The 56,772-nt window shown below is 71.4% G+C and carries 51 protein-coding genes and 1 riboswitch (2 of these 52 only partly in view); of the genes, 31 read left to right on the top strand and 20 right to left on the bottom strand.

The window, feature by feature from the left end; genetic code table 11:
- From OHO83_RS04760 to OHO83_RS04750, 3 genes are all read left to right on the top strand, one after another.
- A protein-coding gene (locus tag OHO83_RS04760; RefSeq protein ID WP_330278744.1) for a winged helix-turn-helix transcriptional regulator crosses the window boundary here: on the top strand, positions 1 to 20 show its end. It extends 478 nt beyond the left edge of the window; 20 of the gene's 498 nt are visible here — the last part of the coding sequence; its start codon lies off the left edge, out of view; it ends in the stop codon at positions 18 to 20.
- A 127-nt stretch (positions 21 to 147) separates the two neighbouring features.
- Complete coding sequence (locus OHO83_RS04755) at positions 148 to 684, top strand: SRPBCC family protein (protein WP_266678578.1); 537 nt, start codon at positions 148 to 150, stop codon at positions 682 to 684.
- Entirely contained in the window at positions 684 to 1,742 is a 1,059-nt protein-coding gene (locus tag OHO83_RS04750) for an LLM class flavin-dependent oxidoreductase (protein ID WP_266678580.1), read from the top strand. The genes OHO83_RS04755 and OHO83_RS04750 overlap by 1 nt, the downstream gene beginning before the upstream one ends.
- Here OHO83_RS04750 and OHO83_RS04745 read toward each other — a convergent pair whose 3' ends face one another.
- From OHO83_RS04745 to OHO83_RS04720, 6 genes are all read right to left on the bottom strand, one after another.
- The gene (locus OHO83_RS04745) at positions 1,743 to 2,147 is read right to left on the bottom strand and encodes a VOC family protein (protein ID WP_330278743.1); all 405 of its coding nucleotides are present in this window, start codon (positions 2,145 to 2,147) and stop codon (positions 1,743 to 1,745) included. It abuts the gene before it with no gap.
- Positions 2,148 to 2,266: 119 nt separating this feature from the next.
- Positions 2,267 to 2,962, bottom strand: a complete 696-nt coding sequence (locus OHO83_RS04740; protein ID WP_330278742.1) for an alpha/beta hydrolase — start codon at positions 2,960 to 2,962, stop codon at positions 2,267 to 2,269.
- A gap of 134 nt (positions 2,963 to 3,096) precedes the next feature.
- Positions 3,097 to 4,320 carry an ornithine--oxo-acid transaminase gene (rocD, locus tag OHO83_RS04735; RefSeq protein ID WP_330278741.1) on the bottom strand — a complete coding sequence of 408 codons (1,224 nt, stop codon included), beginning with the start codon at positions 4,318 to 4,320 and terminating at the stop codon, positions 3,097 to 3,099.
- Positions 4,317 to 5,108: a dimethylargininase gene (gene ddaH, locus OHO83_RS04730; RefSeq protein WP_443066030.1), complete on the bottom strand. Its 792-nt coding sequence runs from the start codon at positions 5,106 to 5,108 to the stop codon at positions 4,317 to 4,319. Before ddaH ends, rocD begins: the two co-directional genes overlap by 4 nt.
- 144 nt (positions 5,109 to 5,252) lie before the next feature.
- A complete protein-coding gene (locus tag OHO83_RS04725; protein WP_266678588.1) occupies positions 5,253 to 5,756 on the bottom strand; it encodes an Lrp/AsnC family transcriptional regulator in 504 nt (167 codons plus the stop codon).
- Complete coding sequence (locus tag OHO83_RS04720; RefSeq protein WP_329432213.1) at positions 5,753 to 6,952, bottom strand: helix-turn-helix domain-containing protein; 1,200 nt, start codon at positions 6,950 to 6,952, stop codon at positions 5,753 to 5,755. Before OHO83_RS04720 ends, OHO83_RS04725 begins: the two co-directional genes overlap by 4 nt.
- A gap of 123 nt (positions 6,953 to 7,075) precedes the next feature.
- Between OHO83_RS04720 and OHO83_RS04715 the strand changes: the two genes are divergently transcribed.
- From OHO83_RS04715 to OHO83_RS04690, 6 genes are all read left to right on the top strand, one after another.
- Positions 7,076 to 7,669, top strand: a complete 594-nt coding sequence (locus tag OHO83_RS04715; RefSeq protein WP_266678592.1) for an urease subunit gamma — start codon at positions 7,076 to 7,078, stop codon at positions 7,667 to 7,669.
- Complete coding sequence (locus tag OHO83_RS04710) at positions 7,666 to 9,351, top strand: urease subunit alpha (protein ID WP_330278739.1); 1,686 nt, start codon at positions 7,666 to 7,668, stop codon at positions 9,349 to 9,351. Before OHO83_RS04715 ends, OHO83_RS04710 begins: the two co-directional genes overlap by 4 nt.
- Positions 9,352 to 9,367: 16 nt before the next feature.
- Positions 9,368 to 11,023: an amidohydrolase gene (locus tag OHO83_RS04705; protein ID WP_330278738.1), complete on the top strand. Its 1,656-nt coding sequence runs from the start codon at positions 9,368 to 9,370 to the stop codon at positions 11,021 to 11,023.
- A gap of 62 nt (positions 11,024 to 11,085) precedes the next feature.
- Positions 11,086 to 12,447, top strand: coding sequence for an MFS transporter (locus OHO83_RS04700; protein ID WP_329432210.1), 1,362 nt, complete (start codon positions 11,086 to 11,088; stop codon positions 12,445 to 12,447).
- Positions 12,444 to 14,117 carry a thiamine pyrophosphate-dependent enzyme gene (locus OHO83_RS04695; protein ID WP_330278737.1) on the top strand — a complete coding sequence of 558 codons (1,674 nt, stop codon included), beginning with the start codon at positions 12,444 to 12,446 and terminating at the stop codon, positions 14,115 to 14,117. The genes OHO83_RS04700 and OHO83_RS04695 overlap by 4 nt, the downstream gene beginning before the upstream one ends.
- On the top strand, positions 14,110 to 15,537 hold the full coding sequence (locus tag OHO83_RS04690) for an aminobutyraldehyde dehydrogenase (RefSeq protein WP_330278736.1): 1,428 nt from the start codon (positions 14,110 to 14,112) through the stop codon (positions 15,535 to 15,537). Before OHO83_RS04695 ends, OHO83_RS04690 begins: the two co-directional genes overlap by 8 nt.
- Positions 15,538 to 15,566: 29 nt before the next feature.
- Here the strand turns inward: OHO83_RS04690 and OHO83_RS04685 are convergent, their stop codons facing one another.
- Complete coding sequence (locus OHO83_RS04685) at positions 15,567 to 16,097, bottom strand: hypothetical protein (protein ID WP_266678604.1); 531 nt, start codon at positions 16,095 to 16,097, stop codon at positions 15,567 to 15,569.
- Between the two features lie 262 nt (positions 16,098 to 16,359).
- Between OHO83_RS04685 and OHO83_RS04680 the strand changes: the two genes are divergently transcribed.
- The 5 genes from OHO83_RS04680 (at position 16,360) to nhaA (ending at position 24,653) form a co-directional block, all read left to right on the top strand.
- A complete protein-coding gene (locus OHO83_RS04680; RefSeq protein WP_330278735.1) occupies positions 16,360 to 17,031 on the top strand; it encodes an HAD family hydrolase in 672 nt (223 codons plus the stop codon).
- A gap of 74 nt (positions 17,032 to 17,105) precedes the next feature.
- Positions 17,106 to 18,329 carry an acyl-CoA dehydrogenase family protein gene (locus OHO83_RS04675; protein WP_266678608.1) on the top strand — a complete coding sequence of 408 codons (1,224 nt, stop codon included), beginning with the start codon at positions 17,106 to 17,108 and terminating at the stop codon, positions 18,327 to 18,329.
- Positions 18,330 to 18,501: 172 nt separating this feature from the next.
- Complete coding sequence (locus tag OHO83_RS04670; RefSeq protein WP_330278734.1) at positions 18,502 to 19,179, top strand: TetR/AcrR family transcriptional regulator; 678 nt, start codon at positions 18,502 to 18,504, stop codon at positions 19,177 to 19,179.
- A 254-nt stretch (positions 19,180 to 19,433) separates the two neighbouring features.
- Complete coding sequence (locus OHO83_RS04665) at positions 19,434 to 22,586, top strand: GH92 family glycosyl hydrolase (protein WP_330278733.1); 3,153 nt, start codon at positions 19,434 to 19,436, stop codon at positions 22,584 to 22,586.
- Positions 22,587 to 22,751: 165 nt separating this feature from the next.
- Positions 22,752 to 24,653, top strand: a complete 1,902-nt coding sequence (gene nhaA, locus OHO83_RS04660) for a Na+/H+ antiporter NhaA (protein WP_330280717.1) — start codon at positions 22,752 to 22,754, stop codon at positions 24,651 to 24,653.
- Here nhaA and OHO83_RS04655 read toward each other — a convergent pair.
- From OHO83_RS04655 to OHO83_RS04620, 8 genes are all read right to left on the bottom strand, one after another.
- On the bottom strand, positions 24,647 to 25,849 hold the full coding sequence (locus OHO83_RS04655) for an ADP-ribosylglycohydrolase family protein (protein WP_330278732.1): 1,203 nt from the start codon (positions 25,847 to 25,849) through the stop codon (positions 24,647 to 24,649). The genes nhaA and OHO83_RS04655 overlap by 7 nt on opposite strands.
- A 35-nt stretch (positions 25,850 to 25,884) precedes the next feature.
- The gene (locus OHO83_RS04650; protein WP_330278731.1) at positions 25,885 to 26,961 is read right to left on the bottom strand and encodes a serine/threonine-protein kinase; all 1,077 of its coding nucleotides are present in this window, start codon (positions 26,959 to 26,961) and stop codon (positions 25,885 to 25,887) included.
- Positions 26,962 to 27,196: 235 nt separating this feature from the next.
- On the bottom strand, positions 27,197 to 29,167 hold the full coding sequence (locus tag OHO83_RS04645; RefSeq protein WP_330278730.1) for a potassium channel family protein: 1,971 nt from the start codon (positions 29,165 to 29,167) through the stop codon (positions 27,197 to 27,199).
- Between the two features lie 100 nt (positions 29,168 to 29,267).
- Positions 29,268 to 30,113 (bottom strand): bifunctional hydroxymethylpyrimidine kinase/phosphomethylpyrimidine kinase, encoded by an 846-nt coding sequence (gene thiD / locus OHO83_RS04640; protein WP_330278729.1) that lies wholly within the window; start codon positions 30,111 to 30,113, stop codon positions 29,268 to 29,270.
- The gene (locus OHO83_RS04635; protein WP_266678622.1) at positions 30,110 to 31,549 is read right to left on the bottom strand and encodes a purine-cytosine permease family protein; all 1,440 of its coding nucleotides are present in this window, start codon (positions 31,547 to 31,549) and stop codon (positions 30,110 to 30,112) included. Before OHO83_RS04635 ends, thiD begins: the two co-directional genes overlap by 4 nt.
- A riboswitch (TPP riboswitch) is annotated at positions 31,542 to 31,636 on the bottom strand. It overlaps the preceding gene by 8 nt.
- 102 nt (positions 31,637 to 31,738) lie before the next feature.
- Positions 31,739 to 32,233, bottom strand: coding sequence for a nucleotidyltransferase domain-containing protein (locus tag OHO83_RS04630; protein WP_330278728.1), 495 nt, complete (start codon positions 32,231 to 32,233; stop codon positions 31,739 to 31,741).
- Positions 32,230 to 32,400 carry a hypothetical protein gene (locus OHO83_RS04625; protein WP_266678626.1) on the bottom strand — a complete coding sequence of 57 codons (171 nt, stop codon included), beginning with the start codon at positions 32,398 to 32,400 and terminating at the stop codon, positions 32,230 to 32,232. Before OHO83_RS04625 ends, OHO83_RS04630 begins: the two co-directional genes overlap by 4 nt.
- 77 nt (positions 32,401 to 32,477) lie before the next feature.
- On the bottom strand, positions 32,478 to 33,668 hold the full coding sequence (locus OHO83_RS04620) for a TetR/AcrR family transcriptional regulator (protein ID WP_329432192.1): 1,191 nt from the start codon (positions 33,666 to 33,668) through the stop codon (positions 32,478 to 32,480).
- Positions 33,669 to 33,899: 231 nt separating this feature from the next.
- Here OHO83_RS04620 and OHO83_RS04615 point away from each other — a divergent pair, with 231 nt between their 5' ends.
- The 7 genes from OHO83_RS04615 (at position 33,900) to OHO83_RS04585 (ending at position 40,687) form a co-directional block, all read left to right on the top strand.
- Positions 33,900 to 35,228 carry an MFS transporter gene (locus OHO83_RS04615; RefSeq protein ID WP_330278727.1) on the top strand — a complete coding sequence of 443 codons (1,329 nt, stop codon included), beginning with the start codon at positions 33,900 to 33,902 and terminating at the stop codon, positions 35,226 to 35,228.
- Between the two features lie 119 nt (positions 35,229 to 35,347).
- On the top strand, positions 35,348 to 36,535 hold the full coding sequence (locus OHO83_RS04610; protein ID WP_330278726.1) for a lipid-transfer protein: 1,188 nt from the start codon (positions 35,348 to 35,350) through the stop codon (positions 36,533 to 36,535).
- 3 nt (positions 36,536 to 36,538) lie between these two features.
- Positions 36,539 to 36,994, top strand: a complete 456-nt coding sequence (locus OHO83_RS04605; RefSeq protein WP_330278725.1) for a MaoC family dehydratase N-terminal domain-containing protein — start codon at positions 36,539 to 36,541, stop codon at positions 36,992 to 36,994.
- Positions 36,994 to 37,386, top strand: coding sequence for a MaoC/PaaZ C-terminal domain-containing protein (locus OHO83_RS04600; RefSeq protein WP_266678636.1), 393 nt, complete (start codon positions 36,994 to 36,996; stop codon positions 37,384 to 37,386). Before OHO83_RS04605 ends, OHO83_RS04600 begins: the two co-directional genes overlap by 1 nt.
- A 26-nt stretch (positions 37,387 to 37,412) precedes the next feature.
- On the top strand, positions 37,413 to 38,216 hold the full coding sequence (locus OHO83_RS04595) for an SDR family NAD(P)-dependent oxidoreductase (RefSeq protein WP_330278724.1): 804 nt from the start codon (positions 37,413 to 37,415) through the stop codon (positions 38,214 to 38,216).
- Positions 38,217 to 38,235: 19 nt separating this feature from the next.
- The gene (locus OHO83_RS04590; RefSeq protein WP_330278723.1) at positions 38,236 to 39,393 is read left to right on the top strand and encodes an acyl-CoA dehydrogenase family protein; all 1,158 of its coding nucleotides are present in this window, start codon (positions 38,236 to 38,238) and stop codon (positions 39,391 to 39,393) included.
- Between the two features lie 145 nt (positions 39,394 to 39,538).
- A complete protein-coding gene (locus OHO83_RS04585; RefSeq protein WP_266678640.1) occupies positions 39,539 to 40,687 on the top strand; it encodes a CaiB/BaiF CoA transferase family protein in 1,149 nt (382 codons plus the stop codon).
- A gap of 75 nt (positions 40,688 to 40,762) precedes the next feature.
- On the opposite strand, the gene OHO83_RS04580 is transcribed toward OHO83_RS04585, so the two are convergent.
- Positions 40,763 to 41,938 (bottom strand): thiolase family protein, encoded by a 1,176-nt coding sequence (locus OHO83_RS04580; protein ID WP_266678641.1) that lies wholly within the window; start codon positions 41,936 to 41,938, stop codon positions 40,763 to 40,765.
- Positions 41,939 to 42,116: 178 nt separating this feature from the next.
- Between OHO83_RS04580 and OHO83_RS04575 the strand changes: the two genes are divergently transcribed.
- The 10 genes from OHO83_RS04575 (at position 42,117) to OHO83_RS04530 (ending at position 51,816) form a co-directional block, all read left to right on the top strand.
- Positions 42,117 to 43,274, top strand: coding sequence for an acyl-CoA dehydrogenase family protein (locus tag OHO83_RS04575; protein WP_330278722.1), 1,158 nt, complete (start codon positions 42,117 to 42,119; stop codon positions 43,272 to 43,274).
- Between the two features lie 79 nt (positions 43,275 to 43,353).
- The gene (locus OHO83_RS04570) at positions 43,354 to 44,118 is read left to right on the top strand and encodes an SDR family NAD(P)-dependent oxidoreductase (RefSeq protein ID WP_330278721.1); all 765 of its coding nucleotides are present in this window, start codon (positions 43,354 to 43,356) and stop codon (positions 44,116 to 44,118) included.
- 36 nt (positions 44,119 to 44,154) lie between these two features.
- A complete protein-coding gene (gene fabG, locus OHO83_RS04565; RefSeq protein WP_266678645.1) occupies positions 44,155 to 44,922 on the top strand; it encodes a 3-oxoacyl-ACP reductase FabG in 768 nt (255 codons plus the stop codon).
- Between the two features lie 70 nt (positions 44,923 to 44,992).
- Positions 44,993 to 46,540 carry a long-chain-fatty-acid--CoA ligase gene (locus tag OHO83_RS04560; protein WP_330278720.1) on the top strand — a complete coding sequence of 516 codons (1,548 nt, stop codon included), beginning with the start codon at positions 44,993 to 44,995 and terminating at the stop codon, positions 46,538 to 46,540.
- A 22-nt stretch (positions 46,541 to 46,562) separates the two neighbouring features.
- On the top strand, positions 46,563 to 47,345 hold the full coding sequence (locus OHO83_RS04555; protein WP_266678649.1) for an enoyl-CoA hydratase/isomerase family protein: 783 nt from the start codon (positions 46,563 to 46,565) through the stop codon (positions 47,343 to 47,345).
- A 31-nt stretch (positions 47,346 to 47,376) separates the two neighbouring features.
- Entirely contained in the window at positions 47,377 to 48,498 is a 1,122-nt protein-coding gene (locus OHO83_RS04550) for an acyl-CoA dehydrogenase family protein (RefSeq protein WP_266678651.1), read from the top strand.
- A complete protein-coding gene (locus OHO83_RS04545) occupies positions 48,495 to 49,475 on the top strand; it encodes an acyl-CoA dehydrogenase family protein (protein WP_266678653.1) in 981 nt (326 codons plus the stop codon). The genes OHO83_RS04550 and OHO83_RS04545 overlap by 4 nt, the downstream gene beginning before the upstream one ends.
- 36 nt (positions 49,476 to 49,511) lie before the next feature.
- On the top strand, positions 49,512 to 51,380 hold the full coding sequence (locus OHO83_RS04540) for an alkyl/aryl-sulfatase (RefSeq protein ID WP_266678655.1): 1,869 nt from the start codon (positions 49,512 to 49,514) through the stop codon (positions 51,378 to 51,380).
- Positions 51,381 to 51,472: 92 nt separating this feature from the next.
- Positions 51,473 to 51,637: a hypothetical protein gene (locus OHO83_RS04535; RefSeq protein WP_266678657.1), complete on the top strand. Its 165-nt coding sequence runs from the start codon at positions 51,473 to 51,475 to the stop codon at positions 51,635 to 51,637.
- A complete protein-coding gene (locus tag OHO83_RS04530) occupies positions 51,634 to 51,816 on the top strand; it encodes a hypothetical protein (protein WP_266678659.1) in 183 nt (60 codons plus the stop codon). Before OHO83_RS04535 ends, OHO83_RS04530 begins: the two co-directional genes overlap by 4 nt.
- Before the next feature lie 330 nt (positions 51,817 to 52,146).
- On the opposite strand, the gene OHO83_RS04525 is transcribed toward OHO83_RS04530, so the two are convergent.
- From OHO83_RS04525 to OHO83_RS04510, 4 genes are all read right to left on the bottom strand, one after another.
- Complete coding sequence (locus tag OHO83_RS04525; RefSeq protein WP_330278719.1) at positions 52,147 to 53,853, bottom strand: class I adenylate-forming enzyme family protein; 1,707 nt, start codon at positions 53,851 to 53,853, stop codon at positions 52,147 to 52,149.
- A gap of 121 nt (positions 53,854 to 53,974) precedes the next feature.
- Positions 53,975 to 54,739, bottom strand: coding sequence for a crotonase/enoyl-CoA hydratase family protein (locus OHO83_RS04520; protein ID WP_330278718.1), 765 nt, complete (start codon positions 54,737 to 54,739; stop codon positions 53,975 to 53,977).
- Positions 54,740 to 54,782: 43 nt separating this feature from the next.
- Positions 54,783 to 55,709, bottom strand: a complete 927-nt coding sequence (locus OHO83_RS04515) for an acyl-CoA thioesterase (RefSeq protein WP_330278717.1) — start codon at positions 55,707 to 55,709, stop codon at positions 54,783 to 54,785.
- Positions 55,710 to 55,722: 13 nt separating this feature from the next.
- Positions 55,723 to 56,772, bottom strand: partial view of a thiolase family protein gene (locus tag OHO83_RS04510; RefSeq protein ID WP_266678667.1) — the 3' portion only. The gene runs 117 nt beyond the window's last position; only the last 1,050 of its 1,167 coding nucleotides appear in the window; its start codon lies beyond the right edge, outside the window — the gene reads right to left on this strand; its stop codon occupies positions 55,723 to 55,725.

Below are 56,772 nucleotides of genomic sequence, written 5' to 3'. Positions count from 1 at the left end.
AGGCGCGTTTCGCCGACTGACTCCCCGTGGCCCCACCCCTGTCCTGCCCTCTTGACGAGTGAGTCTATCTACGCAACTCTCATGCTCAGGGCCGCTTTCGACGGGCCTCGCACAGTGAACTTCCCGCAGACGGAGAGGCAACCGGCAATGGAGTGGACGGGCGCGCGCTACGCCGACAAACCGACGGTCGAGGTCCGCAGAAGAGTCCTGGCGTCGCCGGAGCGGGTGTGGGAGTTCGTCTCCGACATCGACCTGATGCCCACGCTCAGCGCCGAACTCCAGTCGGTCGCCTGGCTGGACGGGGCGACGGGGCCCGCGCTCGGCGCGCGGTTCGCCGGGCGCAGCAAGCACGAGTCGCTGGGGGAGTGGCAGACCACCTCGTACGTCGTCCGGTGCGAGGCGCCCCGCGTCTTCGCCTGGGCGGTCGAGGATCCCGAACAGCCCAGCGCCCTGTGGAGGTTCACCCTGACACCGCTCGACGACGGCGGCACCGAGCTGGCCCAGTGGATGCGGCTCGGCCCCGGCCGCTCCGGGCTCTCCCACGCGATCGACCGGATGCCGGAGAAGGAGCAGAAGATCGTGTTCGTGCGGCTGCGGGAGTTCGAGCGGAGCATCACCGCCACGCTCGACGCGATCAAGGTCCTGGCCGAGGGCGGCCCGGCTCGGGAAGGGCGGGGCGAGTGATGCGTACGTCCACGACGATCGAGGCCTCGGGCGGCAGTTGGCGCGAGACGGTCGACTTCGTGACCGAGGCCGAACGGCTCGGGATGGACATCTGCTGGGTGGCCGAGGCGTGGGGCTCGGAGGCCCCCTCGCCGCTCGGATACCTGGCCGCGCGCACGGAGAGGATGCTGCTCGGCTCCGGGATCATCCAGCTCGCCACCCGCACCCCGGCCGCGATCGCCCGCGCGGCGATCACCCTCTCCAACATCTCCGAGGGCCGCTTCCTGCTCGGACTCGGCCCGTCGGGGCCGCAGGTGATCGAAGGCCTGCACGGGGTCCCCTTCGCGCGGCCCCTGACCCGCATGCGCGAGACCGTCGAGATCGTCCGGCAAGCCGTGGCGGGAGAGAAACTCGCCTACGAGGGCCGGGAGTTCACCCTCCCCCTTCCGGGCGGTGAGGCGAAGCCGATGCGCCTTTCGATGCGGGCCGAGCACGACCTGCCCGTCTATCTGGCCACGCTCTCGCCCAACATGCTGAGGCTGACCGGTGAGATCGCGGACGGCTGGCTCGGCACGAGCTTCGTGCCGGAGGGTGCGCAGGGGGCCTACTTCGACCATCTGGACGCCGGGCTCGCGGCGGCCGGCCGTGAGCGGTCCGACCTGGACGTCTGCCAGGGCGCCGAGGTGGCGTTCGCCGAGGACGAGGACGCGCTGCGCGCGATGCTCGCGGGCCGCAAGAAGGAACTGGCCTTCAGCCTGGGCGGCATGGGTTCCGCGACCACCAACTACTACAACAACGCCTACAGCAGGCAGGGCTGGGCCGACACGGCGGCCGAGGTCCGCGCCCGCTGGCAGGCGGGCGACCGTGACGGCGCCGCGGAACTGGTCACCGACGACATGGTCCTGGCCACCACCCTCATCGGCACCGAGCCCATGGTCCGCGAACGCCTGCGGGTCTGGAGCGCCGCGGGCGTCGACACGGTCCGCCTCTACCCGTCCGGTGACACCCTGGAGGCCCGTCTGACCACGCTGGGCAGGGCGCTGGATCTCGTACGGGAGGTGGGGCGCGGCGAGCGCTAGTCAGGAGGTCTGCGGGCCCGACGAGTCCGCATGGTTGCTGAGCTCGATCAGGTTGCCGTCCGGGTCCCGCACGTACACGCTCAGGATGGGGCCGGTGGCGCCCGTGCGTTCCACCGGCCCTTCCTCCAACAGGACGCCATGGTCTGCCAGTTCGGCGACGATCCGCTCGACGGGCTCGTCGACGATCAGGCACAGGTCCGCGCTGCCGGGTGTGGGGCGGGCCGCCTTCGGCTCGAACTCACGGCCCGCCTCGTGAAGGTTGATCTTGCTGTGCCCGAAAGTCAGGGCGCGGCGGCCGCCCCGGAAGGTGACCGCCTCCATGCCCAGGACCTCCGTGTAGAAGGCGACCGTGGCGTCGAGGTCGCGCATGGTGAGGACGAGGTGGTCGAGTCGGTCGATCCGCATGACGCAACCCAATCAAGCATTGGGCGGCTTGTCGACGCACGCGCCTGAACGCTGCCCGTCCGCTGCGCGGGCGGCCACCGTGTCGCCGTCGGGGGTGTGCGCTGAGCCAGGGCGTGCGTTCAGCCGGAGCGTTCGTTCGCCGCCTTTTCGATCAGGTCGGCGACCGCGGTCGGCTGTGAGGCCAACGAAGCGTGCCCTGCGGCGAGTTCGATCACGGCGCGCGGGTTCATCCGCTCGGCCATGCGGCGTTCGGTGGCCGGATTGATCATGCGGTCGTCCGTCGACACCTGGTACCACGTCGGCTTGACCCGCCAGGCGGGGGCGGTCACGGTGTCCCCGAATGTCGAGGTCAGGGGCGCTTTCTGGGTGACGGCCATGACGAAGGCCTCGTCTGCGGGCAGGTCCTGGCAGAAGCTCTCGTGGAACTTGTCCTGCTTGATCCACAGGTAGCCGTCGGAGTCGGGTGCGAGGTTCTCGATCGCCGCGGGCGCCGGCTCCTGGCTGATCTGCCCAGGGCTCTCGCCCGCATCGGGCGCGAACGCGGCGACGTAGACGAGGCCCGTCACGTTCGGCAGGTCGCCCGCCTCCGTGATGACGGCGCCGCCGTAGGAATGCCCCACCAGGAGTACGGGGCCGTCCACCTGCGCGACCATCTTGCGGGTGCGCTCGGCGTCGTCCGCCAGGGAGGTCAGGGGGTTCTCCACCGCGTGCAGAGAGCCGAAGCCGCGGTTGCGCAGCTCCACGACGACCTTGGCCCAGTGGGCGGCGCCGCCCCAGAACCCGTGCACCAGAACGACAGTCGGCTTGTCCGCCATGACGGCACACACCTGTTTCGGGGAGAGCGGAGAGCGGTCCATCTCACGCTAAGCCCGAGGTCACGCCCCGGCCACCGGTGACGGCGGCCGGGGCCGTGACCTCGGCTCCCAGGGCCGGCCCAAGGTTCCTCGGGTCAGCCCAGCACCCTCCCCAGCGCGGCGAGCGCCGACTCCAGTTCCTCGCGGGTGATGGTCAGGGGCGGCGCCAGACGGATCGTCGAGCCGTGAGTGTCCTTGACCAACACGCCCTCGGCCAGGAGGAGTTCGCTGATCCGGCGCCCCGTTCCGATGGCCGGGTCGATGTCGACGCCCGCCCACAGTCCGCGGGCCCGAAAGCCGGTGACGCCCTTGCCGGTGAGGGCCTCGAGCCCGGTGCGCAGCACCTTGCCCAGATCGGCCGCCCGGCGCTGGAACTCGCCGGTGGCGAGCAGGTCGACGACGGCGGAGCCGACCGCCGCGGACAGCGGGTTCCCGCCGAACGTGGAACCGTGCTCGCCCGGCCGCAGCACCCCCAGGACGTCCCGGCCCGCGACGACCGCCGACACCGGCACGATGCCACCGCCGAGCGCCTTGCCGAGCAGCAGCATGTCGGGGCGTACGGCTTCGTGGTCGACGGCCAGTGTGCGGCCCGTGCGGCCGAGGCCCGACTGGATCTCGTCGGTGATGAACAGACAGCCGGCCCGCCGCGTCAGATCGCGTACCCCGGTGAGGTAGCCGTCGTCCGGGATGACGACCCCGGCCTCGCCCTGGATGGGTTCGAGCAGGACGGCCGCCGTCGTCTCGTCGACCGCCGCTTCGAGCGCGGCCAGGTCGTTGTAGGGGACCACGCGGAAGCCCGGCGTGAACGGCCCGAACCCGGCGCGGGCCGACTCGTCGGTGGAGAAGCTGACGATCGTGGTCGTCCGGCCGTGGAAGTTGCCGTCGGCCACGACGATCGTCGCCCGGTCCACGGGGACGCCCTTGACCTCGTACGCCCACTTGCGGGCGACCTTGACGGCGCTCTCCACGGCCTCGGCGCCCGTGTTCATCGGCAGGACCATGTCGAGGCCCGTCAGCTCCGCGAGGCCCTCGGCGAAGCCGGCGAGACGGTCGTTGTGGAAGGCGCGCGACGTCAGCGTGAGCTGGTCGAGCTGGCGGTGGGCGGCCTCGATCAGGGCCGGGTGGCGGTGGCCGAAGTTGAGGGCCGAGTAACCGGCCAGGAGGTCGAGGTAGCGGCGGCCCTCGACGTCCTCGACCCAGGTGCCCTCGGCGCGGGCGACGACCACGGGCAGGGGGTGGTAGTTGTGCGCGAGCACCGGTGTCTCGGCGCTGATGAGCTCGGCCGAGGAACGCGGGGCCTTGACAGGGGCGACGGTCATGAACGGATCTCCTGGGTGCAGCACTTGATGCCTCCGCCGGCCTTGTGGAACTCGGAGAGGTCGACGGGGACGGGGACGTATCCACGGTGGTCGAGCTGGTCGATGAGCCCGGTGGCCTGCGGGGCGACGAACACGTGCCAGCCGTCGGAGACGGAGTTCAGGCCGAAGGCCATCGCGTCGTCGCGGGTGGCGAGCACGGCGTCCGGGAAGAGCCGCGCGAGCACCTCGCGGCTCCCGGGCGAGAACGCCTCCGGGTAGTACGCGACGGTGCCGCCGTCGGGATCGTCCGGGTCGTCGAGGGCGAACAGTGCGGTGTCCAGGTGGTAGAAGTACGGGTCGACCAGACGCAGTCCGATGACCGGCACGCCGAAGAACTCCTGCGCCTCGTCGTGCGCGGCACGCGTCGTACGGAATCCGCTGCCCGCGAGGACGTAGCGGCCCGCCGGTACGAGATCGCCCTCGCCCTCGCAGACCGACGCGGGGTGGTGGACGTCGTAGCCCGCCGCCTTGAACCACGTCTCGTACTCCGCCGACTCCGGTCGGCGTTGTTCGGCGTGGAAGTTCGAGCCGAGGACGCGGCCGGCCACGACGAGCGCCGAGTTCGCGGCGAAGACCATGTCGGGCAGGCCCGGGACCGGCGGCACGGTCTCGACCGTGTGTCCGTGCGCGCGGTAGGTGTCGATCAGGTGCTGCCACTGCGCGAGGGCGAGCGCGGTGTCGACCCGCACGTCGTCGCGCATCCACGGGTTGATGGCGTAGTGAACGTCGAAGTATCTGGGCTCACACACCAGATAGCGCCTGGGCACAGACGGGTACCTCCGCTTCCTGCGGGACGACGATCAGAGGGTGTCTCCACGGTAGGAAGCGGGGGTCGCGCTCGACAAGACCAGTTGAATGCGTATGCCCGCAGTAATGCTGCGCAGAACGGGAGGTCAGCGCTGGATTGCTGCGTCGTCGGGGGCGGGCTCGCGGGCGCCGGCCTCCGCGCTGTCCGGCAGCAGGTGGGAGAGCACCATGTAACTGATCGTCTTGCGGATGAACGGCTCGGCCCTGATGCGTTCGAGCACCTCTTCGAAGTGGCCGACGTCCGTGGCCCTGACGTGCAGCAACGCGTCGGCGCCGCCCGTCACGGTCATCGCGGAGGTGATCTCCGGGTGGTTGCGCACGACTTCGGCGAGCCGACGGGGCGGCGCCGCCCCGTCGCAGTACACCTCGACGAACGCCTCGGTGCGCCATCCGAGGGCGGCGGGCCGGACCGTCGCGGTGTATCCGGTGATGACGTCGTTCTCGCGCAGCCGGTCGGCGCGTCGTTTGACGGCGGTGGCGGAGAGGCCGATGGCCGCGCCGATCTCCGCGAAACTCGTCCTCGCGTTGGCGATCAGGGCCGCGACGATCTTGCGGTCGAGGTCGTCGAACGCCACATGCTTGCTGTTCATGGCCGGTGGTCCTTCTCGTGCTGGTCACGGGCGCGCAGGGCGAGGGCCACCAGGGCGGCGTCCTCGGGGCGCCGCACGTCGCGGCCGGTCAGCTCGGCGAACCGGTTGATCCGCTGCTGGATCGTGTTGCGATGGCAGTACAGGGCGGCCGCGGTGTCCGCGACGGACCCGGTCCCGGCCAGATGCGACCGTACGGTATCGAGGAGCCGCCTCGTCTCGCCGGCGGGCACAGATTCCGTGTCGAGGCCGCTGAGGACGTCGTCGGCGAGATCCCGTCCGAACCCCTCGGCGCGCTGTACCAGGACATCGAGCCAGCTGTCCTCGAGCCGTCGGGGCCCTGCCGCGTCCGACGGCAGCACGCGCGCCGTGGCCGTGGCGAGCACCACCGCACGAGGCACCGCGGCAAGGCCTGCCGCGGCGGAGGCGACCCCGCACGGCGTCTCCTGGAGCAGCGCGAGGACGGACTCCGCCGTGGTGCGCCGGCCCAGCTGCACGGCGAGCACCAGATCCGAGGCGACCTCCTGCAACTGGACAGGAGTCTCCGCCGTGCGCAGCGCCGCGGCGGTCCTGCGCAGTCCCGCCCCGTGCTGCGGCGGCGCCACCGCGCACAGGAACCGGTCGTCGGCCTGGAAGCCGAGGGCGAGCGCCGCGTCCCGCACCACCGTCGGATTGCGTCCCTCGCTGTCCAGGAGCCGGGCGAACCACATGCGCCGCTCGTCCGCCGCGCGGCGTCCCATGTCGAGGATGGTGCGCTGATACGCCGTCATGATGCCGGTGACGTGCTTCTCCACGGCCTCCCACACGTGGTACGCCGACGTCACCAGCTCGGCCCTGTCCTTCTCGCCCGCCTTGTCGACGAGAGCCGCCCAGACGACGCGGAAGTCGAGGCGCGCCGCCGAGAGGAGGGAGTCCAGCGGGACACCCTCACGGGCGCGCCGCTCCCCGACCCGTTCGGAGACGGTGGCGATGCGCTCGGACAGGGGCAGCCCGGCGACCGTGCGCAGCAGGAACTCGAACGCCTCCCACGCCGTGGCGCGGAACTCCTCCTCCGAGACGCGGTCGGCGTAGGGGGCGCGGACCGGCCGCACACACTCCACCCAGAGGCCGACCAGGCTGTCGATGTCCTCCAGGCAGCGCCGGGCCAGCTCGGTGACCCGGGGATCCGGGGGCGGGAAGAGGATGGGCTCACTGTTCATGTGCACAATCCTGGCCGCCTCATCGGCGCCAAATCAACGTTGGCTTCGCGCCACACCCCGTGAATTCTTGGAGTGTCCGGCAGGCCGTGGCCGGAATTCCACCGCATGGAGGGCCGGGAAACTGTGCATTTGACCCCTCGCGAGCTGGAGCGGATCCAGCTGTTCACCGTCGCGGAACTCGCCCGCCGCCGCAGGGCGCGCGGGCGGAGGCTGAACGCCCCGGAGGCGATCGCCCTGATCTGCGACGAGGTCCTCGAAGCCGCCTGGGACGGCCTGACCCTCGACGAAGTGATCGCGGCGGGCCGCAAGGTCCTCACCGAGGACGATGTGATGGACGGGGTGCCGCAGATGGTGACCACGATCCAGGTCGAGGCGCTGTTCCCGAGCGGTACGTCGCTGGTGGCGATCGACCACCCGATCCCCACCGTGGACGGGAGCGGCGAGCCGGGGCCGGGCGCCGTGCGCACCGCGCCCGACCCGGTCCTGATCAACACGGGCAGGCTCCGTTCGAGGCTGACCGTCCGCAACAACGGCGACCGCACCGTCTACCTGTCCTCGCACTACCCGCTCGCCGAGGCGAACGCGGCCCTGGAGCTCGACCGCGAGGCCGCCGCGGGAATGCGGCTCGACATCCCGGCGGGCACCGCACTGTCCTTCGAACCCGGAGCCGTACGCGAAGTCGACGTGGTGACGGCACGCCATGAGGAGGCGTCATGACACAGGTCGACCGCCGCACGTACAACGCCCTCTACGGGCCCACGACCGGCGACCGGATCCGGCTCGGCGACACCTGTCTGTGGGTCGAGGTGGAGCAGGACGACGGCACGCCGGGCGACGAACTGCTCGGCGGCTGCGGCAAGACGGTCCGCGACGGACTGCTGGCATCGCCGCGCTCCGAGCGGGACTCCGCGCTCGACATGGTGGTCGCCGGAGTGGTCCTGATGGACCCGGTGCTCGGCGTCCGCAAGACCGACATCGGTATCAAGGACGGCCGGATCGTCGCCGTGGGCGGCGTCGGCAACCCGGACGTCATGGACGTCGACTTCGCCATCGACTCGCACACTTCGGTCATCCCGGGCGAGGGCCTGATCGCCACCCCCGGCATCGTGGACAGCCACGTCCACCTCTCCTCGCCCGAGGTGGCGCCCGCCGCGCTGTCCGCCGGAGTCACCACGCTCGTCGGCATGGGCCTCGGCGGCGTGTGGGAGATCGGCTGCAACCCGGCGCACAACCTGCACACCCTGATGGCGTCCTGGCGCGGCACCCCGCTCAACATCGCCTTCCTCGCCCGGGGTTCCTCCACCTCCCGCGCCCTGCTCGACGAGTCCGTGCTCGCGGGCGCCGGCGGCTTCAAGATCCACGAGGACTTCGGGGCCACCCCGCGCATCATCGAGACGTGTCTGGGCACCGCGGAACAGGCGGACCTGCCCGTCGCCATGCACACCGACTCCATGAACGAGTCCGGCTATCTGCGCGACACCATCGGTGCCACCCGTGGCCGCACGGTGCACGCATACCACGTGGAGGGCGGCGGCGGTCACCCCGACCTCCTGGAGATCCTCTCCGAGCCCAACGTGCTTCCCTCGTCGACCACCCCGACGGTTCCGTACACCGCCAACACCGTCGGCGAGCTGTTCCCGATGACGATGACGGTCCACCGGCAGAACCACCACTCGCCCAGCGACATCGAGATCTCCAAGGGCCGCATCCGCGGCCACGCCATCGCCGCCGAGAACGCCCTGCACGACCTGGGCGCGATCAGCATCGTCAACTCCGACTCCATGGGCATGGGGCGGATGGCCGAGACGGTGCGCAGGACCTGGCAGCTCGCCCATGTGCAGGCCCTCGCGAACGGCGCCGGGGGAGTGGAACACTCCGCCAACGCACGAGCGTTGCGCTACCTGGCGAAGATCACCCTGAACCCGGCGATCGCGCACGGCCTGGCCCACGAGGTGGGATCCCTCCAGCCGGGCCGCATGGCCGACCTCGTGCTGTGGCACCCCGCGTGGTTCGGCACCAAGCCCGAACTCGTCGTCAAGGGCGGCTTCGTGGCCTGGGGCAACACCGGCTCCGGCTCCGGCTCCACCCGACTGACCCAGCCCCGCACCTACCGCCCCTACTTCGGCGCGCTCGGCGACGCCCCCGCACGCCTCTCGCGGATCTTCGTCGCGCAGGCCGCCCTGGAGGACCGGGCCGCCCGCGCCGCACTCCCGCAAGGCCTGCAGTACGCGCCGATCGCCGGCGCACGCGGCCTGACCCGGGCCGACATGCTGCACAACACCGCCACGCCACGCGTCCATGTGCCGCGCGAGCCCGCGCCGGTCCTGGTCGACGACGTCCCCACCGGAACCGACGCCGTCACCGAACTGCCCCTCGCCCAACTGCACCACTTCGCCTGAGGGACGGACCCACCCCATGCTCCTCGACCTGCTGGTGCGCAACGCGCGCATCCTCACCCTCGACGACGACCGGCCCACCGCCCGCACCCTGGGAGTCCTGCACGGCAGGATCGCGGGACTCGACGACGACGTCGAAGACCTGCCCGCGCGCCGTGTCCTGGACGCGGGCGGCGCCACCCTCGTCCCGGGCTTCAACGACGCCCACTGTCACACCGCGTGGTTCGGCCTCACCCTCGCCCAGCTCGACCTGTCCAAGGCCCGGTCGGTGGACGAGGTGTACGCCGCCGTCGCCGACCACGCGGCAGGAATGCCGCCGGACGCGTGGGTGACCGGCGCCGGACTCGACCACCACAAACTCGGTGGCGTCCAGCCGCACCGCGACGCCCTAGACCGCGCGGCGGGTGGCCGCCCCGTGTGGCTCAAGCACACCTCCGGGCACGCCTGCGTCGTCAACTCACCCGTTCTGGAGAAGGCCGGCGCGCTCGCCGACGGGTTCGCCGATCCGACCGGCGGCGTCGTCGCCCGGGACGCGGACGGACGGCCCAACGGACTCCTCGAAGAGACCGCGCAGCAACTCGTGCAACGCCAGGTGCTGCCTTACCCCGTGGCCACCCTCGCTGACGCCATCGGCGCCGCCACCCGGCACTACCTCGCCGAGGGCGTCACGAGCTTCACCGAGGCCGGCATCGGCGGCGGCTGGATCGGGCACAGCCCGGTGGAGCTCGCCGCCTACCAACTCGCCCGCGACAGCGGCGCGTTGCACACCCGGGCCCAGGTGATGGCCGCCTCCGACGTGCTGCACCCGCTCACCGCGCACGCCGACGACGCCATCACCCTCGGCCTCGACCTCGGCATGCGCACCGGCTTCGGCGACGACCGGCTCTCGCTGGGCCCCGTCAAGATCTTCCTCGACGGCTCGCTGCTCGGCCGCACCGCCGCCGTCACCGAACCGTTCTGCGGCTGCCCCCACGACACCTCCGCCACCGGATACTTCCAGGGCGATCCCGAGGCCATGGCCGACACCGTGGTGGCCGCCCACCGGGCCGGCTGGACCGTCGCGGCCCACGCCATCGGAGACCGGGCCGTCGATCTCGCACTCGACACCTTCGCCCGCGCCCGGCGGACCCACCCACGCCCCGACGTGCGGCACCGGATCGAGCACGCCGGCGTCGTGCGGCCCGATCAGCTGTCCCGCTTCGCCGAGCTGCGCGTCGTGCCCGTGCCGCAGCACAACTTCCTGTACGCCTTCGGCGACGCCATGGCGGCGGCCCTCGGGCCGGAGCGCACCCCGTACTCGTACCGGCTGCGTTCCCTGCTCGACCTGGGCATCGTCGTGCCCGGCAGCTCCGACCGGCCGGTCGCTCCCGGGGCCCCGTTGCCCGCGATGCAGTCCATGGTGGAACGCCTCACCGAGACCGGCGCGGCCTACGGCGCGGACGAGAGCGTCACGGCACTCGCCGCGCTGCGTGCCTGGACCGTCGGCTCCGCGCACGCCACCGGTCACGGCGACCGCAAGGGCGTCCTGCGCCCCGGACACCTGGCCGACTTCACCGTCCTGGACGCCGACCCCACCCGCGTCTCGCCGGACCGCATCGGTGCGATCCGGATCCTGGCCACCTCCGTCGGCGGCACCGTCGCCCATGACCCGCTCGGCCTGACCGCCTCCAGCTGAGGCACCCTCCCCGCTCCACCGTCCCCCGACCCTCCAGCGGTCACCGTCCCCCGGGAGATTCCGTGAGCTCCAACAGCACGACGCCGCCGACAGGCCGCACCGTCGCAGGCACCGCCGACATCAAGCGCCTCCTGTCCGCCGCGTTCATCGGCACCGCCCTCGAGTGGTACGACTACTTCCTCTACGGCACCGCGGCCGCGCTCGTCTTCAACAAGCTGTTCTTCCCCTCGCTCGACGCCACGACGGCGACCATCGCCTCCTTCGTGACCTTCGCCGTCGGCTTCGCGGCCCGGCCCATCGGCGCCGCGGTCTTCGGCCACATCGGCGACCGCTACGGACGCAAGGCCGCGCTGATCATCACCGTCGTCATGATGGGCGTCGCCACCGGCTGCATCGGCCTCCTCCCGTCCTACGACACCATCGGCATCTGGGCCCCCGTCCTGCTCGCCGTGCTCCGCTTCGTGCAGGGCATCTCGGTCGGCGGGGAGTGGAGCGGCGCGATGCTCCTGACCCTGGAACACACGCCGAAGGAGAAGCACGGAACCTATTCGGCGGTGCCCCAACTCGGCTCACCCGTCGGCACGTTGCTCTCCAGCGGCGCCTTCGCCCTGGTCGGCCTGCTGCCTGACGACGCCTTCTACGCTTGGGGCTGGCGCATCCCGTTCCTCGCCGCCTTCGGCCTGCTCGTCTTCGCGCTCTACCTGCGCCTGCGCATCGAGGAGTCCCCGGTCTTCCGCGCCATGATCGAGGAGGCGGAGAAGAACGGCCCCGCGCCGGCCCCCCTCGTCGAGGCCTTCCGCAAGACCTGGGGCCGCATGATCATCAGCGTGCTCGCGGCGTTCCTCGGCATCGGCGGCTTCTTCCTGCTGACCACCTTCATGATCTCGTACGGCACCGAACAGCTCGGCATCGCCAAGTCCGTGATGCTCAACGCCACACTCCTCGCCGCCGTGGCCGAGATGGTCGTGATCTACATCGGCGGCCGGATCGCCGACCGCGTCGGCCCCTGGAAGGTGTGTGCCGTCGGCGGTGTGCTGTCCGTCCTGGTCGCCTTCCCCGTCTTCTGGCTCGTCGACACCGGCCAGACCGCCCTGGTCATCCTCGGTGTGACGCTCGGCGTCGCCGTCATCTCCATCCCCTACGCCACCATCGGCGCCGTCGTCACGGACCTGTTCCCGGAGACCTTCCGCTACAGCGCCGTCGCCATGTCGTACAACCTCTCCGGTGTCCTCGGCGGCTTCGTCCCGCTCGTCGCCGCCTGGCTGACCGGCGTCACCGACGGCGCGTCCTGGGGTGTCGCCCTCCTCCTCGTCCTCATCGCCGCCTGCACCGCGGCCGGCTCCTTCCTGGCCGGCCCGCTGCTCGGCAGCCGGTCCGCCACCCCGTCCGAGAACACCTCCGCACCTCAGAAGGCCACCGCATGACCCAGCACCACCCCGCCCGTCCCGGCGGCCAGGTCCTCATCGACCAGCTGTCCGCACACGGCGTCGATACCGTCTACGGCGTGCCCGGCGAGAGCTACCTCGCCGCGCTCGACGCTCTGCACGACGCCCCGGTCCACATGGTCGTCTGCCGCCACGAAGGCGGCGCCGCCTACATGGCGGAGGCCCACGGAAAGCTCACCGGGCGCCCCGGAATCTGCTTCACGACCCGGGGCCCAGGCGCCACCAACGCGCTGGTCGCCCTGCACACCGCCTACCAGGACGCCACACCGATGGTCCTCTTCATCGGCCTGGTGCCGCGCGGCCACACCGACCGCGCCTCCTTCCAGGAACTCGACCTGCGCGGCACGTTCGGCGCGAGCGCCAAGCTCGTCGAGACGATCGACGACGCCGCACGCATCCCCGAGTACGTCGCCCGCGCCTTCGCCGTCGCGACCGGCGGCCGGCCGGGACCCGTGGTCCTGGGCCTGCCGGAGGACATGCTCACGGACGTCGTCCGCGTCCCCGACGCCACCCCTCTGCCCGTCCCCGGCGGCGGCGCGACCGCGGCCGAACTCACCCGTCTCGAAAGGCTGTTGACGACGGCCGAACGTCCCCTCCTGTTCCTCGGCGGCGGCCGCTGGACCCCGGAAGCCCGCGCCGCCGTACGGGACTGGGCCGAGGCGTGGGCCCTTCCCGTGGCCGTGGACTTCCGCTGCCAGGACCTCATCGACAACGAGTCCGAGGTGTACGTCGGCCCGCTCGGCTACGGACGCGACGACGCGCTCGCCCGGCGGGTGCGCGAGGCCGACCTGCTGCTGGCCGTCGGGACCGCACCGGGTGACGTCGCGACCGACGGATTCACGCTGCTCCCCACCGACGGCACGGGCCCGCGGCTCGTCCAGGTGCTGCCCGAACCACAGCCGCCGGGCGCCCTGTACCCCGCCGAACTCACCCTGCTCGCCGCCCCCGAGGCCTTCGCCGACGCGGTACGCACCCTGCGCCCGGGCAGCCCTCTGCCGTGGGCCGTGCGGACCAAGCAGGACAGGGCCGCCCACCTGGCGTTCCGCACCCCGGTCCCGGAGGACGATCCGCTCGACCTGGCCACCGTCTTCGCCACGCTCGACGGCCGGCTCCCCGAAGACGCCGTCATCACCTTCGGCGCCGGCAACCACGCCATCTGGGCGCAGCGCTTCCTCACGTACCACGACGGCACGCGCCAACTCGCCCCCCGCAACGGGTCCATGGGATACGGCATACCAGCCGCCGTGGCGGCCGCGATCCACGATCCGGACCGCAGGGTCGTCTCCGTCGCGGGCGACGGCTGCTTCCTGATGAACGGTCAGGAGCTCGCCACCGCCGTGGCCGAGGGTGCCAAACCACTGATCATCGTGCTGAACAACGCCAAGTACGGCACCATCCGCCAGCATCAGGAGCAGGCCTACCCGGGACGGGTCAGCGGCACCGGCCTCGGCAACCCCGACTTCGCCGCGTACGCCCGTGCCTTCGGCGCGCACGGCGAAACCGTCACCGTCACGGACGAGTTCGGGCCCGCGCTCCAGCGGTCCCTCGACAGCGGCAAGGCCGCCCTCATCGAGCTGAAGGTGACCGACGGGCGCCTCGCCCCCGGCGTCACCGTCGCCTCCCTGCGCAAGGAGAGCTGCCATGTCTGACCTGACCCTGCACAACATCGTCGACGGCCGCAGCGCCGAGGTCACCGACCGCATGGAGCTGACCGACCCCGCCACCGGAGAGGTCTACGGCACCGCGCCCCGCTCGTCCGCCCCGCACGTGGACGCGGCCGTGGCCGCCGCACGGCGCGCCCTGCCCGTCTGGCGCCGGAGCACCCCAGCCCAGAGGCAGGAGGCACTCCTGCGCCTGGCCGACCTGGTGACCGAGCACGCGGACCGGCTGGTCGACGCGGAGGTGCGCAGCACCGGCAAGCCGCGCGAGGCCACTCGGACCCTCGAAGTCGGCCGTGGCGCCGACCAGTTGCGCTTCTTCGCGGGCGCCGCCCGGGTCCTGGAGGGCGTCGCCGCCGGCGAGTATGCGCCGGGCCACACCTCGTACGTCCGCCGCGAGGCCGTGGGCGTCGTCGCCCAGGTCACGCCCTGGAACTATCCGCTGATGATGGCCGTGTGGAAGCTCGGCCCCGCGCTCGCCGCGGGCAACACGGTGGTCCTCAAGCCGTCCGACACCACCCCCTGGTCGACCGTCCTGCTGGGCGAACTCGCCGCGCGCGTCCTCCCGCCGGGCGTCGTCAACATCGTGTGCGGCGACCGGGACACCGGACGCGCACTCGTCGCCCACCCGGACGTCGACATGGTGGCCATCACCGGCAGCACACGGGCCGGCTCCGAGGTCATGGCCGAGGCGTCCCGCGAGGTCAAGAACGTCCACCTGGAGCTGGGCGGCAAGGCCCCGGCCGTCGTCTTCGCCGACGTCGACCCCGTCCGTACGGCCCGCGCCCTCGCTGACGCCGCCTTCTTCAACGGCGGCCAGGACTGCACCGCCGTCACCCGGATCCTGGTCCAACGCGCCTCCCACGAAGCCCTGTTGGCGGCTCTCGTCGAAGCCGCACGCGACACGACGACCGGCGCGCCGGACGAGGACGCCTTCTACGGCCCGCTCAACAGCGCCGCCCACGCGGCACGCGTCGAGTCCGTCATCGCGACGCTCCCTGGGCACGCGCACGTCGAGACAGGCGGAACGCGCCTCGACCGTCCCGGGTACTTCTTCCCGCCGACCGTCATCTCCGGCGTCCGGCAGGACGACGCCGTGGTGCAGGGCGAGATCTTCGGCCCCGTCGTCACCGTCCAGCCCTTCGACACCGAGGAAGAGGCCGTCGCTCTGGCCAACGGCGTCGACTTCGGCCTGGCATCCAGCGTCTGGACCGCCGATCTGGGGCGCGCCATGCGACTGAGCGCCGAGCTCGACTTCGGCTGCGTCTGGCTCAACTGCCACCAGGTGGTCCTGGCCGAGATGCCCCACGGCGGATACAAGCAGTCGGGCATCGGCCGTGACCTGAGCCGCTACGGGTTCGACGACTACACGCGGATCAAGCACGTCATGGCCGCGCACGCCGCGCCCTGACGCGCACCGCCGTCGCGGCGCCCGGCCTGCTACTTGATCAGTGCGTTCGCCACGACGACGATCAGGCCGAGCAGCGCGTCGCCCAGGCCGAGGAAGAGCGACCGGGCCCACGTCATTCCGCCGGCCCGCGCCGCCGTCAGACCCCAGCCGAAGAGCAGGACGACGTTGAAGCCGAGGGCGACGTACTCGATCCCCGGGTAGTTCCACCAGCCGAGTCCCGCCCCGAAGAGCATCACGAGCGTCGGCAGGGTGGCGAGGAGCAGCGGCCACTCCTCGGCGAGCGCCCGCACCGCGGCGAACGCCCCGTGGTGGGTCTCGTCCCCGCGCCGGGCGATGAGGTGCGCGTACCCGTGTGCCAGGGCCGAGGCGAACGCGGTGATCAGGAGCCACTTGGCGTCGTACAGGCGGTCCGCGCGTGACGAGCGCCCGTACGGGGTGAGCGCGGCGACCATGGAACTGGCGAGGACGGCTCCGTAGACGCCGCCGAACAGCACGTTGGGCCGGGCGGCGCCACGGCTCAGGGTGCGGCCGCATCGGCGGAGGGTCTGGCGGGTCTTCATGGCGGGATCCTCGTGGGCGTCCGTGGGGCGCTGTGCCGGGGCGACGGGGTGGGCGGAGGGGGCCGGCAGTCAGGGGCGAGTGGTCGGCCGTCCGGCCACTTTCGCCCGGGGCCGGTGGGGGTGGGTCGGAGCGACACGCGTGGAATATGCCGGTTTATCCAGAGTTTCCAGACGACCGGGCAGGGGCGCGTGTCATTGAAGTTGAGTCCGGGTTCAGGTACGTTGCGCATGCCTGCCGAATCCGCGACCAGGAGGCTGTCTCTTGAGTACCCGAATCAGCGCCGTCCTCTTCGACTTCGGGGGAGTGCTGACCACCAGCCTGATCGAGGCGTTCGAGGCCTTCGGCGCCACGCTCGGCGTGGATCCGCGGCTCCCGCTCAGGCTGCTCGCGAAGGACGAGCGCTCCGGCGCCCTCCTCGTCGAGCACGAGGAAGGCCGGCTCGGCCAGCGTGAGTTCGAGGACGGCTTCGCCGAGCGGCTGCGCGCGCACGGCGCAGACATCCAAGGGCCCGGCCTCCTGTCCCTGATGCAGGCCGGACTGCGCCCCGACCGGGCGATGCTCGACCTCGTCGCCGAAGTGCGGAACGCGGGACACCGCGTGGGCCTGCTCTCCAACTCCCTGGGCGACGACTGTTACGCGGGCTTCGACCTGGAGTCCATGTTCGACGCCGTGGTCATCTCCGGGGAGATCGGCGTACGCAAACCCTCCCGGCGCGCGTACGCCATCGCATGCGAGCGTCTGGGCACCGAACCCGGCGAGACCGTCATGGTCGACGACCTCGAACACAACATCGTCGCGGCACGACGCGCCGGCCTCGCAGGCATCCTCCACCGCGAAGCGGCCACGACCGCCGCGGAGTTGAGGGCCTTGCTGCACCAGGGCGTGACGACAGCAAAAGCGCAGGCAGTACAGGCAACGCAGGCAGACGGGTAGCACGGCCCCCGTTCCCGCCGGCCGGCGGCGCCGGCGCGCCGGTCCCTGAAATCCATCCCCGTGAGGAGAACCACGTGTTCGAGCTGACCGACAGGGCCAAGGAGTACCAGGAGAAGCTGCTCGCCTTCATGGACGAGCGGATCTACCCGGCGGAGCCGGTCTACGAGGCGCAGATGGCGGAGTCGGGCGATCCGCACTTCCACCCGCCCATCCTCGAAGACCTCAAGGCGGACGCGAAGAAGCGCGGGCTGTGGAACCTCTTCCACCCCCACCCCGAGTGGGGCCCCGGACTCACCAACCTCGAGTACGCCCCGCTCGCCGAGATCATGGGCCGCAGCGCGCACCTGGCCCCGGAGGCCACCAACTGCAACGCGCCGGACACCGGCAACATGGAGGTGCTGACGCTCTTCGGCACCGACGAGCACAAGGAGAAGTGGCTCAAGCCGCTCCTCGACGGCGAGATAGCCTCCGCCTTCGCGATGACCGAGCCCGCCGTGGCGAGCTCCGACGCCACCAACATCCAGCTCCGGATGGAGCGGGACGGCGACGACTACGTCCTCAACGGACGCAAGTGGTGGACCTCCAACGCTCTGCACAAGAACTGCAAGGTGCTCATCGTGATGGGCAAGACGGAGCCGGAGGCCGCGACGCACCGTCAGCAGAGCATGATGGTGGTGCCCATCGACACTCCCGGTGTCACCGTCCTGCGCAACCTCCCCGTCTTCGGATACCAGGACCGCGAGGGGCACGCCGAGGTCGTCTTCGAGGACGTCCGGGTGCCGGTCACCGCGCTGCTCGCCGGAGAGGGCGACGGCTTCATGATCAGCCAGGCCCGGCTCGGCCCCGGCCGCATCCACCACTGCATGCGTGCCGTCGGCATGGCCGAGCGCGCCCTCGACCTGATGATCGACCGCGCCCAGGCGCGTACGACCTTCGGCGAGCCGGTCGCGAACCGTGCCAACGTGCAGGACTGGATCGCCGAGGCCCGCATCGAGATCGACATGGTCCGGCTGCTCACCCTCAAGGCCGCGTACCTGATGGACACCGTGGGGAACCGGCACGCGCGCACCGAGATCGCCGCGATCAAGGTGGCCGCACCGGAGGTCGCGCTCAAGGTGGTCGACCGGGCCATCCAGGTGCACGGTGGGGGCGGCGTCTCCAACGACTTCCCGCTCGCCAGCATGTACGCGCATCTGCGCACCCTGCGCCTCGCCGACGGCCCCGACGAGGTCCACAAGCGCACCATCGCCATGCGGGAACTTCGCCGCCGGGAGCCGCAGTGGGGCCGCACCGGCTGACCGTCCGGCCCCGGTGCGGGGCCCTGCCGGGCCGAGGGAGGACGGAGGCGATCGGCGCACGCGGGTGTGCGAAGATCGCCTCGCTCCCGTACGGCCGTCACCGGTGCGCGCAGCGCCCGGCGGGCAGAACAGGCGAGCAGCAGCACAAGCCAGTAGAGGAAGGCCCCACGACATGACCACCCGCGGCCACGCACCCGACGGGGAGGGCATCCCCTCGCTCGCGGACACCTCCGCCCTGCGTGAACCGCCCGCCACCGCGCGCGGGGCCCGGACCCGCGCCGCGCTCGTGGCCGCGGCCCGCGTCGTGTTCGAACGGGACGGCTATCTGGACTCGCGCCTCACCGACATCACCGCCGAGGCGGCCTGCTCGACCGGCACCTTCTACACGTACTTCGCCGGCAAGGAGGAGATCTTCCAGGCCGTGCTCGAAGTCGCGCAGGACGACATGCTGCACCCGGGCATGCCGCGCCTCGACCCCGAGGACAGCTCGCCCGTCGGCGTGATCGAGGCCAGCAACCGGGCCTATTTCGAGGCGTACAGACGCAACGCGAAGCTGATGCTGATCCTCGATCAGGTCGCGGCCGGCGACTCCGGGTTCCGGGAGGTGCGACGGCGCCGGAGCCGTGCGTTCGCCGACCGCAACGCCCGCGCCATCAAGGACCTCCAGGACCGCGGGCTCGCGGACCGCAGCCTCGACCCGCTCATGGCGGCGCGGGCGCTCTCGGGCATGGTGAGCCGCATGGCCTACTACGCGTACGGGCTCGGTGAGGACCACACGCTCGACGAGCTGGTCGAGACGTCCACCGCGCTCTGGGCCAATGCCCTCAAGCTCGACCGGAGTGCCGAGTAGCGCGACAGGAACGCGAGGCAGGGCAACCTCGGCCGCCCAAAGGACAATCGCCGCAAGCCTCTTGACCGAACGGCACCCCCTCCCGGAGTGTGTGGTGGCTGAGCCGCCCCTATTCCACGGAGGCATGTGTGACTCGTCCGAGAAGTCGTAGAACCCGCAGTGCGGCGGCCGCCGCACTGGCTGCCGGGTTGTTGATGGGGGCGTCGACGGTGGCCTCCGCCGAGTCGACAACGTTGTCAACGGCGAAGACAACGTTGTCCACGTCATCCGGCTCGCCTGCTGCCGCCGCCGCGAAGCCGTCACTGGTGGACGACCCCGCCGCCTACGTGGACCCGCTCATCGGCACGGGCCGGGGCGGCGCGAGCGTCGGCGAGATCAACAACTTTCCCGGCCCCGCAGCCCCGTTCGGCATGATGCAGTTCTCGCCGGACACGGCAGGCTCGTACGCCGGATACCAGTACCACAGCGACAAGATCCGCGGCTTCAGCCTCGACCACGCCTCGGTCGGCTGCACGGCCTTCGGCGACGTGCCGATCCTGCCCGTGACCGGAGACGTCGGCCCGGCCCCGTGGGACCGGACCGAGTCCTTCTCGCACGACGACGAGAAGGCAGAACCCGGTTACTACGCGGTCACGCTGGGAGACTCGAAGGTGCGGGCCGAACTGGCCGCCACCACGCGTACGGGACTGGCGCAGTTCACGTTCCCCGAAGGGGCGGACGCGGCCCAGGTGCTCGTGAAGGGCGGCGCCAGTCTCTCCGGCAACAAGCGCGCCGACCTGCGCGTCGTCGGCGACCGGCAGGTCACCGGGTCCGCGACGACCGGCAACTTCTGTGGCAAGGGCAACGAGTACACGGTCCACTACGCGATCACCTTCGACCGCCCGTTCACCGCGCACGGCACCTGGGACGGCAAGACGGTCTCCAAGGACAGCGACACCGTGGACGCCCCCAAGGCGGGCGCCTACCTCACCTTCGGGACGGCCGACTCGCGCACGGTGCGGGCCAAGGTCTCCATGTCGTACGTCTCCGTGGACGGCGCCGAGGCCAACATGGCGGCCGAGGTGCCGGGCTGGAGCCTGGACGCACTGCACCGGCAGACCCGCGACCAGTGGGCCGCCACGCTGGGCACGATCCGCGTCGCCGGGCGCGACACCGGTGAGCTGAAGACGTTCTACACCGCGCTCTACCACTCGCTGATGCACCCGAACACCTTCAACGACGCCGACGGACGCTACACCGGCTTCGACGACAAGGTGCGCACGCTGCCCGCGGGCCACAACCAGTACGCCAACTTCTCCGACTGGGACACCTACCGCTCGCTGGCGCCCCTCCAGGCGATGCTGTGGCCGAAGCAGGCCAGTGACATGGCGCAGTCGCTCGTCAACGATGCCGAACAGGGCGGCTGGTGGCCGCGCTGGCCCCTGGCCAACGACTACACCGGGCAGATGACGGGCGACAACTCCGTCCCACTCATCGCGAACCTCTATGCCTTCGGTGCCCGCGACTTCGACCTCAAGAAGGCGCTGAAGTACCTGGTCAAGGGCGCCACTTCGGTGGACGACACCCCAGGCGCGTACAAGGAACGGCCGGGGATCGGCGAGTACGTCGAGCGCGGCTACATGCCCAACAACGACGCCTCGCGCGGCGACCACCAGAGGGTGGGCGGCTCCGTCAGTCTGGAGTGGGCGATCGACGACTTCGCCATCGCGCAGCTCGCGAAGGCCGCCGGCGACAAGGACACCGCCGCGACCTTCACCCGCCGGGGCCAGAACTGGCAGAACATCCTCAACCCCGCCACCGGCTACCTCCAGCCGCGCGGCGAGGACGGCCGCTTCCCGGACGGCCCGGCCTACCAGCCGCCGCCCCCGGGCAAGTTCGGCCAGGACGGCTTCGACGAGGGCAACGCGGCGCAGTACAACTGGCTCGTCCCGCAGAACACCGAAGGTCTCATCGCGGCCATGGGCGGGCGCGACGCGGCCGCCGACCGCCTCGACACCTTCTTCACGAAGCTGAACGCGGGTCCGAACGAGCCCTACATGTGGGCGGGGAACGAGGTCGACTTCGGTGTGCCGTGGGTGTACAACCACCTGGGCATGCCGTGGAAGACGCAGAAGGCCGTGCGCGACGTGGCCACCACCCTGTTCAGCCCCACGCCCGACGGCGAGCCCGGCAACGACGACCTCGGAGCCCAGTCCTCCTGGTACGTGTGGGCCGCGCTCGGCCTGTATCCGTCGACACCCGGTACCCCGGATCTCGCCGTGCACAGCCCGCTCTTCGAGCGCGCGGTCCTCGATCTGCCCGGCAAGGGAAGGGAGCTGGACATCCACGCCCCGCAGGCGTCCGCCGACGCCCCGTACGTCCACGGGCTCGCGCTCGACGGCCGCACCTGGGAGCGCACCTACCTCCCGCAGTCCGCGGCGAAGGACGGGGCGCGCCTCGACTTCACGCTGTCCGGCACGCCGGACAAGACCTGGGCGACGTCCGCGAAGGCCGCGCCACCGTCGTACCGCTCGGGAGAGCGTTCCTTCCTCGTGGGCGCGACGCCCAACGCGGCGTCGGCCGTCCCCGGCGGCGACGCGGCGAAGGTCACCGTCCACGGTCAGCGTCTGGCCGGCCACGACAAGACGCTGACCGTCACCACGAAGGCCCCCGAAGGGCTGACCGTCTCACCCACGGGCGGGCCGCTCGGCCTCGACGCGAAGACCGGCTCGGGCGAACTCACCCTGTCCGTGAAGGCCGCGGCCGGCACGGCCGAGGGCTACTACGAGATCCCGGTGACCGTCCGTGGGAAGGGGGCGGCGGACAAGCCCGTTCAGCTCTCCGTGTTCGTGCTCGTCGCCCCCGAGGGCGGTCTCGCGGCCGCGTACGCCAACACCGGTTCCTCCGACGACGCCGACCGCGGCCAGGGCGACTACGACGGCGACGGCAACACCTACTCCCGTCAGGGTCTCGAAGCCGCAGGTCTCAAGGGCGGTACGCGCGTCGAGGTGGCGGGCACGTCCTTCGTGTGGCCCGCCGCGCCCCAGGGGCGACCCGACAACGTCGCCGCCGCGGGTCAGCGCATCGACCTGGCCGACCGGGCGAAGGACGCGGGCAAGCTGCTGTTCGTGGGCTCGGCGACGCACAGCGACCAGCGCGGCAGCGCCACCGTGACGTTCACCGACGGCTCCACCGCCACCACGGATCTGTCGTTCGGCGACTGGACGCTGCCGGGCGGCGGGACGGACCCCGTCTTCGGCAACACCACCGTGGCCCGCACCGACCACCGCAACCAGTCCGGGGGCGCCGGGCCCGCCGCGTACGTCTTCGCCACCAAGCCCTACGACGTACCGGAAGGGAAGCACATCAAGAGCGTGACGCTGCCGGACAACGGCAACCTGCACGTCTTCGCGGTCGGCCTCGGCTGAGGTCGCCCGTTCCGATCGAGTGCCCGCCTCACGGGGCGGGCACTCGAAAGCGGTCGCCGTGTCGATTCGTCCGTGCCGCCGTGCGTCAACTACCGTCTCACCGCGCTCGGGCGCTCGCCCGAGCAGCCGCCGGCCATGGTCCGCGCGGGCCACCGAGAGACGGGAATGCCGCCGATGAGCTCGGGGTTCGACGGGCAGACGACGTACGGCGACGAGCTGCGCACACCGCTGCGCGACTTCCTGCGCACCGAGACCGGCAGTGCCTCCGTGCTGCTCGTCGCGGCGCTCGCGGCACTGGCCTGGGTGAACATCGGCCCCGGCACGTACGAGGAGTTCTGGGCGACGCACCTCTCCGTGCGGGCCGGTTCCGCCGGGGTGTCGCTGGAACTGCGGGAGTGGGTCAACAGCGGCCTGATGACGTTGTTCTTCTTCGTCGTCGGCCTGGAGGCGCGGCGCGAGTTCGACATGGGCGAGCTCCGCGAACGGCGGCGCGTCACGCTGCCCCTCGTCGCGGGACTCAGCGGCATGCTCGTCCCCGTCGCCGTCTACCTGGCCGTCAACGCCGGGCAGAGCACGGCCCACGGCTGGGGCGCCGCGATGTCGACCGACACGGCGTTCGCCCTCGGCATGCTGGCCCTGCTCGGCAACCGGCTGCCCGGCGGCCTGCGCATCTTCATCCTGACCGTGGCCGTCGTCGACGACTTCGTGGCGCTGATCGTCATCGCCGTCGCCTACAGCGGCCACATCGACGTCACGGCCCTCCTGGTGGCACTCGGCCTGTTCGGCGTGATCCTGCTGGTACGGGCCACCGGCACCCGGCGCGGCTGCGTGTACGCGCTGTTGGCCGTCGCGACCTGGGTGGCGCTGCTGGAGTCGGGGGTGGACCCCGTCGTGATCGGCCTCGCCATGGGACTGCTGACCTTCGCCTACCCCGCGAGCCGTACCGCGCTGGAGCGGGCGAGCGGCCTGTTCCGGCTCTTCCGCGAGCAGCCGACCCCCGAACTGGAGCGATCGGTGCGGATCGGCATCGCGTCGGCCCTGTCCCCCAACGAGCGGTTGCAGCGCCTGTACCACCCGTGGACCAGCTATGTGATCGTGCCGCTGTTCGCCCTCGCCAACGCGGGCATCGAGATCAGCGGCGGCGAACTGGCCCGCGCGTTCAGCTCACCGATCACCCTGGGCATCCTCATCGGCTACGTCCTGGGCAAGCCGCTCGGCATCGTCGGCGCCTCCTGGCTGACGACCCGGCTCAGCCGCGGCCTGCTGCGCCCGTCCGTCGGCTGGGGCGCCACGGCGGCCGGGGGAGCCATCGCGGGCGTCGGGTTCACCGTGGCGCTGCTGATCGCCACCCTCGCCTTCGACGGCGACCAGCTGGCCGAGGCGAAGATCGGCATCCTCAGCGCGGTGGCCGGCGCGTTCCTCATGACCTGGCTCGTCTCCTGGGTCATCGGAATCCTGCCCCGCCCCACCCGGATGCGGGCCCTCCTCGGAACGGCCGAGGGCATCGTCGACCTGGCCGTGCCGGTCGACCCGGACCGCGACCACGTGCGCGGACCACGGCACGCGCCCGTGACGGTCGTCGAGTACGGCGACTTCGAGTGCCCCTACTGCGGACAGGCCGAACCCGTCGTACGGGAGCTGCTCGCGGGCTTCGGCGACATCCGCTACGTGTGGCGGCATCTGCCCCTGAACGACGTGCACCCGCACGCCCAGCTCGCCGCGGAGGCGGCCGAGGCGGCGGGGGAGCAGGGCGCGTACTGGGAGATGCACGACCTGCTGTTCACCCATCAGGACGCCCTGCGGGCCACCGACCTCCTGAATTACGCGGGTGAACTCGGCCTGGACACCGACCGGTTCCACAAGGACCTGCGGGCGCACAGAGGCGGGGGACGGGTCGCGGAGGACCTGGACTCGGCCGACCTCAGCAGCGTCTCGGGCACACCCACGTTCTTCGTCAACGGACGGCGCCACCACGGGGCGTACGACATCGAAGGGCTGTCGGCGTCGGTCCGGGCGGCCAAGGAGCGGGCGGTGCTGGCCGGCAGGCGCGGGTCCCGGCGTCAGTAGTTCCAGGGACGCTTCTCGCCGGGCCGGATCTCGGCCGCGATGTCGTCGCCGAGCCGGGCGACGGCGGTCCGCCCCTCTATCTCGGCCAGCCACTGGTGCGGCAGGTGTACGTCGCCGTGCAGCGCGCCGAGGATGTTCCCGCACACGGAGCCCGCGGAGTCGCTGTCGCCCGAGTGGTTGACCGAGAGCAGGAACGCGGCCTCGATCGGTGTGCGCGGAGGCTTCGGGTCGCACACCGTGCCCTGCCGGCCGACGTGGAAGGTCTGCGGCCGGGTGCGGGCGAGCGCCGCGTACACGCCGATGGCGAGGGCCTCCTCCGCCACCCAGCCGGCGCCGAGCGTCTCCACCCTCTCGGGGGTCGCGTCGCCCTCTTCCTCGGCGAGCGCGACGGCTCCGCTCAGCGCGGCCGTGGTCTCCTCGTGGCCCCGGTAGCCGGAGAGCAGACGCAGGGTCCGCAGCACCGCGCCCTCCAGGGACTCGCCGTCCACGAGGTGGCTGATGAGGGCGGCGAACGCACCGGAGGCGAGATAGCCGGTGGGGTGTCCGTGCGTGATCTGGGCGCACTGGGCGGCGAGTTCGAACGACCGGCGGGCGCCCAGGTCCGTCAGACCGAAAGGCGCGGAGCGCATCACGGCGCCGCAGCCCTTGGAGTCCGGGTTCACCGGCCCCGGCTCACCGGTGGGCTTCCCGTACGGGTCGGGGGTGACTCCCGCTTCGACGCCGCTCAGGCAGGCGTTGCCGGGCGCGCGGCGGGCGTACAGCCAGGGCTCGTGCCGCAGCCAGCCGATGCGGTGGCGCAGGTCCTGCTCGGGCAGCGGCCCGGGGTGGTTCTGCGTCTCCAGCCATCGCAGGTACGCGTCGTGCACGATGGCTGCCTCGGCGCCGCCGACGCCCCGGTCCCGGGTGCGGCAGTACCCCCGCAGATGCCCCTCGGCGGTGAACAGGGTCATCTGGGTGTCGTCGCTGATCCGGCCCGTCACACCGTCCGCGTCGGCCACCAGGCCGGTGACCCCGGCCGCACCGTGCGTGGCCCGGATGCCGTCGAGGGAGAGGAACTCGACGGGGTACCCGAGGGCGTCACCGATCGCGCCGCCGAGGAGACAACCGCGTACGCGGCTGCGGTGGACGGCGAGGTCTGCCCAGGAACGGGTGTGCACGGTGAGCTCCACGGTGGTCGGTGGCGTCGCACCCATCATCGCGGCAGCGTGTTCCGCCGGGACGGGCGCCCCCCTCAGTGCGCGGACGCGGAGGGAGACGGGGCGCTCGTCGGTGCGTTCGCGGCACTGTCGTCGGGGGCGAACCACGCCATGCCGATCAGGAGGGACGCGACGAAGAGAGCGGCCGCGGCGACGACCCCGATGATTCTCGGTCTGCGTCTCGCCGCCTCCAGGACGCCGCCGCGCCGTGCCGCCCCGCGGCGCGCCGCCCGGCCCGACGACGGCAGCTGATAGGTCGTGGACGTGGTCCGGATCTCCGGGGAGGCCTGAAAGCGGGGAGCGGATGTCGGCGCGGGGGCCACCGGCACAGGCTCCGGGAGGGGCTCGGGGCGGCCCTGCCAGGAACCCGTGCGGAACCAGTCCGTGACCTCCTGGGCCGTCGGCCGGTCCTCCGGCTGCTTGGCCAGCAGGCCGAGCAGATAGTTCTCGAACGACGGAGGCAGCTGGACGCCGAGCCGTCCCGGGGCCACGGGCGCGGCGTCCACGTGCTGGTACAGCAGGCTGGTCGCGGTGTCGGCCCGGAACGGCGGGTTTCCGGTCAGCAGTTGATACAGCACGCAGCCCAGCGAGTACACGTCGGACGCCGGGCCCGCGTTCTTGCCGAGAGCGCGCTCGGGCGCGAGATACATGCCGGTGCCCACGATCTGCCCGGTGGTGGTGAGCCCGGCGGCGGGATCGTCGAGGAAGCGGGCGATGCCGAAGTCGCCCAGCTTGACCGTGCCGTCGGGGGTGAGCAGCAGATTGCCCGGTTTGATGTCCCGGTGCACCACGCCCTGGCGGTGTGCGGCTGCGAGTCCTGCGGCCGCACCGGCCGCGATGTCCGCCACCCGCGCCGGCGTCAGCCGCGCGCCGCCCGCGGTCTCGTGGGCCAGACTGCCGCCCTCGACGAGTTCCATGACGAGGTAGAAACGGTGCTCCCAGGAACCGAAGTCGTAGACACCCACCACGTGCGGATGGCTGAGCGACGCCGAAGTCTGCGCCTCCATACGGAACCTGGCCGACGCCGAAGGGTCCGCGTCCTGGGCGATGAGCAGCTTCACGGCGACGGGCCGGCCGAGCATCTCGTCGGTCGCCTGCCACACCTCACCCATACCGCCGCGGCCTATGACCTTGTGCAACCGGTACCGATCCGCCAGCAACAACCTGCGCACCACCCTTGAAAGACAGCCCCGTCAAATTGGTTGCCACGGAACGAAGTTCGCCCCGCGCGAGCGCGAGGACGAGCGGGAGGGGTGTGGCGGGATCAAGGATAAGGCGCGCGGAGAGCCGATGATCACACGTGGCCGGGTGGCTCGTTCGGAAGGCGAGAGGTGGTGACCACGCCGCTCACGGTGCCTGCCGGGAGTGTCCCGCGCGGGTACGGGCCTGGGGGCCGTGCCGCAGGAGTTCCGCCAGGCCCTGGCGGGTGGCGGCCAGCACCACGCGGTCCTCCGGACGCAGCACGTACCCGGGGTGGAGGTCCCACACGAGCCCGGTCGGGCGGTCGGGGTCGTCGTCGGCCGGGGACGCGGCCAGGTCGGGGCGGCGCTCGCTCGGCGCCGTCGCGTCGAGCGCGATCACGCGCCGGGAACCGGCCCGGAACGAGTCGGCGACGGTCCGGCCCTCGAGCAGCGGATGCCCCGCCACGTCGAGGGCGGCGAAGAGCAGGACGCTGCGCTCGACGGGGATGGCGCCGAGGATCTGGCGGCCCATCATGGCGCCGGCGAACGCGGGCGCGGCGAGAGTGGAGACACTCCGGCTGCGGGTCAGGGCGAGGGGATGCGCGGAGCGGAGCGTGCGGTAGACGGCGGTCGCGAAACCGTCGTCGAACAGGCGCAGCGCCACCCGCAGGTCGGGCTTGACCGTCCGTGCGTGCAGCGCGGCCTCGAGGTTGGTGATGTCGCTGCTGGTGAGGGCGAGCAGGGCGTGGGCGCGGTGCACCTTGGCCGCTTCCAGGACGCCTTCCTGGGTGACGTCACCGATGACGGTCGGTACGCGCAGGCGGCGGGCGAGGGCGACGCCGCGCGCCTCGGGGTCCTCCTCCACGCACACGACGGGGATGCCGAGTTCACGCAGGCGGGCCAGGACGCGGGTCCCGATCTTGCCGAGGCCGAGCAGGACGACGTGGCCGGACAGGCCGCGCGGCGGGCGGCGCAGGGCAGACGCCGTCCGGAAGGTGCCGAGGGCTTCGAGCACGGCCGCGAGGAGTACGGGCAGGAGGAGCAGTCCGGCGAGCCCCGTGAGGAGTTGGAGGAGCTGGCGGGCGAGCGGCTCCCCGATCGCCGGGTCGTCGATGGCGAACAGGTCGAGGAGCGTGAGGTATCCGGCGTGCAGCGGGTGGTCGCCGGTGGTGGCCCAGGACGCCACGGCCAGGCCGAGGACGCTCGTGACGAGTCCGGCGAGGGACCAGCGCAGCCGGCGCGAGAACAGCGAGCTGAGGGGCATACGGCGGCTGGTCGTGCGGCCGTTGGGTGCGGCCACCGTGGGGGAGACGGCTTCCAGGACCACCGTGCCGCGCCCGGTGGCCGCGGCGACCGTGCGTTCGTCGGGCAGCAGCAGAGGGCCCTCCGCGCCGCCCATGTCCGAACCCTCGGCGCCCGCCGGGTCGTTGGCGGTGGCGGACAGCAGGGCGAGGGTGCACAGGCCGGGGTCGGCGACCTCGCCCCGGCCCGGCGGGGTGCGCTCCACGGCGCGCAGCAGGAGCCCGTCGGCCTGGACGACCTTGCTGGTGCCGGCGACGGCGGTGGCCGCGAGCGCCGGTGCCGCGGTGTCGGCGTCGGACAGGACGGTCGTCGTGGTGTCCAGGGCCTCGGGGTCGACGCCGGGGGCGGAGAGGGCGGCTGCCTGGTCGAGGAGGTGTTCCAGGTGCTGGCCGAGCTTGCGGTTGTAGAGCCGGATGACCAGGCGCAGCTGGGGGTTGAGACGGCGGGCGGCCAGGGCGGCCCGGATGTTGGTCTCGTCGTCGCCGTGGACGAGGGCCAGCGCGGCGGCCTCGGCCACGCCGGCCTCGGCCAGCGCCTCCTCGTCGAGTTCCGGTGCCTCCAGGACGCGTGGCGGCGGCACGCCGTCGTCGGCCGCGGCGGACACCGTACGGTTCACGACCGCCTGCATCCGCGAGAACAGGGTGGCCGCCCGCGCCCGTCCGGCGGGACCGGTGCCCTGTCTCGCGACGCGGACGGAGGGCACGACGACCGTGACCCGCTCGCCGTAGACGGCGCGCAGTTCGGCGGCGAGCCGCTCGGCGAGCGCGTCACCACCGCACACGATCATGTGGCCGGTCGGCGGGGCCTGTTGAGGCTGGCGGGGCAGGGTGGTCATGGCAACAGTCAAGTGGACGGGAGCACCGGAACGCACATCGGGCCCTGATTGTGTGCAGGTGGGCGTGTTGCGCGAGCGTCAGGTGGCTTCCCGGCGGCTCTCAGTCCGTGCGCCCCGCGGCCTCGGTCCGGTCGCCCGGCAGCCGCCACCCGTGGTCGACCGGGCCGATGCCCGACCCCAGTGCGAACCCGGCGGCGATCGCCCCCGTGACGTACTCCTTCGCCAGACGGACGGACTCCGGCACGGGCAGGCCGTGGGCGAGACCCACGGCGACGGCCGATGCCAGGGTGCAGCCGGTGCCGTGCGTGTGCCGGTTGTCGTGGCGGGGAGCACGCAGCCAGTGCTCCTCCGAGCCGTCGGTGAGCAGGTCCACGGCCGCCCCGGGCAGGTGGCCGCCCTTGACGACCACCCAGCGCGGCCCGAACGACAGGAGCCGCGCCGCGGCCCGGCGCATGCCGTCGTCGTCCGTGACGGCGAGGCCGGTCAGCTGTGCCACCTCGTCCAGGTTCGGCGTGGCCACCGTCGCGACCGGCAGCAGCTTGGTGCGCACCGCGTCCAGGGCGTCCTCGGCGAGCAGCGGGTCGCCGTGCTTGGAGACGCTCACCGGGTCCACGACCACGGGGGCGTCCGTACCGGCGAGCAGTTCGGCCACCGTCTCGACGAGCACCGGCGACGAGAGCATCCCGGTCTTGACCGCCTGGACGCCGATGTCGTCCACGACGCTGCGGTACTGCGTGCGCACCGCGTCGACGGGGAGTTCCCACGCTCCCTGGACCCCCAGGGAGTTCTGCGCGGTGACGGCCGTCAGGACGCTCATGCCGTGGGCGCCGAGCGCCAGCATCGTCTTGAGGTCGGCCTGGATCCCGGCGCCACCGCCCGAGTCCGAACCTGCGACGGTCAGGACGCGGGGCGGCGCGACGCGTCCGGTGCTCGCGATCGCGGTCATGGGCGGGCCTCCTGGTGCTGTGTGGTGCGGGTGTCAGCGGTCGGGCGGCGCAGCCTGAGGGGCGCGTACACGACGAGTGCGGCGACGAAGGCCACGTAGTACGCGAGGTCGGCGCCGTGCAGGGCTTTCGCGACCGGGCCCACGTACAGGCCGCTGTCCATGAACGGGACCGCGGCGGCGAAGGCGGCGACGAAGGCGAGGAGCCCGGGCCACCAGGGCTGCGGCCGGGCGCTCTCGGCGGCCAGGTCGACCGGCGCGCCGCCCCGGGCCCTGGCGCGTGCCAACCAGTCGACGGCCACGACCGCGACGAAGCCGGGGATCCAGTAGCCGACGAACAGCAGGACGTTCTGGAAGCGTGCCGCGGTGTCGGCGGCGTGCATCCACAGCACCAGCGGGAAGCCGAGCACCGCGGCGAGCGCCGCCGCGAGCGGCCGCGGTACCCGCACACCGATCGTCTGCAGGGCCAGCGAGCCGCTGTAGTCGTTCATGGCGTTGCTGCACAGGGCCGCGAGCGCCACGGCGAGCAGCCCGAAGGAGCCGAGAACGCCCCCGCCGAGCAGCTCGTCGACCCCGCGCGCGGTCTGGTCGGTGAACACGGAGGCGCCCCACAGCCCGAGCGCCTGGACGGCGACGAAGGAGACGGTGACGCCGAGGAGCGTGAACCAGAACATGCGCTTACGGGATGTGGCGGCCGGAAGATAGCGGCTGAAGTCGCTGGCGTAGGGGGCCCAGGACAGCGACAGGCTGAGCGCGATGGTGCTGGTGAGGACGAACGCGCCGGCCTGGTCGGCCCCGTGCGCGGCCCCGGTGGTGACCGGATGGACACCGTCGAGGAGCTTGACGGCCAGGACCACGAACGCGGCGGCCAGTACGAAGGTCATCAGCTTCTGGAGCCGGTGGACGGCCTCGTAGCCGAGCACGCCGAGCGCGCCCTGCGCCAGCATCATCACGAGCACGCCGACCCAGAAGGGCCAGCCGCACAGCCGGGCGAGCGCGTCACCGCCGAACAGGCCGATCAGCGCGTCCCAGGCGACCGACGACAGCCACTGCAGGGCGCCGGGCACCGCGACGGCCCGGCCGAACGCGAGCCGCGCCAGCGGAAGCTGTCCCGCGCCGGTCGCGCTGCCCCACGTACCGAGATATGCGGTGGGCACGGCGCCGACGAGGGTGCCGATGACGACGGCGGCCAGCGCGGTGGCGAAGTCCAGGCCGAGTGCGATGCCGACGGTGCCGGTGAAGACACCGGTCATGGTCAGGTTCGGGGCGAACCACACGGTGAACAGGCGCCCGGCGCCGCCGTAGCGGTGGCTCTCGGGGACCGGCGCGATCCCGCGCGCCTCGACCCGCAGGTCACCGGGCGCGGCGGGCATCCGTCCGTCGAAGACGGAGCGCGGTCCGGTGGTCCCGGTGCTGCTCGGGGCATGGGGCAACGACATTGGCTGACATCCCTCCGCCAGTGCTAACTGGTTCAGGTTCGACGGGTGTGATCTCAGCCCTCGTGCGGGGCACCCCGTGTCCGGTACGTCGGCAAGGGTAGCTTCCCTGTCCCGGGAGGCACAGCAGGGGGCGGTGACCCCATCCGCCGGAGACGTGTCCCAGCGGGAGTGGGGCTCACAAGCGAGGGCTCAGAAGTGCGTGGTGATGCCGAAGGCGCCGCGCAGAAGTGCCATGTCGTGAAGGTCCTGTTCACGAGGTTCGTACCCTTGATGGAAGTCGACCTGCCGCTGTGCCGACAGACACGGCACGGTGACTCCGCCGATGGTGCCGGTCACGAAGCATGCGGCCGGGTAGACGAACGGGCTTCGCGGATCGAGGGAGGACTGGACGGCAGATCCGTCCGGCGCGAAGGCCAGTGGGTGCAGATCGATGTCGCGGCCGTCGGGAGCCGAGAGCACGAAGCGCACCGGCCGCACGTCGAGGGTCTCGGCGAAACCCTCGCCGGCCAGGGCGGCGACGACGCGGGGCTCCTGCTCCTGCCGGTGCATCAGATCCAGGTCACTGTGCGCACGGGTCTGCTCGCCGACGAGCGCGTCGATGCCCCAGCCCCCACCGATCCACACGTCGACGTCCGCCCGCCGCAGTGCGGCCGAAATGCCCAACACGCCCTCGACACCGATCATTTGGCGTCCGAAGGGCGCAGGTCTTCTGTGGCCGGCAGCGCGCGCAGGTCTCCCAGCGGCCCGGCGCCCGAGGCGAGTTGGTCGACGATGACGCCGCACCCCACCCACGTGGCCCCGCACTCCTCGGCCATGTCATCGAGCGTCAGATCGCGCGCCGAAGAGGGCATGGGCGGGAGTCTCGCGATCGGCGGGCCGGTCGGCAAGCCCATAACGGCCGGTGTCCGGGGCGGCGGCAGGCGCAGACCTACGCGGAGGGGTTCTCGCTCAGGAGCAGGGCGGTGCCGAGTTCGGCGAGGCGGTCGGCGAGGTCCGAGCGGTCGCCCGCGGTTCCCGTGCGGGCCGCGTTGTCGATGACCGTGAGCACCGCGGTGACGATGATCCTGGCCTCGGCGGTCTCGAGTCCGGGGCGCACCTCGTCGAGCAGCCGCACCCACAGCGCCAGGTACTCCCGCTGATTCTGTCGGGCCGCCTTGCGCTCCTTGTCGGGGAGCTGGTCCAGTTCGCCGATCAGCAGACCGATCAAATGGCTCTGGTTCAGGGCGAATTCGATGTACGAGCGCAGCAGCCGGTCGAGGGTCTGGCGCGAGGTGCCGGACGTGGCGAGTGCTTGTGCCGTGCCCGCGCGCCGCTGCTCGCCGCCGCGCATCACTGCGGCCACGAGCAGATCGGTCTTGGTCGGGAAGTGCTTGTAGATGCTGGGGCCCGTAGCTCCGGCGGCCTCGCCGATGTCGTCGGTGCTCACGGACTGGAAGCCCCGCTCGTCGAAGAGGCGGATCGCCTCGACGAGGATCTCCTCGCGGCGGGACACCGCGAGGCCGGCGTATCCGCCCGCCGAGGGCCCCTCCTGGGCATCGGCGCTCGCGCCTAGCGGGCTGTGCGCGACGGCGTACGCGAGCCGGTAAAGGAGCTCCTCGAACCGGCGGCGCGGCAGTGACGTGCGGTGCCAGGAGATGGATCCGAAGACCGCGAGGACGGCCCAGGCGAGGAGTTGCCGGTCGGCCTCGTCGAGGCCGGGGCGCTCGTCGCCGATCAGGCCGGCGATCCGGTCGGCGACGTCGTTGAGTGCGCGCTTCTGTTCCTTGCGGCGGTCCTCCGGCAGGTGCCTGGCCTCGCGCTGCCACAGCACGGCCGAACCGCGCCGGTCCAGGGTCTCGTTCGCCGTCGTGCGGAGATAGGTGTCCAGGTCCGGGGCCGCCGCGAGGGACTCCGAGATCGCGTTGACCGTGGCGTCCACGACGTGGAGCAGTAGATCGGGCTTGCCGCGGAAGTGCCGGTAGAGGGCCGGGGCGGTGATGCCGACCTCGGCCGCCACGTCGGCCACCGACACGTTGTGGTAGCCGCGCTCGCGGAACAGTCGGGCCGCCGCGGCGACGATCCGTGCCTTGCGGTCCGGGGGTCTGCGCGCGGTCGTCCGCCCCGACGCTTCCGTCTGCATCCCAGATCGCCCCGTTCGCCCCTCGCCGTCGCCTGTCTCCGGCAAAGGTACAACATTCCGGCCTCCCGGTGATCACCATGCGAGGGACGTGGCGTCACGTTAGAACAAAATCACTCGTTGCTTCACTGGGCACCGCATCCAGCGGCATTCTTCACGCGATCCATTGTGTGCCGTGGTTAGAGATGTTTCACTTCCTGCTCACATCAGCCCAGGGGAACAGGGAGGGCCGCCATGGTCGTCGGTCAGAGAGAAGTGCCGGGATCCGCCGCGGGGAGTGACTCGGGAGCGCAGGGGTCGGTGGTGCGGCGCAGGGCGTGGTTCGTCCTCGCGCTGTTGGTCTGTCTGATGCTCGTGAACTTCGCGGACAAGGTCGTCGTGGGCCTGTCCGGCGTGGGCATGAAGAATGAACTGGGCCTGGACAGTGTGCAGTTCGGGGTCATCCAGAGCAGCTTCTTCTGGTTCTTCGCCGTCGGCTCCGTGCTCGGTGGCTGGCTCGGGGGCAGGGTGCGGGCGCGCTGGCTGCTCGCCGGGATCGCCGCGCTGTGGGCGCTCAGCCTCGCCCCCATGGCCGGGCAGGTCGGCTTCACCGTGATCGTCGCCTGCCGGGCGCTGCTCGGCTTCGCGGAGGGGCCGACCGTCGCGCTTGCGATGCAGGTGGCGCACTCGTGGTTCCCCGCGCACCGGCGCAGCGTGCCCAGCTCGATCGTCATCGCCGGCGCCGGTGTCGGCCCGCTGATCGCCGCCCCAGTGCTGACCTGGGTTATCGAGTCGCACTCCTGGCATGCGGCTTTCGGGGTCCTCGCGGCCTTCGGTGCAGTGTTCGCGGTGCTGTGGCTGCTGGGCGGCAGCTCCGGGCCCGAGGGCGCCGCGCATGGTCATGGCGGGGAAGCGCCGAAGGCGTCGGTCCTGCCGGAGCGGGTGCCGCTGCGGCGCCTGTTTTCCACCGGCACCCTCATCGGCATGGCGCTGCTGTTCTTCGTCGCGTACGCCAACACCTCCGTCGGCGTGAGCTGGCTGCCGCTCTATCTGCGCGAGGGCCTCGGCTATGACGCCACCACCGCGGGCAAGTTGGTCGTTCTGCCCTTCCTGGGGGCCGCGGTCGCAGTCATCCTCGTCGGGGTGCTCTCCAGCGCCCTGACCAAGAGGGGTGTCGGAAACCGCGTCACCCGCGGGGTGCTGCCCGCGGCCATGGTCCTCGCCTCCGGGGTGTGCACCGTCGCCTTCTCCTCCCTGGACCGCGGTGTGCCGCAGATGACGCTGCTCGTGATCGGCGCCTGTCTGAACTCCGCTGGATACGGCGTCGCCTTCGCCGGGCTCGCCGATGTCGCGCCGGCCCGGCAGCGGAGCACCGTGTTCGGGATCGTCACCGGTGTCTACAGCCTCGGCGGCGTCGTCGCGCCGCTGGTGATCGGCCGGCTCGTCGACGCCGGAAAGTCCGCCGCGTCCGGTTACGGGGACGGCTTCCTGGTCCTGGGCGTCACGATGCTCATCGGGGCCGTGGCCGCGCTCCTCCTCGTCGACCCCGACCGCGACGCGGCGCGCCTGGCGGCGGAGTCCTGACCGTCCGCCGCACCCGCCGCTATGCATTGAAAACCATCACTCTCATCAAGAGATACCTTGACACCTGGCCAAACGGGCAAGAAAGTGAATCTGCAATAACTCACTGACTGGAGGGTCGCATGGGTCGCAGAGTGCTGGTGGCCGGGGTGGGCATGGTCCCGTTCGCCAAGCCCAGCGCAGCCAAGACGTACGACGAGATGGGCGCGGGCGCGGTCGCGGCCGTGCTCGCCGACTCCGGACTGCCGTACGACAAGATCCAGCAGGTGTACGCCGGATACGTCTACGGCGACTCCACCTGCGGCCAGCGCGTGGTCTACCGGTTCGGGATGACCAAGATCCCGGTCCTCAACGTCAACAACAACTGCGCCTCCGGCTCCTCGGCCCTCTGGCTCGCACGCCAGGCCGTCGAGAGCGGCGCCGTCGAGTGCGCGCTCGTCGTCGGCTTCGAGCAGATGCCACCCGGCGCGCTCGGCGCCAAGTGGACCGACCGCCCCAACCCGCTGACCGACTTCTCCGCCGTCCTCAAGGACATCCACCCGATCGACCCGGCGCTCCCGATGACGCCCCAGTGCTTCGCCGCCGCGGGCGTCGAGTACATGGAGACGTACGGGATGGCTCCGGAGACCTTCGCCCGCGTCTCGGTCAAGGCGCGCGCCCACGCCGCGAACAACCCGTACGCCGTGTTCCGCGACCCGATCACGCTGGTCGACGTGCTCGGCGCCCAGCGGATCGCCGGTCCGCTGACGCGACTGCAGTGCTGCCCGCCCACCTGCGGCGCCGCCGCCGCGATCGTCTGCTCCGAGGACTTCGCCCGCAGGCACGGCCTCTCCCCGAAGGTCGCCGTCGCAGCGCAGGCGCTCCAGTCGGACGCGTCCGACCTCTTCGACAAGAAGAGCGCCATGGCGCTGGTCGGCACCGACGTGACACGGGCCGCCGCCACCGAGGTCTACGAGCAGGCCGGTGTCGACCCGCGCGACATCAAGGTCGTCGAACTGCACGACTGCTTCACCGTGAACGAGGTCCTCACCTACGAGGGGCTCGGCCTGTGCGACGAGGGCGGCGCCGAGAAGTTCATCCTCGACGGCGACAACACCTACGGTGGCCGCGTCGTCACCAACCCCTCCGGCGGACTGCTCTCCAAGGGCCACCCGCTCGGCGCCACCGGCCTCGCGCAGACCGCCGAGATCACCTGGCAGCTGCGCGGCGACGCGGGGGCCCGCCAGGTCGAGGGCGCCACGCTCGGCCTCCAGCACAACCTCGGACTCGGCACCGCCGGTGTCGTCACGCTCTTCGAGAAGGTGTCCTGAACCATGGCCATCGATCCCGCCATCATCGGCAGCCGCACCCCCGAGTTCTCCACCCGGGCCGAGCGCGGCCGGCTCCGCTTCTTCGCGCAGGCCACCGGGCAGACGGAGGCGGTCCACGCCGACCTGGCCGCCGCAGAGGCCGCGGGCCACCGCGATCTGCCGGTCCCGCCGACCTTCCTGTTCTGCCTGGAGATGGACAACCCCGACCGCGGAAAGTTCCTCACAGACCTCGGCGTCGACGTCCGCACGGTGCTCCATGGCGGCCAGCAGTTCACGTACCACGCGCAGGCCTACGCGGGCGACACCCTGACCTTCTCGACCGAGGTCAAGGACGTGTACGCGAAGAAGGGCGGCGCGCTCGAGTTCATCGTGCGCGACACCCACGTGACCCGCGACGGCGAGCCCATCGCCACGCTCACCGGCACCATCGTGGTGCGCGACCCGAAGGCGGCCAAGTGATGACCACCCTCAGCACGGGCGACTCGCTCACCCTCCAGGCGCCGAAGATCACCCGCACCGCCCTGGCGCTGTACGCGGGCGCGTCGGGCGACCACAACCCCGTACACATCGACACCGACGCCTGCGCGACCGTCGGCATCCCCGACGTCTTCGCGCACGGGATGCTCTCCATGGCCTACCTGGGCCGGCTGCTCACCGACTGGGTCCCGCAGGAACGCATCCGCACCTTCGCGGTGCGGTTCTGCGCGATCACGCCCGTCAACGCGACCCCGGTCTGCAAGGGCGTCGTCACCCGGGTCGAGGACGGCCTCGCGCACCTGGACCTCACCGTCACACTGCCCGAAGGCACCGTGACCCTCGAGGGTTCCGCCGTCGTCACCGCCGCCAACTGACCTACACCGTAAGGACGTAGAACATCATGGGAACCCTGGACGGCAAGGTCGCCGTCGTCTCCGGCTCGGGCCGCGGCATCGGCCGCGAGGTCGCGCTCAAGCTCGCCTCCGAGGGCGCGAGCGTCGTCGTCAACGACCTGGACAAGGAGCCCGCTGAGGAGACCGTCGTCGACATCGTCGCCGCCGGCGGCAAGGCCGTGGCCTGTGTCGGCTCCGTCGTCGAGGATGACTTCGCCGAGCGCTTCGTGAACACCGCCGTCGACACGTTCGGCGGCCTCGACATCATCGTCAACAACGCCGGCTACACCTGGGACACCGTCATCCAGAAGATGACGGACGAGCAGTGGGACGCCATCCTCGACGTGCACCTCAAGGCGCCGTTCCGGATCCTGCGCGCCGCACAGCCGTACATCAAGGCCAACCCGACCGACTACCACCGCAAGGTCGTCAACGTCTCGTCGGTGTCCGGTCAGTACGGCAACCCGGGCCAGGCCAACTACTCCTCCGCCAAGGCCGGCGTTATCGGCCTGACCAAGACCATGGCCAAGGAGTGGGGCCGCTACAAGGTCAACGTCAACGCCGTCGCGTACGGCTTCTTCCTGACCCGTATGACCGAGGCGACCGCGGACGACGAGTCGTTCGTCGAGGTCGAGGGTCGCAGGATCAAGGTCGGTGTCAGCCCGCAGATCGCCGCGGCCGTCTCGCGCACCAACCCCTTCGGGCGCCCCGGCACGCCCGCGGAGGCCGCCGGCGCGATCTACCTTCTGTGCACGCAGGAGGCCAACTACATCAGCGCCCAGGTCGTGACCGTCGACGGCGGATCCCGCTGAATCCCAGGAGTTACTGAACATGAAGCGCACTGTCTACAACGAGGACCACGAGGCATTCCGGTCCGTCATCCGGGACTTCATCGCCAAGGAGGTGACCCCGCACTACGAGGAGTGGGAGAAGAACAACCGCGTCCCGCGCGAACTCTTCCACCGGCTCGGCGAGTTGGGCGTCATGGGCTTCGGCATCCCCGAGGAGTACGACGGCCCGGGCGAGACCAGCTACAAGTACCAGACCGTGATCGCCGAGGAGTGCGCGCGCGCCGCCGTCTCCTTCGGCCACTACACGGTGAGCACCGGCATCGTGCTGCCGTACCTGCTCTCCATCGCCGACGAGGAGCAGAAGAAGCGCTGGCTGCCGGGCATCGCCAGTGGTGCGATCACCCTGTGCATCGCCATGACCGAGCCGGGCACCGGATCCGACCTCGCGGGCATCCGCACCACGGCGAAGCTCTCCGATGACGGCACCCACTACGTCCTCAACGGCGCCAAGACGTTCATCACCGGCGCCCTCAACTCCGAGCTGTGCGTCGTGGTGGCCCGCACCTCCGCGCCGAGCGCCGACGACCGCCGCTTCGGCCTGACGCTCCTGGTCGTGCCGACCGACAGCGAGGGCTTCGCCTACGGCCGCAAGCTCGACAAGATCGGCCTGCGCGCCTCCGACACCTCCGAGCTCTCCTTCACCGACGTCAAGGTGCCAGTCGAGAACGTCCTCGGCGAGGTCGGCAAGGGCTTCTCCTACCTGGGCAAGAACCTGGCCCGCGAGCGCCTGTCCATCGGCGTCGGCGGTGTCTCGACCGCCACCGCGGCGATCGCCTTCGCCAAGGCGTACGTTCAGGAGCGCCAGGTCTTCGGCAAGCCCGTCGCCGCCTTCCAGAACACCAAGTTCGTGCTAGCCGAGTGCGCCGCCGAGGTCGAGGCGGCCCAGGCCATGGTCGACAAGGGCATCGAACTCGACGACCGGCACGAACTCTCGCCCGCCGACGCCGCCAAGATCAAGCTGTTCTGCACCGAGGTCGCCGCGCGTGTCATCGACAAGTGCCTCCAGCTGCACGGCGGTTACGGCTACATGCTCGAATACCCCATCGCCCGCCTCTATGCGGACACCCGCGTCTCCCGCATCTACGGCGGCACCAGCGAGGTCATGAAGACGATCATCGCGAAGGACCTGGGTCTGTAGGCACTGGGTTCGCCCCCGACGCCCCCGACGTGCCCGGCCGCCCGACACCCCCGGCGGGCCGGCCCGGGCGCGCTCCGGCCGCCCTTCCCCACCCCTGGCAGGGTGGCCGCTCCCCTTCCCCGCCGCCCGGAAAGCCGAGACTCCCGTGAGCACCGCACCGTCCACCCCCGCCGGCCCGCTGGCCGGCATCCGCGTCGTCGAGCTCGGCGGCATCGGCCCAGGCCCCTTCGCCGGCATGCTCCTCGCCGACCAGGGCGCCGAGGTCATCCGCATCGACCGCCCCGCCGAGGCCGGCACCGCCTCCAAGCACCCGATCCTGCACCGCGGCCGCCGCTCGGTCACCCTCGACCTGAAGGACTCGGCGAGCGTCGAGGCCGTCCTCGCCATCGTCGACACCGCCGACGCGCTGATCGAGGGCTTCCGGCCCGGCGTCGCCGAGCGCCTGGGCCTCGGCCCCGAGGTGTGCCGCGCCCGCAACCCGAAGCTCGTCTACGGCCGGATGACCGGCTGGGGCCAGGGCGGGCCGCTCGCCCAGGCGCCCGGACACGACATCAACTACATCGCCGTAGCAGGGGCGTTGGGCGCACTCGGCGCCGCCGACGAGAACCCGCCCGTCCCGCTCAACCTCTTCGGCGACATGGGCGGCGGCGGCATGCTGCTCGCCCTGGGCATCACCACCGCCCTGGTCAGCGCCGCCCGCACCGGTGAGGGCCAGGTCGTCGACGCCGCCATGACCGACGGTACGGCCGTCCAACTCGCCTTGATCCACGGCCTGTTGGCGGTGGGTCGCTGGGAGGACGCGCGCGGCGTCAACCTTTTCGACGGCGGCGCTCCCTTCTACCGGACCTACCGCACCTCCGACGGCGGCCACATGGCCGTTGGCAGCGTCGAGCCGCAGTTCTACGGCGTGCTCCGCGAAGTGCTCGGCCTGACAGACGACCCGCTGTTCGCCAAGCAGCACGACCGCGACGCCTGGCCCGCAATGGGGGAGCGGCTCGCGGAGATCTTCGCGGGACGTACCCGCGCGGAGTGGACCGCGGCCTTCGACGGCACCCAGTCCTGCGTCACCCCGGTGTACGGACTGACCGAGGCGGCGACCCACCCGCACAACGTGGCGCGCGGCACGTACTACACCGAGAACGGTCTGCTCCAGCCGGCGCCCGCCCCGCGCTTCCAGGGCACCCCGGCCGCCACCCCGAGCCCCGCGCCGCTGGTGGGCGCGCACACGCGCGAAGTCCTGGAGGAGGTGGGCCTGGACGCGTCCGCGGTCGACGCGCTCGCTCCGAAGAGCTGACGCCAAGACGCCGGAAACAGAAGGGGGCCACCCGCGGGCGGCCCCCTTCTGTTGTGGTGTGAACTCCCCTACAAGTCAGAGCAGTTCGAGGATCGTCGCGTTGGCCATGCCGCCCGCCTCGCACATCGCCTGGAGACCGTAGCGGATGTTGTTGTCGCGCATGTGGTGGACCAGCGTCGTCATCAGGCGGGCGCCGGAGCCGCCGAGCGGGTGGCCGATGGCCATGGCACCGCCGAGCGGGTTCATCAGCGTGTAGTCGGCGCCGGTCTCGCGCAGCCAGGCGAGGGTGACCGGGGCGAACGCCTCGTTGATCTCGAACGCGCCGATGTCGCCGATGGACAGGCCGGAGCGCTTGAGGGCCTTGGCGGTGGCCGGGGCGGGGCCGAGGGCCATGGTGACCGGGTCGGCGCCCGCGAGGACCGCGGTGTGGACGCGGGCGATCGGGGTCCAGCCGTTCTGCCGCGCGATCTCGCTCGTGGTGATGAGGAGCGCGGCCGCGCCGTCCGAGATCTGCGAGGAGTTGCCCGCGCTGACCACACCGTCCGCCTTGAACGGCGTCTTGAGTCCGGCGAGCTTCTCCAGCGTGGAGCCTCGGCGCACGCCCTCGTCAGTGTCGAAGACGTGCGTGGTGCCGTCCTCGGCGGTGACCGTGACGGGTGTGATCTGCGCGGTGAAGCGGCCCTCGTCGATGGCGCGGGCGGCGCGCTCGTGCGACTCCAGGGCGTGCTGGTCGAGCTGGGCGCGTGTGAAGCCGTACTGCTCGGCGATCAGCTCGGCGCCGACGCCCTGGTCGAACTCGCCGTCGCCGTCCGGGAAGTAGCGGTTGAGGACCAGCGGGCCGTATGCCTTGCCGGCCGCCGGGACGCTGCGGGCCGATCCCATGGGCACGCGGCTCATCGACTCCACGCCGCCCGCGACGGCGATGTCGTACTGACCGGCGGTGACCAGGCCCGCCGCGAAGTGCACGGACTGCTGGGACGAGCCGCAGGCGCGCGAGACGGAGACGCCGGGCACCGACTCGGGCCAGCCGGCGGCGAGCGCGGCGAACCTGCCGACGACGCCGGCCTGCTCGCCGACCTGGGAGACCGTCCCCCAGACGACGTCGTCGACGGTGGCGGGGTCGAGGCCGTTGCGCTCGGCCAGGGCCGTCAGGACATGGGCGGACAGGTCGACCGCGTGGATGCCGGAGAGGGAACCGCCGCGCTTGCCGACCGGGGTCCGTACGGCATCGACGATCACTGCGTCACGCATGGGCTGCTCCTGGAAGAGGGGTGAGGGGCGCGGTCGCGGACAGGCGCGACTGATCAATAAGTTATTCCAAGCTAACCTCGGTGTCTAGGGTATCTTTCGCGTCGCGAACGCCTTGACAGCTGTGGAAACGGGAGTGAAAGTGAAAACTGGCTAACCCGCGATCAAGAGAGAGGCAGTCATGCCGCGCACGGTATTCAACGAGGAGCACGAGGCGTTTCGACAGGTCGTCCGGGACTTCCTCGCCAAGGAAGCGGTTCCGCACCTGCAGGACTGGGTGGCCGCCAAGGCCGTCTCGCGCGACTTCTACCGCAAGCTCGGCGAACTCGGCATCCTCGGTATCGAGGTCCCCGAGGAGTACGGCGGCGGCGCCGAGACCGGCCACCACTTCGGAGCCGTGTTCGCGGAGGAGGTCGCCCGCGCCGGGGCCACCGTCGGCACCGCCATGACGCACGCCAACATCATCCTGCCGTACCTCCTGCACTTCGGGACCGAGGAGCAGAAGCGGCGCTGGGTCCCCGGCTGCGTGTCCGGCGACATCATGCTCTCCATCGCGATGACCGAGCCCGGCACCGGCTCGGACCTGGCCGGCATCCAGACGAAGGCGGTCCTGTCCGAGGACGGCACGCACTACGTCCTCAACGGCGCCAAGACGTTCATCACCGGCGGCACCCAGTGCGACCTGGTCCTCGTGGTGTGCCGCACCTCGCCCGCCCTCGCCGACAACCGCCGCAAGGGCCTGTCCATCCTCGTCGTGGACACCACGAGCGAGGGCTACGCGGTCGGGCGCAGCCTCGACAAGATCGGCCTGCACGCCTCCGACACCGCCGAACTGTCCTTCACCGACGTCAAGGTCCCGGTCGGGAACCTCCTCGGCGAGGAGGGAGACGGCTTCTTCCACCTGGGCCGCAACCTGGCCCGGGAGCGCCTCGTCATCGCCGTCCAGGCCGCGGCCGCGGCCGCGGCCGCCGTGCGGTTCGCCAAGGAGTACACCCAGGACCGCACGGTCTTCGGCAAGTCCGTCGCGTCCTTCCAGAACACCAAGTTCGTCCTCGCCGAGTGCGCCACCGAGGTCGAGGCCGCCCGGCTCATGGCGTACGAGGCCCTGGAGCGCGACGCGCGGGGCGAACTGTCCGCGGACTACGCGGCCATGGCCAAGCTCCTGTGCACCGAGACCGCGAGCCGCGTCATCGACAAGTGCCTCCAGCTGCACGGCGGTTACGGCTACATGCTCGAGTACCCGATCGCCCGCCTGTACGCCGACACCCGCGTCATGCGGATCTACGGCGGGACCAGCGAGGTCATGAAGACCATCATCGCCAAGTCCATCGGCCTCTGAGCCGCAAGGCCATCGGTCTCCTGACCGCTGAGCCCCACGGCACCTGATCGACCCAGTCACCAGGAACGGAATCCTCACCATGCAGATCAACGGAGTCTCCGCCGTCATCACCGGTGGCGCGTCGGGCCTCGGCCTCGCCACCGCCAAGCGCCTGCTCGACCAGGGCGCCCACGTCGTCCTGCTCGACCTGCCCACCTCCAACGGTGAGCAGATCGCCAAGGAACTCGGCGAGCGCGCACACTTCGTCGCCGGTGACGTCCGCAGCGCCGACGACGCCGCCCGCGCCGTGGCCACCGCCGCCGCGCAGGCCCCGTTGCGCATCACCGTCAATTGCGCAGGCCTCGGCAAGGGCGGCCGCACCGTCAAGCGCGACGGAACGCCGTACGCCCTAGAGGACTTCGAGTTCGTCGTCGGCGTCAACCTGATCGGCACCTTCAACGTGCTGCGCCTCGTCGCCGCCGAGATGGCGAAGACGGAAGAGGTCGACGGCGAGCGCGGCGTCATCATCAACACCGCCTCCGCCGCCGCGTTCGAGGGCCAGATCGGCCAGTGCGCCTACTCCGCCTCCAAGGGCGGCATCGTCGGCATGACCCTGCCCATCGCCCGCGACCTGGCCGCCGTCAAGATCCGCGTGATGACCATCGCCCCGGGACTCTTCTCCACCCCGCTCCTGAACAAGAAGCCGCAGGAGTTCCTCGACGCACTCGGCGCCCAGGTGCCGCACCCGTCGCGCCTCGGCGACCCCTCCGAGTACGCCCGGCTGGCGGCCTCGATCATCGAGAACCCCATGCTCAACGGCGAGACGATCCGCCTCGACGGTGCCATCCGCATGGCCCCGAAGTAGACCGTCCGCCCACGCCTCTTGCCACAGGGAGTACCCGTGTCCGAAACCACCCCCGCCCAGAAGGTCGCCGTCGTCACCGGCGCCGCCCGGGGCATCGGCGCCACGACCGCTGCCCGCCTCGCCCGTGACGGCTTCGCCGTCGCCGTCTTCGACCTCGACGAGGCCGCGGGCGCCCAGACCGTCGAGACCATCGAGAAGGAGGGCGGCCGCGCCCTCGCCGTCGGCTGCGACGTCTCGGACCCCGAACAGGTCGGGGCCGGAGTGGCCCAGGTCGCCGCCGAACTCGGCGCGCCCGCCGTGCTGGTGAACAACGCCGGCATCATCCGCGACAACCTCATCTTCAAGATGACCCCGCAGGAGTTCGACTCCGTCATCGGCGTCCACCTGCGCGGCGCCTTCCTGATGGCCAAGGCCTGCCAGACGTACATGGTCGACGCCCAGTGGGGACGGATCGTCAACATGTCCTCCGCCGCCGCGCTCGGCAACCGGGGGCAGTCCAACTACTCCTCCGCCAAGGCCGGTCTGCAGGCTCTCACCAAGACCCTGGCGATCGAGCTCGGTCCGTTCGGCATCACCTCCAACTGCGTGGCGCCCGGCTTCATCGCCACCGAGATGACCGCGGCGACCGCCGAGCGGATGGGCATCACCTTCGAGGAGTTCACCACCCGCTACGCCGCGAGCATCCCGGTCCGCCGGGTCGGCGCTCCCGAGGACATCGCCCAGGCGGTCTCCTTCTTCGCCCGCGAGGAGGCCGGCTTCGTCTCCGGCCAGGTCATGTACGTCGCGGGCGGCCCGAAGGGCTGACGGCCACCGCCCCGCCAGCGCCGGGCACTTGCCCCACCCACTGCCGACGACGATGGAGGGACTCCCTCTCATGGGCCTGCACCTGCCCGACGCCATCCGCCTGCACGCACGTGAGCGCGGCACCTCCGCCGCGCTCACGTGCGACGGCAGCACCGTCCGCTACGCCGACCTCGACACCCGCAGCAACCGGATCGCCCGCGCGCTCCTCGCCGAGGTCGACGCCGACGCCGGATCCCGGATCGGCTTCCTCGCCCGCACCCGCAACGCGGCGGGCGAGATCCTGGTCGGAGCCGCCAAGGCAGGCCTGGTCGCCGTGCCGCTCAACTGGCGCCTCGCCACACCAGAGTTGACCGCCGTCGCCCGGGACGCCGAGCTGCGCGTCCTGCTCGTCGAACCCGAGTTCAGCGCCGCGGCCGACGCCGTCCGCGCGGCCGTACCCGGCCTGCGCCTCGTCGTCATCGGCGCCTCCACGGACCCGGACGTACCCGCGTACGAGACCTGGCTCGCCGCCCACCCCGACGACGACCCGGGCCGCGGCACGGCGGCCGACGCGGACGAGGTGTTCCTGCAGATCTACACCTCGGGCACCACGGGACGGCCCAAGGGCGTCCTGCTCACCCACGGCAACTTCTACGCCGACACGACCGAGCTGGAGGAGTACCTCTGGCAGGCCGGGTCGGTGGCGCTCAACGCCCTGCCGATGTTCCACATCGGTGGCCTCGGCTGGCTGCGCGTGGCCCTCACCGCCGGCGCCAACAGCCTGATGTTCCCCGACTTCACGCCGGACACGGCGGCCGAGGCCATCGAGCGCGAGGGCGTCACCCACGCCTTCCTCGTCCCCTCGGTGCTCCACATGCTCACGGAGCTCCCCGGCATCGAGCGGCGCGACTTCTCCCGCCTCACGCTCATCACCTACGGATCCGCCCCCATCACGCCCGCGCTCCTGCGCCGCTCGATGGCCCTCTTCGCCTGCCACTTCATGGGCAAGTACGGGCTCACCGAGGGCGGCGGCACGGTGACCCAGCTGCCGCCCGAGGACCACGAGGCCGATGGGCCGAAGCGTCACCTGCTCCAGTCCGTGGGCCGGCCGCGGCGCGGCGTCGACGTCGTCATCGCCGACACCACGACCGGGAAGCCCGTCCCGGCGGGCACCGTCGGCGAGATCCGCATCCGCTCCCGCCACAACACCCCCGGCTACTGGAACCGCCCCGAGGAGACCGAAGCCCTCTACGACTCCGACGGCCTGCTGTGCACCGGTGACGGCGGCTACCTCGACGAGGACGGCTATCTGTTCATCACCGACCGGATCAAGGACATGATCGTCAGCGGTGGCGAGAACGTCTATCCGGCCGAGGTCGAGTCCGCGCTCGCGGAGCACCCCGCGGTCTCCGAGGTCGCGGTCGTCGGCATCCCGCACGAGAAGTGGGGCGAGGCCGTCACCGCCGTCGTCGTCCTGCGCCGCGGCGCCGACGCCCCCGGCGAGCAGGAGCTCATCGACTTCACGCGCGAGCGCATCGCCTCGTACAAGAAACCCCACCGCGTGCACGTCGTCGAGGCGCTGCCCCGCAACCCCAACGGCAAGGTCCTCAAGCGCGAGCTGCGGGCCGACTTCACATAGACCACCAGAGGAAGGGACGGCGATGGCCGATCTCGAGTACACGGTCCGCGACGGGATCGCGACCATCCTGCTCAACCGCCCCGAGCGCAAGAACGCCTTCACCATCGACATGGTGAACACCTGGGCCGACAAGCTGATCGAGGCCCAGCACGACCCCGAGGTGCGGGTGATCGTCCTCACCGGCGCGGGCGGCTCGTTCTGCTCCGGCGTCGACCTCTCCACGTTCAAGGGAGAGGAGCGCCCGCCGCTCGGCGAGAAGGAACTCCTCACCCGGAACGTGCACCGGGTCGCGCTTGCCCTGGAAGACGTCGACAAGCCGGTGATCGCCGCCGTCGCCGGACCCGCCGTGGGCGCCGGAATGGACATGGCGCTCCTGTGCGACCTGCGCTTCGCCGGGCGTGGCGCCCGCTTCTCCGAGGGTTACATCAAGGTCGGCCTGGTCCCGGGCGACGGCGGCTGCTGGCTGCTGCCCCGAGCCGTCGGCACCTCCACCGCGCTGCGGATGCTGTGGACCGGCGACTTCGTCGGCGCCGACGAGGCGCTGCGCATCGGCCTCGTCGACGAGGTGCACGACGACGAGGACCTGATGGACGCGGTGTACGCGTACGCCGCCCGGCTCGCCGAGCGGCCGCCGGTCGCCATCCGCACCATCAAGCGGGCCGTCCGCCAGGGCGCCCGCCACGACCTGCGCACGGCCCTGGACCTGATCTCGTCCCACATGGCGGTCATCACCTCGACCGAGGACTCGGCGGAGGCGTTCGCCGCCTTCCAGGAGAAGCGTCCCGGCGTCTTCAACGGCCGCTGACCCCCACTCCGTTACGCCCGAAAGGCCATCAATGGACCACTCCCCAGGACCCGACTCCTGTGCCGAACTACGCGCGCAGGTAGGCGAGTTGACCGCCGAGTGGCGGGACGCGGGACGCTACGTCCCACGCAGCGACTCCTGGCTCCGCTCCTTCGACCTGGAGTTCAGCAAGGAGCTCGCCGCCCGCGGACTCATCGCGATGACGTACCCGAAGGAGTTCGGCGGCGCAGCGCGCACCAACGTCGAGCGGCTCGCCGTCACCGAGGAGTTGCTGCGCGCGGGTGCCCCGGTCGCCGCGCACTGGATCGGCGACCGGCAGATCGGCCCCGCGGTCCTGCGGCACGGCACGCGAGAGCTCCAGGAGGAGATCGTCCCGCGGATCGCCTCGGGCGACGCCGTGTTCTGCCTGGGCATGAGCGAGCCGGAAGCCGGATCCGACCTGGCCTCGGTGAAGACCACCGCCGAACGGACCGACGGCGGCTGGCTGGTCAACGGCCACAAGATCTGGACCACCCAGGCCCACCACGCCACGCACGCCTACCTGCTGGCCCGCACCTCGCGCGAGGAGCGCAAGCACGACGGGCTCAGCGAGTTCGTCCTCGACATGGACGCCGAGGGCGTGCAGGTCACCCCGATCGTCGACCTCGCGGGCGAACACCACTTCAACGAGGTGCGGTTCGAGAACGTCTTCGTGCCCGCCCACCGCGTCATCGGCGAGGTCGGCAAGGGCTGGAAGCAGGTCGTCGAGCAGCTCTCCTTCGAGCGCGGCGGCGCCGAGCGTTCCCTGTCCAGCTACCCCGTGCTCGTGGAGCTGATCGCCGAGTCCGCGCGCCGGCACGACGACCGCGAACTGCACGCTCTGCTCGGCTCGTTGGTGGCCCGCCTCGCGGTCCTGCGCCGGCTCTGCTTCGAGGTCGCGAGCGCCATGGACGCGGGCCAGGCACCCGTCCAGCAGGCCGCCGCCCTCAAGTTCCTCGGTAACGCCTTCGAGCACGACGTCATCGAGGCGCTGCGCCGCACCGACCTGTGCCAGGACCCCGCCTTCGACTCCACCTTCGGCCAGGCGCTGCTCGCCTCGCCGGCCTTCAGCCTGCGCGGCGGCGCGGCCGAGGTGTTGCTGTCCCTCATCGCCCGGCAGGAGGCCCGTTCATGAGCCAGTTCGCGGACGAACTGCGGAGCCTGGTCGACGACCTGGCCGCGTCCGGCAGGCCCGATCTGTGGGGCAGCCTGTGCGACCTCGGCCTGCCCAGGGTCGGTATCGACGAGGCGAAGGGCGGCTCGGGCGGCTCCCTCGACGACCTGCTCGTGGTCGTCGAATCCCTCGCGGGGCACGGCATCGGCGTACCCGTCGTCGAGGCGTCCACCGCCGACTGGGTGCTCGGCCACGGGCGGGAACTCGACGGGGACCTGACCGCCATCCTGCTGCTCGACCGGGCACCCGACACGGCATCGGGCGCCCTCACCGCCGAACTGACCGCCGTGCCGTGGGCGCGCGACGCGGCCCGCCTCGTCCTGTGCGCACCGGACTCTGCCCCGCTCCTGGTGGACCTGCGGCACACCTCGGTGACCGTACGGGACGTAGAGAACATCGCCGGGGAGCCCCGCGACACGGTGATCCTCACGGACACCCCGGTCCTCGCCCTCGACTCCGCTCCCTCCCACGACGAGGTCCGCGAGCGCCTCGCGCTGCTGTGGTCCGCGGCCGTGCTCGGCGCAGCCCGCGGCGCGTACAAGCTCACCAAGACGTATGTCTCCGAGCGTGAGCAGTTCGGCGCACCGCTCCTGAAGATCCCGGCCGTCGCCGGCAACCTCGCCCGGATGCGGGTCCAACTCGTGCAGGCCGAAGCGGCGTTGGCCCTCGCGCGCGAGGCGGAACCGCTCAGCGGCGCCGTCGGGATCGCACGGATCACCACGGCGGCGGCCGCGACCGAGATCGCCCAGATCGCGCACCAGCTGCACGGCGCCATGGGCATCACGGAGGAGTACCCGCTGCACCGCCTGACCCGCCGCCTGTGGTCCTGGCGCGACGCGGTCGCCTCCGAGCGCCGCTGGGCCGAGAACCTCGGGCGCCGCGCGGCCGGGGCCGGAGAGACCGGCGTCTGGACCCGCATCACCGCAACAGGCCGATAGAACCCGCCCCACCAACCGCGAGGATTGAGCAGAGCCATGCCTTCCACTCCCGAACTCGACTGGGACGACACCACCGACCAGGCCGATGCCACGCGTGGCCTCATCGACAAGCTGGAGCCCTGCGTCGTACGCAATGAGGCCGGCCGGGTCGTCTGGGACAACGACCGCTGGGACTTCCTGAACAAGGACGAGTGCCCCGCCACCGTGCACCCGAGCCTGTGGCGACAGAGCCGGATCAACACGGCCCAGGGCCTCTTCGAGGTCGTGCCCGGCGTTTACCAGGTCCGCGGCCTCGACGTCTCCAACATGACGATCATCGAGGGCGAGACCGGTCTGGTCGTCGTCGACCCCCTGATGTCCAAAGAGGTCTCCGCCGCGGGCATGGAGCTGTACCGCCGCAACCGCGGCGGGCGCCCGGTTCACGCCGTGATCTACACGCACAGTCACGGCGACCACTTCGGAGGCGTGCTCGGCGTCACCACCAACGAAGCGGTGGAGACGGGCGCCTGCGCGATCATCGCGCCCGACGAATTCATGCAGCACGCCGTCAGCGAGAACATCTTCGCCGGCCCCGCGATGCTCCGGCGTGCCGTCTACATGTACGGCCGCTCCCTGCCGACCGGGCCGCACGGCCTCGTCGGCTTCGGTATCGCGCAGTCCCTGTCCACCGGAACCGTGGGACTGATCGCCCCGACCCTCGATGTCACCGAGACCGGCCAGGAAGTGGTCGTCGACGGCGTACGTCTCGTCTTCCAGCTCACCCCGGACACCGAGGCGCCCGCCGAGCTGAACTTCTATCTGCCGGACCACAAGGTCCTGCTGATCGCCGAGAACGTCAACCACACCCTGCACAACCTCCTCACGCTGCGCGGCGCCCAGGTCCGCGACGCCCACGCCTGGGCGGCGTACATCACCGAGTCGATCCAGCTCTTCCAGGACGCCGACGTGCTGATCGGTTCCCACAACTGGCCGACGTGGGGCCGGGAACAGGTGATGCGCATGCTCACCGAGCAGCGTGACGCCTACGCCTACCTCCACGACCAGACCGTCCGGCTGATGAACCAGGGCCTCACCGGGCCCGAGATCGCCGAGGAGATCCAGTCCTTCCCCGGCGAGCTCGGCAAGGCCTGGAGCGTGCGCGGCTATTACGGCTCCATCAGCCACAACGTGAAGGCCGTGTACCAGCGTTACATGGGCTGGTACGACGGCAACCCGTCGCACCTGTGGCAGCACCCGCCGGTCGAGCAGGCCAAGCGGTACGTCGCCGCGATCGGCGGCGCGGACGCGACCGTCGCCTCGGCCCGCGAGGCCGTCGGGAGCGGTGACCTGCGCTGGGCCGCCGAGCTGCTCAACCACGTCCTGTTCGCGGAACCGGAGCACACCGCGGCCCGTGACCTCCAGATCGCCACCTACGAGCAGCTGGGCTTCGCCCAGGAGAACGGCACCTGGCGCAACATCTATCTGACCGGCGCCAAGGAACTGCGGGAAGCGGGACAGCAGATCCGCACGGTCGGCTCACCGGGCGCCGAGAGCGTCGAGATGCTGTCCGGGCTCTCCACCGGGCAGATCTTCGAGTCGATGGCGGTCCGCCTCGACGGTCCCCGGGCGGCGGCCCACCGGCTGCTGTTGCGCTGGGAGTTCACCGACATCGACGAGGTGTGGACGCTCCTGGTGGGCAACGGCGTCCTCACCCCGATACGGGGAGACGCGCCCGGAGCGGAGGCTCCGCAGCTGACCCTCCGCCTGGAACGCACCACACTCGACCAGGTCCTGGCCCTGCGGACGACGTTCGCGGAGGCACTCGGCTCCGGCGCCGTCACGCCGACGGGCGACGCCACCGTGCTGGCCACCTTCTACGGCCTCCTCGAGAAGCCCAGGCGGAACTTCCCGATCGTTCTTCCCTGACGATTGCACTCACCGCACCGGGGCCCGCATCTGCGGGCCTCGGTGTTTCCGTGCCCCCGAATCCCCGCAAGACCAACCCCAGGAATACAGGTATGGACAACACGAGTGCACAGGTCGCCGCCGAATACGACGGCCGGCTCGCCGAGGTGGAGAGCGCCGTCGAGGCGTGTCGAGAAGTGGAGCAGGCCGCGCGCCGACTCGATGCCGGGCTGCCCCACCTGCTGGAGGCCCGCCGCAGGGTGTGTCGGTCGCCATGATGCGCGGCAGTGAGATGACCGCGGTCGGCTTCGAGTTCGGCACGGCGCCGAAGTCGGCCTACCGGAGCCTGACAGACCTGCGCAGGGAGCTCTACCGGTCCGCGGTCGACGACGACGGACTCACACTCACGGAGGCGGCCGCGCTCTGGCAGATGACGTTGGCCGCGGTGCCGAAGTAGCCGTAGTCACCGGAGCGGGCGGCGGCCCGGACGTAGCCGCTGTCGATCTTCTACTGGTAGCCGGTGGGGCAGGAACCGTCGGCAGCCGGCGCCGGGTGGTCAGCGCCGAGCGCCCTGAAGCACTCGTTGACCGGGGCGTGGGCGGTCTCCGAAAGGGCACTCTTTCTCTGTTGCTCCGCAACGTTGCGGAGCCATGAGAAAGGTCTGAGAGCGCAACTGGGGGGTGCGGCAAGCGCGTCGCGGCTGTCCGGGCAACGGAATGATCACGAAATACGGCTGGGCCGGACGGAGTTGTCCACTCCGTCCGGCCCAGCCGTACACCGGGGTGTGTCAGGAGTCGGCCGCCAGCCTGCGCAGCTCCGTCTTGAGGATCTTGCCGGTCGCCGAGAGCGGCAGTTCGTCCACGATCACCACGTCGCGGATCCGCTGGTACGGCGCGACGCGCTCCGCGACGTACGCCATCAACTCCTCGGCCGTGGCACGCGATGCCGGGGTGTCCGCGTCCGTCTTGATCGAGACGAACGCGACCGGGATCTCGCCGTGTTCGGGGTGCAGCCGGCCGACGACGGACACCTGGGCGACGGCCGGGTGCTCCCGCAGGATGTTCTCCAGCGGACCCGGATACACGTTGTAGCCCTTGTAGATGAGCATGTCCTTGGCCCGGCCCACCAGCGAGAGCCAGCCCTGCTCGTCGTACGTGCCGAGGTCGCCGGTGCGCAGCCATCCGTCGACGTACTGGCCCGCGGTGAGTTCCGGGTGGCCGAGGTAGCCGGCCGTGATCTGCGGACCCCTGACCCAGACCTCGCCCTTTTCGCCTGGTGCCATGGCAGTGACGCCGTCCATGTCGCGGATCTCGATCTCGGTGTCGAACAGGGCGAGGCCCGTGCTCCCGGCGGGACGGGGCATCGCCCTGTCGAGGGGGCTTATCGAGACTCCCATGGTGGCTTCCGTCAGGCCGTATCCGTCACTGACGACGGCGCGCGGGAAGACCTCGGCGAGCTCCGCGGCCGCGGCCGGGTTGATGGGGGCCGAGCCGCTGCTGACCAGGCGTACGCACGACAGGTCGCGCTCGCGCACGCCGGGTACGGCGAGGACGGCGTGGCACAGGGCGGGGGAGCCGGTGACCGCGTGCACGCCGAGGCGCTCGATGGTGTCCAGGTAACGCACCGGGTCGAAGCGGCCGAAGACGACCACGGTGAGACCGGCGGCGGCGAAGACGCTCTGGCTGACCATGCCCATGCCATGGAAGAGCGGGGCGATGGAGATGCCGGTGGCGGAGCCGATCGGGATGTGGTGTTCGGTCCTCGCCTCCTCGACATGGTGCAGGGTGATGCGCCCCTGCTCGTCGGCGGCCGGGACGGCGGCGCTGCGCCAGCACGCCACCTGGAGCACGTTCTTGATGAGGTTGCGGTGCAGGACCATGACGGCCTTGGGCACGCCCGTGGTGCCGCCGGTGAAGGCGAGGTGCGCGATCGCGTCCCCGTCCACCGCCGTCGGGGGCGCCACGTCAGCCTTGAGGAGGTCGTCCAACGCGGCTGTGGGGACCGGGAAGGTGACAGGGGCCGGGTCTCCCGCAGGCGCGGGGGCGGCGGCCGTCGCCGGGGCGACGGAGACAAAGCGGACCGTCTCCGAGCCGGCGATCCCCTCGGCCAGCTGGGCCGCGACGGAGGGGTGGGTGAAGACGGCGACCGTGCCCGAGTCGTCGAGCTGGCGGCGCAGCGCGATGGGGGGCTGGGTGGGGTTGACCGGCACGACGGAGGCTCCGGCGAAGAGGATGCCGTAGTAGGAGACCGTGAACCAGATCGAGTTGGGCATGTGGATGGCCACCGCGTCACCCGGGGCGATGCCGTGGGCGCGCAGCCCCTGGGCGACGCGCAGGGCAGCCTCGTACAGCTCCGCGAAGGTGAGGCGTTCGTCGCCGTCGATCAGCGCGGCGCGGTCGGGATAGGCATGGGCGGAACCGGCGAGCAGATCCGCGATCGTGCCGTCGGGGTAGTCGAGGGTGCGGGGCAGCCCGTGGGGCCAGATGGTGGTCATGGCGGAACTCCTTTGTCCAGTCATGCCCGAGCGCGTTGCCTCGGGACTGTAGCTGTGGATGACCCCGGTGCCGTGGAGCTCGACGATGCGTCGCACCAGGCGGGGAGCGGCGGAGAGGCCGTCAGCTGCTGCCCCAGACGGGGGCCCGCTTCTCGGCGAACGCCCGCGCACCCTCCTTGGCGTCCGCCGACGCGAAGACCGGGGCGCAGGCCGCGGTGTTGCGTTCCCAGGCCTCGTCGGCCTTCCAGTCGGCCGACTCCACGACGATCTGCTTGCTGGCCTGCACGGCGAGCGGACCGTTCGCGGCGATCTCCTTCGCGAGGGCCAGGGCACCCGCCAACGCCTCGCCCTGCGCCGTCAGTTCGTTGACCAGGCCGAGCTCGTGGGCGCGCTCGGCGCCGAGGAACGCGCCCGTGAGGGCGTACTGCATCGCGACGTTGTACGGAATCTTCCTGGGCAGGCGCACCAGGCCGCCGCCTGCTGCGATGAGGCCGCGCTTGGTCTCCGGGAGGCCGAACTTCGCGGTCTCGGCGGCGACGACCATGTCGCAGGCCAGGGCGAGTTCCGTGCCTCCGCCGAGCGCGTAGCCCTCGACGGCGGCGATCAGCGGCTTGGCGGGCGGGGTCTCCGTGATCCCGCAGAAGCCGCGCCCGGGGATGCCGGAGCGCTCACCGGCGGCGAGGGCCTTGAGGTCGGCGCCGGCGCAGAACGTGCCGCCGGCCCCCGTGATGACACCGACGACGAGGTCGTCGCGGGCGTCGAGTTCGTCGATGGCCTCGGCGACGGCGTCCGCCACCGCCCGGTTGACGGCGTTGCGGGCCTCGGGGCGGTTGATCGTCACGACGGCGATGCCGTCCGCGAACGAGGTGAGGACCAGATCGGACATGAGAGTTCCTTCGGTGAGGCGTTGAGCTGGGGAAGAAAGGGGTTCAGCGCGCCGGGCGCACCACGGTCTCCTGCACCACATGGGCGATCAGCCCGCCGTCGCGGCTCCACACGTCCGCGAAGGCGAGGCCGCGTCCGTCGCCCGCGGTGGGGCTGCGCTGGGCGAACAGCATCCACTCGTCGGCGCGGAACGGCCGGTGGAACCAGACGGCGTGGTCGAGGGAGGTGAGGAACACCGACGGGGGCTCCTCGCGGAGCATCCGGGGCCGCTCCGTCGACAGGACCGTGGCCGGAGCGAGGAACAGGTCGGAGGCGTACGCCAGGGCGCAGGCGTGCAGCATCGGATCGTCGGGCAACGGTCCGGCTGAGCGCATCCAGAGCTTCTGCTCCGTCAGCCCGGGCGTCGGTTCGCTCGGCCCGGGAACGTAGCGCATCTCCAGGACCCGGCGGAACTCCGCCTGCGCGTAGTCCTCGGGGTTGTTCCGCGACCAGATCTCGTACATGTCGGGCAGCGAACGCGGGTCGGGTGTGTCCGGCATCGCCATCTGGCGGTCCGCGGTCCGCTCCCGCTTCTTGAAGGAGGCGGAGAGGGTGAACACGATCTCACCGCCCTGGACGGCGGTGACCCGGCGCGACAGGTACGACGAGCCGTCCCTGACCCGCTCCACCGAATAGACGAGGGGGCGTGCCGTGTCCCCGGCGCGCAGGAAGTAGCCGTGCAGCGAATGCACGACCCGGTCCTCGGGCACGGTACGGCCCGCGGCCGTGAGGGCCTGGGCGGCGACCTGTCCGCCGAAGGCGCGCAGCGGGATGCCGGCGTGGCACAAGGCGCGGAACAGGTCGCGGTCGAGTTGCTCCAGGTTCAGGAAGCCACCGAAGTCCCCGCCGCGGCCCGGCTCCGTCCCGTTGTCCGGCTCGGTCGTCGCGGTCGTCGCGGTGGTCGCGGTGGTCGCGAGGGGCGTGGCGGGCATCAGGGGCCGTCCTTCAGACGAGTTCGAGGATGGTGGAGTTGGCCATGCCGCCGCCCTCGCACATGGACTGGAGCCCGTAGCGGATGCCGTTGTCGCGCATGTGGTGGACGAGCGTGGTCATGATGCGGGCGCCCGAGCCGCCGATGGGGTGGCCGATGGCCATGGCGCCGCCGAGCGGGTTCATCCGCTCGTAGTCGGCGCCGGTCTCGCGCAGCCAGGCCAGGGTGACCGAGGCGAACGCCTCGTTGATCTCGAACGCGCCGATGTCGTCGATGGACAGGCCAGCCTTCTTGAGCGCCTTGGCGGTGGCCGGGATGGGGCCCTTGAGCATGGTGACCGGGTCGGTGCCGGCGACCACGGCGGTGTGGACGCGGGCCATGGGGGTCCAGCCCTGCGCCTTCGCGAACTCGCTGGTCGTCACCAGCAGCGCACCGGTGCCGTCGGAGACCTGCGAGGCGTTGCCCGCGGTGATGGTGCCGTCCTCCTTGAAGGCGGGCTTGAGGCCGGCGAGCTTGTCCAGGGTGGAGCCGCGGCGCACGCCCTCGTCGGTGTCGAAGACGCGGGTGGTGCCGTTCTCGTCGGTGACCGTGATCGGGGCGATCTGGTCCTTGAAGCGGCCCTCGTCGACGGACCTGGCGGCGCGGGCGTGGGAGTCCAGGCCGTGCTGGTCCATCTCGGTGCGGGTGATGCCGTACTCGTCGGCGATCATCTGTGCACCTATGCCCTGGTTGAAGCGGATGCCGTCGTAGCGGTCGAAGACGTCGGGGCCGAAGGGCTCGCCGAACGAGCCGTCGCCGCGCGTGGTGCCGAGGGGCAGCCGGCTCATGATCTCGACACCGCCTGCCACGGCCACGTCGTACTGGCCGGAGATCACCCCTGCCGCGGCCTGGTGCACGGCCTGCTGCGAGGAGCCGCACTGGCGGTCGACGGTGACCGCCGGGACGGACTCGGGCCAGCCCGCGGCCAGTACGGCTGCGCGGCCGACGCAGCCGGCCTGCATGCCGACCGCCGAGGCGCAGCCCCAGATCACGTCGTCGACGAGGGCCGGGTCGAATCCGACGCG

This window comes from Streptomyces sp. NBC_00569, assembly GCF_036345255.1.
GTDB lineage: Bacteria > Actinomycetota > Actinomycetes > Streptomycetales > Streptomycetaceae > Streptomyces.
Note: the sequence above shows the minus strand (reverse complement) of the source record. Positions and strands in the feature narration are given on the sequence as shown.

Excerpts from the sequence above, each read along its gene's own strand:
- OHO83_RS04740 (WP_330278742.1), bottom strand. The coding sequence starts at position 2,962 with ATGGCGGACAAGCCGACTGTCGTTCTGGTGCACGGGTTCTGGGGCGGC.
- OHO83_RS04725 (WP_266678588.1), bottom strand. The coding sequence starts at position 5,756 with ATGAACAGCAAGCATGTGGCGTTCGACGACCTCGACCGCAAGATCGTC.
- OHO83_RS04635 (WP_266678622.1), bottom strand. The coding sequence starts at position 31,549 with ATGTCGTTGCCCCATGCCCCGAGCAGCACCGGGACCACCGGACCGCGC.
- OHO83_RS04645 (WP_330278730.1), bottom strand. The coding sequence starts at position 29,167 with ATGACCACCCTGCCCCGCCAGCCTCAACAGGCCCCGCCGACCGGCCAC.
- OHO83_RS04690 (WP_330278736.1), top strand. The coding sequence starts at position 14,110 with ATGTCTGACCTGACCCTGCACAACATCGTCGACGGCCGCAGCGCCGAG.
- OHO83_RS04615 (WP_330278727.1), top strand. The coding sequence starts at position 33,900 with ATGGTCGTCGGTCAGAGAGAAGTGCCGGGATCCGCCGCGGGGAGTGAC.
- OHO83_RS04545 (WP_266678653.1), top strand. The coding sequence starts at position 48,495 with ATGAGCCAGTTCGCGGACGAACTGCGGAGCCTGGTCGACGACCTGGCC.
- OHO83_RS04630 (WP_330278728.1), bottom strand. The coding sequence starts at position 32,233 with ATGATCGGTGTCGAGGGCGTGTTGGGCATTTCGGCCGCACTGCGGCGG.
- OHO83_RS04515 (WP_330278717.1), bottom strand. The coding sequence starts at position 55,709 with ATGCCCGCCACGCCCCTCGCGACCACCGCGACCACCGCGACGACCGCG.
- OHO83_RS04595 (WP_330278724.1), top strand. The coding sequence starts at position 37,413 with ATGGGAACCCTGGACGGCAAGGTCGCCGTCGTCTCCGGCTCGGGCCGC.
- OHO83_RS04530 (WP_266678659.1), top strand. The coding sequence starts at position 51,634 with ATGATGCGCGGCAGTGAGATGACCGCGGTCGGCTTCGAGTTCGGCACG.
- OHO83_RS04540 (WP_266678655.1), top strand. The coding sequence starts at position 49,512 with ATGCCTTCCACTCCCGAACTCGACTGGGACGACACCACCGACCAGGCC.
- OHO83_RS04620 (WP_329432192.1), bottom strand. The coding sequence starts at position 33,668 with ATGCAGACGGAAGCGTCGGGGCGGACGACCGCGCGCAGACCCCCGGAC.
- OHO83_RS04550 (WP_266678651.1), top strand. The coding sequence starts at position 47,377 with ATGGACCACTCCCCAGGACCCGACTCCTGTGCCGAACTACGCGCGCAG.
- OHO83_RS04755 (WP_266678578.1), top strand. The coding sequence starts at position 148 with ATGGAGTGGACGGGCGCGCGCTACGCCGACAAACCGACGGTCGAGGTC.
- OHO83_RS04695 (WP_330278737.1), top strand. The coding sequence starts at position 12,444 with ATGACCCAGCACCACCCCGCCCGTCCCGGCGGCCAGGTCCTCATCGAC.
- OHO83_RS04710 (WP_330278739.1), top strand. The coding sequence starts at position 7,666 with ATGACACAGGTCGACCGCCGCACGTACAACGCCCTCTACGGGCCCACG.
- rocD (WP_330278741.1), bottom strand. The coding sequence starts at position 4,320 with ATGACCGTCGCCCCTGTCAAGGCCCCGCGTTCCTCGGCCGAGCTCATC.
- OHO83_RS04720 (WP_329432213.1), bottom strand. The coding sequence starts at position 6,952 with ATGAACAGTGAGCCCATCCTCTTCCCGCCCCCGGATCCCCGGGTCACC.
- OHO83_RS04520 (WP_330278718.1), bottom strand. The coding sequence starts at position 54,739 with ATGTCCGATCTGGTCCTCACCTCGTTCGCGGACGGCATCGCCGTCGTG.
- OHO83_RS04600 (WP_266678636.1), top strand. The coding sequence starts at position 36,994 with ATGACCACCCTCAGCACGGGCGACTCGCTCACCCTCCAGGCGCCGAAG.
- OHO83_RS04650 (WP_330278731.1), bottom strand. The coding sequence starts at position 26,961 with ATGGGTGAGGTGTGGCAGGCGACCGACGAGATGCTCGGCCGGCCCGTC.
- thiD (WP_330278729.1), bottom strand. The coding sequence starts at position 30,113 with ATGACCGCGATCGCGAGCACCGGACGCGTCGCGCCGCCCCGCGTCCTG.
- OHO83_RS04525 (WP_330278719.1), bottom strand. The coding sequence starts at position 53,853 with ATGACCACCATCTGGCCCCACGGGCTGCCCCGCACCCTCGACTACCCC.
- OHO83_RS04655 (WP_330278732.1), bottom strand. The coding sequence starts at position 25,849 with ATGATGGGTGCGACGCCACCGACCACCGTGGAGCTCACCGTGCACACC.
- OHO83_RS04555 (WP_266678649.1), top strand. The coding sequence starts at position 46,563 with ATGGCCGATCTCGAGTACACGGTCCGCGACGGGATCGCGACCATCCTG.
- OHO83_RS04750 (WP_266678580.1), top strand. The coding sequence starts at position 684 with ATGCGTACGTCCACGACGATCGAGGCCTCGGGCGGCAGTTGGCGCGAG.
- OHO83_RS04685 (WP_266678604.1), bottom strand. The coding sequence starts at position 16,097 with ATGAAGACCCGCCAGACCCTCCGCCGATGCGGCCGCACCCTGAGCCGT.
- OHO83_RS04535 (WP_266678657.1), top strand. The coding sequence starts at position 51,473 with ATGGACAACACGAGTGCACAGGTCGCCGCCGAATACGACGGCCGGCTC.
- OHO83_RS04560 (WP_330278720.1), top strand. The coding sequence starts at position 44,993 with ATGGGCCTGCACCTGCCCGACGCCATCCGCCTGCACGCACGTGAGCGC.
- OHO83_RS04745 (WP_330278743.1), bottom strand. The coding sequence starts at position 2,147 with ATGCGGATCGACCGACTCGACCACCTCGTCCTCACCATGCGCGACCTC.
- OHO83_RS04575 (WP_330278722.1), top strand. The coding sequence starts at position 42,117 with ATGCCGCGCACGGTATTCAACGAGGAGCACGAGGCGTTTCGACAGGTC.
- OHO83_RS04610 (WP_330278726.1), top strand. The coding sequence starts at position 35,348 with ATGGGTCGCAGAGTGCTGGTGGCCGGGGTGGGCATGGTCCCGTTCGCC.
- OHO83_RS04705 (WP_330278738.1), top strand. The coding sequence starts at position 9,368 with ATGCTCCTCGACCTGCTGGTGCGCAACGCGCGCATCCTCACCCTCGAC.
- OHO83_RS04625 (WP_266678626.1), bottom strand. The coding sequence starts at position 32,400 with ATGCCCTCTTCGGCGCGCGATCTGACGCTCGATGACATGGCCGAGGAG.
- nhaA (WP_330280717.1), top strand. The coding sequence starts at position 22,752 with ATGCCGCCGATGAGCTCGGGGTTCGACGGGCAGACGACGTACGGCGAC.
- OHO83_RS04570 (WP_330278721.1), top strand. The coding sequence starts at position 43,354 with ATGCAGATCAACGGAGTCTCCGCCGTCATCACCGGTGGCGCGTCGGGC.
- OHO83_RS04670 (WP_330278734.1), top strand. The coding sequence starts at position 18,502 with ATGACCACCCGCGGCCACGCACCCGACGGGGAGGGCATCCCCTCGCTC.
- OHO83_RS04605 (WP_330278725.1), top strand. The coding sequence starts at position 36,539 with ATGGCCATCGATCCCGCCATCATCGGCAGCCGCACCCCCGAGTTCTCC.
- OHO83_RS04590 (WP_330278723.1), top strand. The coding sequence starts at position 38,236 with ATGAAGCGCACTGTCTACAACGAGGACCACGAGGCATTCCGGTCCGTC.
- OHO83_RS04580 (WP_266678641.1), bottom strand. The coding sequence starts at position 41,938 with ATGCGTGACGCAGTGATCGTCGATGCCGTACGGACCCCGGTCGGCAAG.